General features: G+C 62.7%; 52 protein-coding genes, 1 tRNA gene and 3 pseudogenes (1 of these 56 running past the window's edge). 29 read left to right on the top strand and 27 right to left on the bottom strand.

Features of this window, described 5'->3' with window-relative positions:
- On the bottom strand, positions 1-699 hold the start of the coding sequence (locus J7396_RS12935; protein WP_209261634.1) for an Rne/Rng family ribonuclease. It extends 2,946 nt beyond the left edge of the window; 699 of the gene's 3,645 nt are visible here — the first part of the coding sequence; its start codon is at positions 697-699; the stop codon falls past the left edge of the window.
- A gap of 409 nt (positions 700-1,108) precedes the next feature.
- Here J7396_RS12935 and J7396_RS12930 point away from each other — a divergent pair, with 409 nt between their 5' ends.
- Complete coding sequence (locus J7396_RS12930; protein WP_008575665.1) at positions 1,109-2,095, top strand: RluA family pseudouridine synthase; 987 nt, start codon at positions 1,109-1,111, stop codon at positions 2,093-2,095.
- Positions 2,096-2,128: 33 nt separating this feature from the next.
- Here the strand turns inward: J7396_RS12930 and J7396_RS12925 are convergent, their stop codons facing one another.
- From J7396_RS12925 to J7396_RS12910, 4 genes are all read right to left on the bottom strand, one after another.
- Entirely contained in the window at positions 2,129-3,952 is a 1,824-nt protein-coding gene (locus tag J7396_RS12925; RefSeq protein ID WP_209261554.1) for a DUF3300 domain-containing protein, read from the bottom strand.
- 297 nt (positions 3,953-4,249) lie between these two features.
- Positions 4,250-5,068, bottom strand: coding sequence for a zinc transporter ZupT (gene zupT / locus J7396_RS12920; RefSeq protein ID WP_005921249.1), 819 nt, complete (start codon positions 5,066-5,068; stop codon positions 4,250-4,252).
- 265 nt (positions 5,069-5,333) lie between these two features.
- Positions 5,334-5,756, bottom strand: coding sequence for an energy transducer TonB (locus J7396_RS12915; protein WP_209261553.1), 423 nt, complete (start codon positions 5,754-5,756; stop codon positions 5,334-5,336).
- Positions 5,753-6,109, bottom strand: a complete 357-nt coding sequence (locus J7396_RS12910) for a 4a-hydroxytetrahydrobiopterin dehydratase (protein WP_003489213.1) — start codon at positions 6,107-6,109, stop codon at positions 5,753-5,755. The genes J7396_RS12915 and J7396_RS12910 overlap by 4 nt, the downstream gene beginning before the upstream one ends.
- 88 nt (positions 6,110-6,197) lie before the next feature.
- Between J7396_RS12910 and J7396_RS12905 the strand changes: the two genes are divergently transcribed.
- Both J7396_RS12905 and J7396_RS12900 read left to right on the top strand, forming a co-directional pair.
- Complete coding sequence (locus tag J7396_RS12905) at positions 6,198-6,797, top strand: NfuA family Fe-S biogenesis protein (RefSeq protein ID WP_008575672.1); 600 nt, start codon at positions 6,198-6,200, stop codon at positions 6,795-6,797.
- Between the two features lie 13 nt (positions 6,798-6,810).
- Positions 6,811-8,637, top strand: coding sequence for a transmembrane repetitive protein (locus tag J7396_RS12900; RefSeq protein ID WP_209261552.1), 1,827 nt, complete (start codon positions 6,811-6,813; stop codon positions 8,635-8,637).
- A 288-nt stretch (positions 8,638-8,925) separates the two neighbouring features.
- On the opposite strand, the gene J7396_RS12895 is transcribed toward J7396_RS12900, so the two are convergent.
- Entirely contained in the window at positions 8,926-9,498 is a 573-nt protein-coding gene (locus J7396_RS12895; protein WP_209261551.1) for a TetR/AcrR family transcriptional regulator, read from the bottom strand.
- Positions 9,499-9,621: 123 nt separating this feature from the next.
- Between J7396_RS12895 and J7396_RS12890 the strand changes: the two genes are divergently transcribed.
- Entirely contained in the window at positions 9,622-10,734 is a 1,113-nt protein-coding gene (locus tag J7396_RS12890) for an efflux RND transporter periplasmic adaptor subunit (RefSeq protein WP_008575678.1), read from the top strand.
- Positions 10,735-10,784: 50 nt separating this feature from the next.
- Positions 10,785-13,910, top strand: coding sequence for a multidrug efflux RND transporter permease subunit (locus tag J7396_RS12885; protein WP_209261550.1), 3,126 nt, complete (start codon positions 10,785-10,787; stop codon positions 13,908-13,910).
- A 148-nt stretch (positions 13,911-14,058) separates the two neighbouring features.
- On the opposite strand, the gene J7396_RS12880 is transcribed toward J7396_RS12885, so the two are convergent.
- Positions 14,059-14,700: a TetR/AcrR family transcriptional regulator gene (locus tag J7396_RS12880; protein WP_008575681.1), complete on the bottom strand. Its 642-nt coding sequence runs from the start codon at positions 14,698-14,700 to the stop codon at positions 14,059-14,061.
- Between the two features lie 181 nt (positions 14,701-14,881).
- Here J7396_RS12880 and J7396_RS12875 point away from each other — a divergent pair, with 181 nt between their 5' ends.
- On the top strand, positions 14,882-15,796 hold the full coding sequence (locus J7396_RS12875) for an NmrA family NAD(P)-binding protein (protein WP_209261549.1): 915 nt from the start codon (positions 14,882-14,884) through the stop codon (positions 15,794-15,796).
- A 1-nt stretch (position 15,797) separates the two neighbouring features.
- On the top strand, positions 15,798-16,952 hold the full coding sequence (locus tag J7396_RS12870) for an epoxide hydrolase family protein (RefSeq protein WP_209261548.1): 1,155 nt from the start codon (positions 15,798-15,800) through the stop codon (positions 16,950-16,952).
- A 168-nt stretch (positions 16,953-17,120) separates the two neighbouring features.
- Here J7396_RS12870 and J7396_RS12865 read toward each other — a convergent pair whose 3' ends face one another.
- Together J7396_RS12865 and J7396_RS12860 are read right to left on the bottom strand one after the other, a co-directional pair.
- Positions 17,121-17,585 carry a hypothetical protein gene (locus tag J7396_RS12865; RefSeq protein WP_031422804.1) on the bottom strand — a complete coding sequence of 155 codons (465 nt, stop codon included), beginning with the start codon at positions 17,583-17,585 and terminating at the stop codon, positions 17,121-17,123.
- A gap of 13 nt (positions 17,586-17,598) precedes the next feature.
- Complete coding sequence (locus tag J7396_RS12860; protein ID WP_209261547.1) at positions 17,599-17,790, bottom strand: hypothetical protein; 192 nt, start codon at positions 17,788-17,790, stop codon at positions 17,599-17,601.
- A gap of 69 nt (positions 17,791-17,859) precedes the next feature.
- On the opposite strand from J7396_RS12860, the gene J7396_RS12855 reads away from it, so the two are divergent.
- The 9 genes from J7396_RS12855 to J7396_RS12815 all read left to right on the top strand — a co-directional run bounded on the left by J7396_RS12855 (position 17,860) and on the right by J7396_RS12815 (position 26,646).
- Positions 17,860-18,336 (top strand): BLUF domain-containing protein, encoded by a 477-nt coding sequence (locus J7396_RS12855; protein WP_031422802.1) that lies wholly within the window; start codon positions 17,860-17,862, stop codon positions 18,334-18,336.
- 291 nt (positions 18,337-18,627) lie between these two features.
- Positions 18,628-19,218, top strand: a complete 591-nt coding sequence (locus J7396_RS12850; protein WP_008575693.1) for a class I SAM-dependent methyltransferase — start codon at positions 18,628-18,630, stop codon at positions 19,216-19,218.
- Positions 19,219-20,083: 865 nt separating this feature from the next.
- A complete protein-coding gene (locus J7396_RS12845) occupies positions 20,084-20,602 on the top strand; it encodes an acyl-CoA dehydrogenase family protein (protein WP_127166282.1) in 519 nt (172 codons plus the stop codon).
- A complete protein-coding gene (locus J7396_RS12840) occupies positions 20,590-21,348 on the top strand; it encodes a PIG-L family deacetylase (RefSeq protein WP_209261546.1) in 759 nt (252 codons plus the stop codon). Before J7396_RS12845 ends, J7396_RS12840 begins: the two co-directional genes overlap by 13 nt.
- A complete protein-coding gene (locus J7396_RS12835; protein ID WP_209261545.1) occupies positions 21,345-21,947 on the top strand; it encodes a class I SAM-dependent methyltransferase in 603 nt (200 codons plus the stop codon). The genes J7396_RS12840 and J7396_RS12835 overlap by 4 nt, the downstream gene beginning before the upstream one ends.
- Positions 21,944-22,612, top strand: coding sequence for a glycosyltransferase (locus J7396_RS12830; RefSeq protein WP_209261544.1), 669 nt, complete (start codon positions 21,944-21,946; stop codon positions 22,610-22,612). The genes J7396_RS12835 and J7396_RS12830 overlap by 4 nt, the downstream gene beginning before the upstream one ends.
- Before the next feature lie 289 nt (positions 22,613-22,901).
- Complete coding sequence (locus J7396_RS12825; RefSeq protein WP_209261543.1) at positions 22,902-24,266, top strand: alpha/beta hydrolase; 1,365 nt, start codon at positions 22,902-22,904, stop codon at positions 24,264-24,266.
- On the top strand, positions 24,263-25,789 hold the full coding sequence (locus tag J7396_RS12820) for a GMC family oxidoreductase (protein ID WP_209261542.1): 1,527 nt from the start codon (positions 24,263-24,265) through the stop codon (positions 25,787-25,789). The genes J7396_RS12825 and J7396_RS12820 overlap by 4 nt, the downstream gene beginning before the upstream one ends.
- A gap of 53 nt (positions 25,790-25,842) precedes the next feature.
- The gene (locus J7396_RS12815; protein ID WP_008575709.1) at positions 25,843-26,646 is read left to right on the top strand and encodes an SDR family oxidoreductase; all 804 of its coding nucleotides are present in this window, start codon (positions 25,843-25,845) and stop codon (positions 26,644-26,646) included.
- Positions 26,647-26,814: 168 nt separating this feature from the next.
- Here J7396_RS12815 and J7396_RS12810 read toward each other — a convergent pair whose 3' ends face one another.
- The 5 genes from J7396_RS12810 to J7396_RS12790 are packed head-to-tail and all read right to left on the bottom strand — an operon-like array spanning position 26,815 to position 29,769.
- Positions 26,815-27,576 carry a sulfite exporter TauE/SafE family protein gene (locus J7396_RS12810; protein WP_209261633.1) on the bottom strand — a complete coding sequence of 254 codons (762 nt, stop codon included), beginning with the start codon at positions 27,574-27,576 and terminating at the stop codon, positions 26,815-26,817.
- A gap of 24 nt (positions 27,577-27,600) precedes the next feature.
- On the bottom strand, positions 27,601-28,041 hold the full coding sequence (locus J7396_RS12805; protein ID WP_031422774.1) for a TIGR01244 family sulfur transferase: 441 nt from the start codon (positions 28,039-28,041) through the stop codon (positions 27,601-27,603).
- Complete coding sequence (locus tag J7396_RS12800; protein WP_109291479.1) at positions 28,038-28,469, bottom strand: DUF6691 family protein; 432 nt, start codon at positions 28,467-28,469, stop codon at positions 28,038-28,040. Before J7396_RS12800 ends, J7396_RS12805 begins: the two co-directional genes overlap by 4 nt.
- Positions 28,466-28,906 carry a YeeE/YedE thiosulfate transporter family protein gene (locus tag J7396_RS12795; protein WP_008575717.1) on the bottom strand — a complete coding sequence of 147 codons (441 nt, stop codon included), beginning with the start codon at positions 28,904-28,906 and terminating at the stop codon, positions 28,466-28,468. The genes J7396_RS12800 and J7396_RS12795 overlap by 4 nt, the downstream gene beginning before the upstream one ends.
- Positions 28,903-29,769, bottom strand: coding sequence for an MBL fold metallo-hydrolase (locus J7396_RS12790; RefSeq protein WP_209261632.1), 867 nt, complete (start codon positions 29,767-29,769; stop codon positions 28,903-28,905). The genes J7396_RS12795 and J7396_RS12790 overlap by 4 nt, the downstream gene beginning before the upstream one ends.
- Before the next feature lie 254 nt (positions 29,770-30,023).
- On the opposite strand from J7396_RS12790, the gene J7396_RS12785 reads away from it, so the two are divergent.
- Positions 30,024-30,332 carry a metalloregulator ArsR/SmtB family transcription factor gene (locus J7396_RS12785; protein WP_033479010.1) on the top strand — a complete coding sequence of 103 codons (309 nt, stop codon included), beginning with the start codon at positions 30,024-30,026 and terminating at the stop codon, positions 30,330-30,332.
- A gap of 550 nt (positions 30,333-30,882) precedes the next feature.
- On the opposite strand, the gene J7396_RS12780 is transcribed toward J7396_RS12785, so the two are convergent.
- Positions 30,883-31,908 (bottom strand): alpha/beta hydrolase, encoded by a 1,026-nt coding sequence (locus tag J7396_RS12780; RefSeq protein WP_209261541.1) that lies wholly within the window; start codon positions 31,906-31,908, stop codon positions 30,883-30,885.
- A 111-nt stretch (positions 31,909-32,019) separates the two neighbouring features.
- On the opposite strand from J7396_RS12780, the pseudogene J7396_RS12775 reads away from it, so the two are divergent.
- The 3 genes and pseudogenes from J7396_RS12775 to J7396_RS12765 all read left to right on the top strand — a co-directional run.
- Positions 32,020-32,253, top strand: a pseudogene (locus tag J7396_RS12775) (cupin domain-containing protein); the annotation flags it as partial.
- A 127-nt stretch (positions 32,254-32,380) separates the two neighbouring features.
- A complete protein-coding gene (locus J7396_RS12770; protein ID WP_046932391.1) occupies positions 32,381-32,932 on the top strand; it encodes a 3'-5' exoribonuclease in 552 nt (183 codons plus the stop codon).
- Positions 32,933-33,024: 92 nt separating this feature from the next.
- A tRNA-Ile gene (locus J7396_RS12765) sits at positions 33,025-33,127 on the top strand.
- A 3-nt stretch (positions 33,128-33,130) separates the two neighbouring features.
- Here the strand turns inward: J7396_RS12765 and J7396_RS12760 are convergent.
- Together J7396_RS12760 and J7396_RS12755 are read right to left on the bottom strand one after the other, a co-directional pair.
- On the bottom strand, positions 33,131-33,757 hold the full coding sequence (locus tag J7396_RS12760) for an SEC-C domain-containing protein (protein WP_052757257.1): 627 nt from the start codon (positions 33,755-33,757) through the stop codon (positions 33,131-33,133).
- A gap of 45 nt (positions 33,758-33,802) precedes the next feature.
- A complete protein-coding gene (locus tag J7396_RS12755; RefSeq protein WP_046932389.1) occupies positions 33,803-34,855 on the bottom strand; it encodes a DNA-binding protein in 1,053 nt (350 codons plus the stop codon).
- Positions 34,856-35,128: 273 nt separating this feature from the next.
- Between J7396_RS12755 and J7396_RS12750 the strand changes: the two genes are divergently transcribed.
- Together J7396_RS12750 and J7396_RS12745 are read left to right on the top strand one after the other, a co-directional pair.
- Entirely contained in the window at positions 35,129-36,709 is a 1,581-nt protein-coding gene (locus J7396_RS12750) for an AAA family ATPase (protein ID WP_017160746.1), read from the top strand.
- Positions 36,687-37,784, top strand: coding sequence for a UvrD-helicase domain-containing protein (locus tag J7396_RS12745; protein ID WP_017160747.1), 1,098 nt, complete (start codon positions 36,687-36,689; stop codon positions 37,782-37,784). The genes J7396_RS12750 and J7396_RS12745 overlap by 23 nt, the downstream gene beginning before the upstream one ends.
- Before the next feature lie 15 nt (positions 37,785-37,799).
- Here J7396_RS12745 and J7396_RS12740 read toward each other — a convergent pair whose 3' ends face one another.
- From J7396_RS12740 to J7396_RS12700, 9 genes are all read right to left on the bottom strand, one after another.
- A complete protein-coding gene (locus J7396_RS12740) occupies positions 37,800-38,078 on the bottom strand; it encodes a hypothetical protein (protein ID WP_017160748.1) in 279 nt (92 codons plus the stop codon).
- A 136-nt stretch (positions 38,079-38,214) separates the two neighbouring features.
- On the bottom strand, positions 38,215-39,870 hold the full coding sequence (locus tag J7396_RS12735; protein ID WP_017160749.1) for a phosphoethanolamine--lipid A transferase: 1,656 nt from the start codon (positions 39,868-39,870) through the stop codon (positions 38,215-38,217).
- A complete protein-coding gene (locus J7396_RS12730) occupies positions 39,851-40,756 on the bottom strand; it encodes a cation diffusion facilitator family transporter (RefSeq protein WP_017160750.1) in 906 nt (301 codons plus the stop codon). Before J7396_RS12730 ends, J7396_RS12735 begins: the two co-directional genes overlap by 20 nt.
- A gap of 86 nt (positions 40,757-40,842) precedes the next feature.
- Entirely contained in the window at positions 40,843-43,998 is a 3,156-nt protein-coding gene (locus tag J7396_RS12725) for a CusA/CzcA family heavy metal efflux RND transporter (RefSeq protein WP_017160751.1), read from the bottom strand.
- Positions 43,999-44,008: 10 nt separating this feature from the next.
- Positions 44,009-44,980: an efflux RND transporter periplasmic adaptor subunit gene (locus tag J7396_RS12720; protein WP_017160752.1), complete on the bottom strand. Its 972-nt coding sequence runs from the start codon at positions 44,978-44,980 to the stop codon at positions 44,009-44,011.
- The gene (locus J7396_RS12715; protein ID WP_017160753.1) at positions 44,977-46,260 is read right to left on the bottom strand and encodes a TolC family protein; all 1,284 of its coding nucleotides are present in this window, start codon (positions 46,258-46,260) and stop codon (positions 44,977-44,979) included. The genes J7396_RS12720 and J7396_RS12715 overlap by 4 nt, the downstream gene beginning before the upstream one ends.
- 54 nt (positions 46,261-46,314) lie before the next feature.
- A complete protein-coding gene (locus J7396_RS12710) occupies positions 46,315-46,695 on the bottom strand; it encodes a hypothetical protein (RefSeq protein WP_152412167.1) in 381 nt (126 codons plus the stop codon).
- A 350-nt stretch (positions 46,696-47,045) separates the two neighbouring features.
- The gene (locus J7396_RS12705; RefSeq protein ID WP_209029309.1) at positions 47,046-47,663 is read right to left on the bottom strand and encodes a cation transporter; all 618 of its coding nucleotides are present in this window, start codon (positions 47,661-47,663) and stop codon (positions 47,046-47,048) included.
- A 24-nt stretch (positions 47,664-47,687) separates the two neighbouring features.
- Positions 47,688-49,646 carry a cytochrome c/FTR1 family iron permease gene (locus tag J7396_RS12700; protein WP_017160756.1) on the bottom strand — a complete coding sequence of 653 codons (1,959 nt, stop codon included), beginning with the start codon at positions 49,644-49,646 and terminating at the stop codon, positions 47,688-47,690.
- A gap of 90 nt (positions 49,647-49,736) precedes the next feature.
- Between J7396_RS12700 and J7396_RS12695 the strand changes: the two genes are divergently transcribed.
- From J7396_RS12695 to J7396_RS12680, 4 genes and pseudogenes are all read left to right on the top strand, one after another.
- On the top strand, positions 49,737-50,150 hold the full coding sequence (locus J7396_RS12695) for a helix-turn-helix domain-containing protein (protein WP_017160757.1): 414 nt from the start codon (positions 49,737-49,739) through the stop codon (positions 50,148-50,150).
- A complete protein-coding gene (locus J7396_RS12690; RefSeq protein ID WP_017160758.1) occupies positions 50,147-51,418 on the top strand; it encodes a site-specific integrase in 1,272 nt (423 codons plus the stop codon). Before J7396_RS12695 ends, J7396_RS12690 begins: the two co-directional genes overlap by 4 nt.
- A 23-nt stretch (positions 51,419-51,441) precedes the next feature.
- The gene (locus tag J7396_RS12685; RefSeq protein ID WP_046936733.1) at positions 51,442-54,435 is read left to right on the top strand and encodes a Tn3 family transposase; all 2,994 of its coding nucleotides are present in this window, start codon (positions 51,442-51,444) and stop codon (positions 54,433-54,435) included.
- A 97-nt stretch (positions 54,436-54,532) separates the two neighbouring features.
- Positions 54,533-55,126: pseudogene (locus J7396_RS12680) on the top strand (AraC family transcriptional regulator); the annotation flags it as partial.
- On the opposite strand, the gene J7396_RS12675 reads toward J7396_RS12680, so the two are convergent.
- Complete coding sequence (locus J7396_RS12675; protein ID WP_209261540.1) at positions 55,116-55,538, bottom strand: DUF3693 domain-containing protein; 423 nt, start codon at positions 55,536-55,538, stop codon at positions 55,116-55,118. The pseudogene J7396_RS12680 and the gene J7396_RS12675 overlap by 11 nt on opposite strands.
- 130 nt (positions 55,539-55,668) lie before the next feature.
- On the opposite strand from J7396_RS12675, the gene J7396_RS12670 reads away from it, so the two are divergent.
- From J7396_RS12670 to J7396_RS12660, 3 genes and pseudogenes are all read left to right on the top strand, one after another.
- Positions 55,669-55,842 (top strand): hypothetical protein, encoded by a 174-nt coding sequence (locus J7396_RS12670; RefSeq protein ID WP_209261539.1) that lies wholly within the window; start codon positions 55,669-55,671, stop codon positions 55,840-55,842.
- Positions 55,835-55,993 (top strand): hypothetical protein, encoded by a 159-nt coding sequence (locus J7396_RS12665; RefSeq protein ID WP_209261538.1) that lies wholly within the window; start codon positions 55,835-55,837, stop codon positions 55,991-55,993. Before J7396_RS12670 ends, J7396_RS12665 begins: the two co-directional genes overlap by 8 nt.
- A 95-nt stretch (positions 55,994-56,088) precedes the next feature.
- Positions 56,089-56,285 (top strand): annotated as a pseudogene (locus J7396_RS12660) (replication initiation protein); the annotation flags it as partial.

Genomic DNA, 56,285 nt, shown 5'->3' with positions numbered 1-56,285 from the left:
GTAGAGCTCCGGCGTATCGACCAGGATCTCGCCGATATCGGCGCGCAGGTAGTCGCGCAGGGCGCGGATGATCAGGCGCGATTCCTGGTAGATCAGGAACGCGGCCGGCTTGCTCAGCGCAGCTTCGGCAATCGCCTTCCAGGTCTGCAGCAGGTAGTCCAGATCCCACTGCAGTTCTTCGGCATCGCGGCCCACGCCGGCAGTGCGGATGATCACGCCCATGTCGTCAGGAATGTCGAGCTTGTCCAGCGCTTCCTTCAACGCGGCACGGTCTTCGCCCTCGATGCGGCGCGAAACGCCACCGGCGCTCGGCGAATTGGGCATCAGCACCATGTAGCGGCCGGCCAGCGAGATGAACGTGGTCAGGGCGGCGCCCTTGTTGCCACGCTCTTCCTTGTCCACCTGCACGACGATTTCCTGGCCTTCGCGCAGCAGCTCACGAATGGTCGACTTGTTATGGTCGACGCCGGCCTGGAAATAATCGCGGGAAATTTCCTTCAGCGGCAGGAAGCCATGACGCTCGGCGCCATAGTCCACGAACGCCGCTTCCAGGGAAGGCTCGAGCCGGGTGATACGGCCCTTGTAGATGTTGGACTTCTTTTGTTCCTTGGACGGCTGTTCGATGTCGATGTCGTACAGGGTCTGGCCGTCCACAATCGCCACGCGCAGCTCTTCGGCCTGCGTTGCGTTGATCAGCATTCGCTTCATTGTTGCGTTCCTCACGCGCTCTACCGCGCGGAACGCCGTGACGTTTCGCCTCTGGAACAGCTTGTCGGCCCTTCGCGCAACGCGCGGACAGGCCTGACCAGAGTTTCCAGCGCTGCAACACCACGGCAGGCCGCGGGAGCGCTTGTTTAAGTTTTATAGGTGTTTCAGGGCCGGCAGCCGCGTCCGGACGAACCGGGGCAGCGCACGGGACATGTTCAGCGCAGCGGTCAAAAACCGCTGGCGATGGCCGGGTAGGCCGGTGAGCCGCTAACATGGCCGCCCCGGGGGCGGTGGTCGCGCACTGTGCCGGAATCATCGGAAGTCAGGCTTCTGGCCAATCAACTTCCAACAAAATCAAACCCTTATCTCGCTCGCCGAGTGTAACAGAATAAAGAGCCAGATGACCGACCCCCAGCCCCCCAAGCCGCCGGCCGACCGCGTCGGCGTGCGCATTCTCAAAGTTCCGGAAGACCGTGCTGGGCAGCGGCTGGACAATTTCCTGCTTGGCCAGCTCAAGGGCGCTCCGCGTAGCCTGATCTACAAGCTGGTGCGCAGCGGCCAGGTGCGCGTGAATGGCGGGCGTGCCAAGGCCGAACGCAAGCTCGAGGGCGGCGAAGAAGTGCGGATTCCGCCGGTGCGCATCAACGAAGAGGGCGACAAGGCAGCGCCGCCGTCATCATTCATGGCGCGGCTGGAAGCGGCAATCGTGTTCGAGGATGCGCGCCTGCTTGCCCTGAACAAGCCGTCCGGGGTTGCCAGCCATGGCGGCAGCGGGATCAGCTTTGGCGCCATTGAAACGCTGCGGGCGCTGCGGCCGAACCAGAGCCTGGAACTGGTGCACCGGCTTGATCGCGATACGTCCGGCCTATTGATCGTGGCCAAGAAGCGCTCGGCGCTGACCGAGCTGCAGGCCCTGATGCGCGAAGACGATCGCGTCGAAGGGCGCGGCATCACCAAGCGCTACCTGACCCTGCTGGTGGGCCGCATGCCCGACGGCGTGATGACCGTGGACGCGCCGCTGCACATCGGCCTGCGCCAGGGAGGGGAGCGGCATGTGCAGGTGAATGCGATCGGCAAGCCGTCGCTGAGCCATTTCAAGTTGCTGGAACGGCGCGGCGGCCATTCCTATTGCGAAGTGCGCATCGAGACCGGTCGCACCCACCAGATTCGCGTGCATGCCCAGCACCTGGGGCACCCGGTGGCAGGCGACGAGAAATACGGTGAGGCAGACGTCAACAAGCGCCTACGCGACCAGCTTGGTTTGAAGCGGCTGTTCCTGCATGCCGCATCTCTCGAATTCGCACTGGATGCCGGCAAGACGCCGTACGTGTTGAGCGCGCCATTGGCGCCAGAGCTCGCCGAGGCCCTGGACCAGCTCGGTCGCTGACGCAGCCATGGCGGCTGCGCCAGCGCGGCTGGCTCAGCCTTCGTGGCGATGGTCGTGATGTTGCGGCTGCGCCGACGGATGCGGGCGTTGCTGGTGCATATCGGTCTGATGGGTTGGAGCGGCACGCGGCGGGGCGAAGGACGCCATCCGCTGCATGCGCTGCTGCGGCTCTGCCTTCATGACCGGGCGCGGTTCGTCACGCGGCTGCGACGGCTGCGCATGTTCGACACGCGGCACTGCCGCGGATGCAAACTGCTGATGAGGCGCCAGCTGCCGCTGCTCTTGCACGGGCGGCTTCCATTGCGCAGGTTGGGCTTGGGCTCGGAACTGGCTGTCGCGGGCGTCGCGGCTCGCAAATGCATCGCGCGGCGGCATGCCGGCATGTGCGCGGTTGGCTGCAGCTGCCTGCTCTTGCGCTGCCCGCGACTGTGCGTGCATCTGCGCCATGTGCTGTTGTGCGGTCTGCAAGTCATTTACCCGTGCAGGCGTTGCAGCCGAGGCGAATGCCGGTACTTGCACGCGCGGCGAACGCATCCCGGAGGGCAATGGCTGCATCGGATGGCTCGCAGCTGTCAGGGGCGCAACATGCGCCAACGGCGATGGCGATGGCGATGCGTTCAGCGTTACCGGACGGCCTGGTTGCAGCATCTGTGCATTGAAATGCGGTGTGGTCAGATGCGCATAGTCGGGCGGGCGATGCAGTTGGGCGGGCGAAGGCGCTGGCGTGGCCGCTCCTGCAAACGCACCAAGCCCACGTGCGCTGGCGACTGCTGCCGGTAGAGCGGCCGCCTGCGCCGCATGGAAGTTGGCTGGGGACATCCCGGCCACAGGCGCGGATGTCGAATTGGACCAATGGCGCTGATCCTGATTCACGTACGAGCGTGAATCGACATACGTATTTCGGTTGTTGATGATGGTGGTACGCGGCGCGTAGACATGGTTCTGGTAGACCACGTAATGCGGTGCGGCCGGCGGCGCGTTCCAATCCACACCCCAGCTGTTCCAGCCCCAGCGGTGCCAGACAGGCGCCGGCTCGGCCCAGCCGAACCAACCGTGATGGTGCTCGAGTGCGCCGCCCACCAGTACGCCGACGCCGAAGGACACCAGGCCGGTGGTGACAACGTCGCCTTCGTCGTACCAGCGGACCGGGCGGTAGCGATACTCCCTGTAGACATCGACCGGCGCGCCGTAGACCACGCCGGGATCGTAGCGCGGCACGTACACCACATCCGGTTGCGCTGGTTCGATGGTGATCACCTGCGAGGGCGGCGGGATGCGGCCCTCATCCGGAATGGGCGTCACCACCACGTGGCGCGCCACCTGCACTTGCTGCTGCGGCGTACTGCGCAGATGGCCGCTGGCCTGGGCGCGTTGGCGCATGATCTGCACCGCGTTGAGCACATCGTTGGGATCGTGGGCGTAGGCATCTCCGAGGGCACGCGTCCAATCCAGATTGCCGGCCAGTTGGGCCACCACGTCGGGAAAGGCGGTCAGTGCCTTGATGCTCGGGTCCCACGACTGCGACACCGTGGCCTGCGCGCGATCTGCAGCGCTCAAACCGCTATTGCTGCGTAGCCATTCCTGTGCGGTGACCACTTGATCGGGATACACCGACGCCGCCAAGGTTTGCGCCAGCAACTTGTCTGGAAACAGCGCAATCGGCGCGACCAGTTGGTAAAGCTGGTCCGCCGTGGGCGGCGTGTAAGCCGGCGCTGCCATCGCGCTGGGAGGAGGCGGAGGCTCGGCGGCGGCCGGCGCCGGTGCGTCGGTGCGTTGGCAGCCGCCGAGTGCAATCAGGCCGGTGGATGCGATCGACAGCGCCAAGGCAAGGCGCCCTTGTGACCATGTGCGTTGCATACGGCACCTCGCTGTGTGTGCGTTGATGACGCGCGTACCATGCGCCGGCTTGAATGTCTGGAACCTTTCTAAAACTTGGCTTCAGTCAACCAGGCGCGACGGTGTTCAGCAGACGTGCGGGAAACCGCACGTCACGCAGGTGCGCTGCGTGGCATGCGGTTGATTTCAGGCGGGCGGGCGCATCGGCTCGTCACGGGCAACACAGCGATCGGGCTGCTGGAGCGGCATTGTCTGCACTTGCTGCAACAGACTTCGCGCCAGTCCATCACGAGTGGTGATACCCGCGCATGACGCGCTTCACGGCGTTGCGAAACGGAACAACACCAGGCTGATCGCCAGCGTTCCCATGCCCGAGACCAGGCCATACACGGTCTCGTGACCTTGGGCGTAGCGCTTGGCAGCCGGCAGTAATTCGTCCAGCGCCAGAAACACCATGACCCCGGAGATCAGCCCGAACACGGTGCCGAAGACCGCATCCGAGAGCACGCTGGACAAGGCCAGATATCCGATGCCTGCACCGACCGGTTCGGCCAACCCGCTGAGCAGGCTGGCGCCCACCGCATAGAACTTGTTGCGCGTGGCGAAATACACCGGCACCGCGATCGCGATGCCTTCGGGAATATTGTGGATGGCGATCGCGAACGCCAGCGGCATGCCGACCGCCGGGCTTTCAAGCGTGGCGAAGAAAGTCGCCAATCCTTCCGGGAAATTGTGCGCAGTGATCGCGACGGCGGTCATCAGGCCAACCCGGCGGATATAGGCCCGGTTGTCTTCGCGAAACTGCGGATCGTCGCTGGACAAACTCTGGTGCGGATTCGGCACCAGGCGGTCGATCACCATGATCAGCAGCATGCCGCCCAGAAAGGTCAGTGTGCCGAAGGTAAAGCCGAGCTTGTCGTTGTAGGCCTGGGAAAACGCGGCGATCGATTTGTTGAGGATTTCGGTGAGCGACACGTACACCATGGCGCCGCCGGCGAAGGCCAGGCCGAATGCCAACAGGCGCGGATTGGGCTTTTTGGCGAACACCACCATGAGGCTTCCGAGCCCGGTTGCCAGCCCGGCCGCCAGCGTGACCGCAAGCGCGATCCAGAGATTGTGTGATGACACTGCAAGCATGTGGCGCGACGTCCTCGTGGAATGAAGAACTTCCTGCGGAGAGCGTGGCAACTGCAGCTCGCCAGATACGCACACCCCTCCGCGGAACCAGGATGGCCATGCCGCGATGACGAAGACGTGGTGTCGAAGACGAAAAGCAGGCGCCTCTGCGCCAGCGTCAGGCAGGGGCGACACTCAAGCGCGCGAACAAGGCGCTGTTGCTCATGCGCTGGTGTCGATGCGCTTGTGCCGTGCGGAAATAAGGCGTCACCGACCTGCGCGGTCCTCAGCCGCCGCGGCGTGCGCGTTCCTCGATGGCGAAACATTCGTTCGGACGCGGCACCGGCGGCTTGAACGAGACCGGCACCTGGATGGTCTGCGGCACGGCCTGGCCATTGCGGGTGGCGGCCTTGAACTGCCACTCGCGCACGCGCGTCAGGGCCGCTTCGTCGAGCACGGGCTGACCGCTGCTCTGTGCCACCGAGACATCGGTCGGCGTGCCCTGGGTGCCGACCACGACCCGCAGCACGGTCGTGCCGCCCACACCGGCGCAGGCCAGCTGCGGCGAATATTCCGGCGGTGGCGTCTTCAGGGCGGCCAGCTCGGTGGGCGCGACGGTGGGCGCGGCGGCCTGCTGTGGCGACTTGCCGCAGCCAGCAAGGCCGGTGGCGACGACGAGGCCGGCGAACGCGGCGCGATACCTGTTCATGCAGTGATTCCCTGATCGTAGAGCTGCGCGGTCTTGGCCGCGCAGATGAAGTCGTTTTCGCTCAGTCCGCCCACGTCATGGGTGGAATAGCGCACCACGACGCGGTCGTAATGCACGCCCAGGTCGGGGTGGTGGTCTTCGCGATGGGCGATCCAGGCCAGCGCATTCACAAAGGCCAGGGTGCGGTAATAGTCGGCGAAGCGGAACGTGCGCGTGAGCGCCATGCCGGCCTCGGCCAGCTCCCAGCCGGGCACCTGCGGCAGCAGCTCGGCCAGGCGCGCCTCGCCCAGCTTGTGGTCGCTGCCTTTGCGCGGGAGGCAGTGGGCCTGCTCCAGGGGAATCAGATCGGTCATGACGGTCTCGCAGGGGTGGCGGACGGCGCGCCCACCAGGATCACGGTGTTCCATGAGCGAGGGCGCTTTGGGCGGTAGAATAACCCGCATGATCCAGATATCCGACAAAGCCCAGACCTATTTCCGCAAGCTCATCGAACGCGAGGGCGTGCCCGGCATGGGCGTGCGCCTGAGCGCGGTGGATGCGGGTACCCCACGTGCCGACGCCCGGCTTGAGTTCGCCGAACCGGCGGACCTGAGCGGCGACGAATGGGCGATCGACTGCGATGGTTTCACCTTGTATGTGGTCGCTGCCAGCGTGCCGTGGATGGACGGGGCCGAAATCGACTACGTCACCCAGTCTACCGGCAACCAGCAGCTCACCATCAAGGCGCCCAAGATCAAGGGCGAAGCGCCCGCAGAGTCGGCTTCGATGGTGGAGCGTGTGCGCTGGGTGGTGGAAAACGAAATCAACCCGCAGTTGGCATCGCATGGCGGGCGCGTGGCCGTGCAGGAAGTCTCCGCCGACGGCGTGGTATTGCTGCGCTTCGGCGGCGGTTGCCACGGCTGCGGCATGGCCGACGTGACCTTGAAGCAGGGCATCGAAAAGACCTTGATGGGGCGCGTGCCCGGCGTGACTGCGGTGCGCGATGCGACCGACCACGCCACCGGCGACGCTCCCTACATTCCGCGCGACAGCGCGGCCTGATTCCGCGCCACCGGTGACAACGGCTGCCGATCTGCTGCAGGCACTGCGCGCGCGCATGCCCGGCAAGCTCATTCTGGATCGGCGCACCGGCCTTCCGTATGGCTGGGGCATCTGGATGGGCAACCGCAAGCACGCGGCTGCGCCATTCAACGATGACCACGTCATGGATGTGCTGTTGGCGCGTGGGCAGCCGACATGGGGTGCGGTGACCGGCGTCTCTGTGCTGTCGCCATTCCAGGCATTCCGCAGCCTGTGGTGGCAACACTGGGACCCGCGGCCGAAGGATCAGCGCCGGCAGCACTGGCTGGCGGTGCTCGGCAGTTTTCTCATCCACCTCGGTTTTGGTGCGCTGCTCATCTGGGTGGTCACCGTGCGCTGGGCGCCGGAAGAAACCAAGCCCGGCGACGAATCGCGGGTGCGCATGACCTTGATCGGCGATGGGGCTGAAGCGCAGGGCGGCGGGGAAGCTCAACCCACGTCTGAGGCATCGACGCAGCCGGCTGCAGCTGCGGCGTCTTCACCAGCGCACGCGGGTGCATCGGCGGCGAAGAGCGAACCAGCTGCATCGCCGGCACCGACACCGACGCCAGTGCCGCCAGCTGCCGACCCTGTGGAGCGCCCCGACACAGCCCAGGTACCAGAACATGCGCCGGAACCGGTGCAAGCGGCCAGCGAACCCGTCACCGCGGATATTCCGCAGGTGACGGTGCAGGTGCCGCCGGTGACGATCGAATCGCCGCTGCAGGTCACCGAAACCCCGGTCGCCACCAACGACTTTGTCGTCCCACCGCCGCCAACGATCACGCTGACGCCGCGTGCGATCGAGCGGGCGGCGCCGCAGGTCGAAGTGCGTCAACGCGACATCCAGACGGTGACCGAACGCCCGCAGGTGCGCGAACTGCAGCGCCCGGCCACCGACGTGGCGGTGCGCTCTGCCGCTGCGCCAACAGTGCGCGAGCGCGACATCGTCATCCCCGAGCGCCCGCAAATCGCCGCGCCGGCTGCGCGCCTGCGTGAGATCTCGCCGACCGTGCGCATGCCTGACGTTGCGGTGCGTCCCGCAGAGCTGCCGAACGTGCCGGATCCGGCGCCTGCGCCAGTGGCGGCGACGCCTATCGTGCCAGCGACGCCTGCGACTCCCGAACCGCGGCCGGCCACCGTGGCGGCGCCAACCGCGCAAGCAGCCGCGCAACCTGCACAGTCGCAGGCCAGTCCTGCCCGGTCCGAACGTTCCAGCAGCGCGCCAGCCGCTGCATCGTCGCCCGCCAAGCCAGCCGCCAGCGGTCATGCCGGCCCGGCGCCTGCCGATCGCAGCGGCGGGTGGGACGTGGCCGCCAACGCCGACGACTGGAGCAAGTCCGACCGCAATCGGCAAGGCGACACGACAGGTGGCAACACCCAGCGCAACGGCATGTTCAATGCCGATGGCAGCATCAAGGTGGCCACCGGAGCCGGTGATGCCGGCCAGGGTGCAGGTGACCGCGGACCACCAGGCAGCGAGACCGATACCTGGACCCGCGACCAGATTGCCCAGGGCGGCACCTGGCTTAAACGTCCGCCGTACGGCTACACGCCGACATCGCTGGACAAGTACTGGATGCCGAACCAGACGCTGCTGCAGGAATGGGTGCGGCGCGGCCTGAAGAAGATCGAGATTCCGATTCCGGGCACGACCACCAAGATCAGTTGCGTGGTGTCCCTGCTGCAATTCGGCGGCGGTTGCGGCCTGAGCGACCCCAATCTCAACGATCAACCGGCTACCGCACGCCCACCGCCGGACGTGCCGTTCAAGCGTGAGTTGCAGGAAGACAAGGGCGCGCTGCCCCATAACGGCGGGTGAGCGTGACGCGCGATGGCGTGCGGCGATGTCTGCCTGAGTGCAAAGATCGGCCCTGCGCCCCTTCGCTTCACGGTGCGCTTGCGCGCCTCCGGGCGCGTGGACATGCATTGTCTGCATCAGCCGCCGAGAGCGCATGATGCGGGGACGCTCGTCCATCGGCTGCAGACCGTGCCGGCCACCGGCGAACCGGTTTGCCGCCTCGATAAAAACCGATCGCTCAACCTGCGGAAACGCGATACATCGCGTGGTGTTCCGGCTGGCGGTGACGGTGGCGCCAGCGGCTCGCGGCTAGGGAGATTGCACTCTCGAACCGGAACGTGCGCCTTCCAAAAACGAGGTCAGGACCGCACGTACGACCGATGCCTGTGCCAGACGGCCGGTGGCCACTGCCCAACCGGCTCCGAACAGGCACGAGAGGTAGAAGTCGCTCCACCAGGACGCCGGCATTTCGATACCGAACACGCCGCGCTGCTGGCCGTGCAAGAAGAAAGCATCCAGATGCGCCTGGAACGACTCCCACTCCGGCGCGGCGTAATAGGTGTTGCCGCGTTCGGCGCCCTCCATGCCCATCTCGTTGACGATGTAGATGACCAGATCCAGGTCTTCCACCAAGGCGTGCGTCATGCGTCGCAGGCTTGCCATGGGATCGGGCAGGGCGTCGTCGTCGGGCAGGGCCGCCTGCAGACGCAGCCACGCTTCGGCGGTGACCTTTTCCACGATTGCCGCGCGGGTCGGGGCAAAGCGGTACAGCGTCGCGCGGCTGATCCCCGCGCCACCGGCCAGCTCGGTGAGATTGCTGCGTGGGCGGCGGGTCAGCGTTGCGGCCAGCAGGCGGATAAGGCGTTGGTCGTCCTGGCTCATACGCTTGAAAAACGAGTGAAGCAGGGATGATACAGGTTCTTTGGAAATGATCCTTATGAATCATATTTGATTCATAAGGATCTATGGAGCATCATTCCCGCGTCATCCTTTGGACCCCGCGCTGTGACAGCCCAACGCGCTTACCGTTTCTTTCCGCTGTGCGCTTTCCTTCCGTTCGCACTGGCCGCCTGCGGCAAAGCCGCTCCACCCGCTGAGTCTTCGGTTGCACCAGCGGTGGAAATCGCCACCGCGCAGGCGCGCAAGGTATTGCAGACCACCGATCTGCCCGGCCGTGTTTCGCCGATGCGCGTAGCGCAGGTTCGTGCGCGCGTGGCCGGCGTGGTGCTGGCACGCCGGTTCGAAGAAGGTTCGGACGTCAGGGCAGGGCAGGTGTTGTTTCAGATCGACCCCGCGCCGTTCGAGGCCGCGGTGGCGCGCGCACGCGGGGAGCTGAGGCGTAGCGACGCCGAGCTGGAAAATGCCGCCGCCCAGTTCGAACGCAGCCAGCAACTGGTGCAGCGGCAGGTGATCAGCCGGCAGGATTTCGACACCGCCCGCAGCAATTTCAAAAGCACCCAGGCAGCCGTGGCGTCGGCGCGTGCGGCGCTGAAAACCGCGCAACTGGAGCTGGGCTTCGCCACGGTGCGTGCGCCGATCGACGGCCGCATCGGGCGGGCGCTGGTCACCGAGGGCGCGCTGGTCGGGCAGGGGGGCGAGGCGACAGAAATGGCGCTGATACAACAGCTCGATCCGATCTTCGCCGACTTCAATCGTCCGGTCGCCGAAGCGCTGAAGTTGCGCGGTCGCGCCCGCAAAGGCGAGGCGCCGCTCAAGGTCGTCATCGACATTCCTGAGCTCGGCGAGACACGCGAGGGCGACCTGCTGTTCGCGGACATGCGGGTGGACGAAACAACCGATACGGTGTCGCTGCGCGCGCAATTCGACAACCGCGACAACCTGTTGCTGCCGGGGATGTTCGTGCGCGTGCGCACGCCGAACGGTACCGCCAGCGACGCGGTCTACGTGCCACAGCGGGCGATTCAGCGGCGACCGGGCGGCAGCGCTGCGGTGATGGTCGTGGGCGCCGACGGCAGGGCCGAACTGCGCGATGTCCGAACCGGCGCGATGGTCGGCACCGACTGGCAGATACTCGAAGGGCTGAAGGCCGGTGAGCGCTACATCGCCTCAGGCGCGACGCGGATCCAGCCTGGTGCCGTGTTGAACGCCGCGCACTGAACCACTCTTCATTCCGCCTGTGCGGGCGCGTGGCGCCCCGGTGACCGTCCATGTCCCGATTCTTTATCGACCGCCCCAACTTCGCGTGGGTGGTTGCGATTTTCATCTCGCTCGCCGGCCTGCTGGCATTGCGCACCTTGCCTGTCGAAAAATATCCGGAAGTGGCGCCGCCGCAGATCAGCATTTCTGCCACCTATCCCGGCGCGTCGGCCCAGGTCGTCAACGACGCGGTGACCAGTGTCATCGAGCAGGAGCTCAACGGCGCGCGCGACATGCTGTATTACGACTCCAGCAGCTCCAACGGCAGTGCGCAGATCACCATCACGTTCCAGCCCGGCACCGATCCCAACATCGCCCAGGTGGACGTGCAGAACCGCATTCGTCAATCCGAATCGCGACTGCCGGCAGCGGTGACGCAACTTGGCTTGCAGGTCGAACAGACCACTGCCGGCTTCCTGATGCTGTATTCGTTGGTCTACAAGGATGCGACCGCCGCGCAGGACGTGGTGCGCCTGAACGACTACGCGGCCAGAGTGGTCAACGACGAGATCCGCCGTGTTCCCGGCGTGGGACGCGTGCAGTTCTTCGGCGCCGAAGCGGCGATGCGGGTGTGGGTGGACACCCAGGCATTGCGCGGCTATGGGCTGAGCATTGTCGACGTCAATAACGCGATCCGTGCGCAAAACCTGCAAGTGGCAGCCGGTAGCCTGGGCGAACGCCCAGGCGCGCATGATCAGGAATTGACCACCACGCTGGTGGTGCGCGGCCTGATGGAATCGCCGCAGGAATTTGGCCAGATCATCCTGCGTGCCCAGACCAATGGCGCGGTGGTGCATCTGTCGGACGTGGCGAAGCTGGAACTTGGATTGGAGAACTACCAGTTCGATGTGCAGGAAAACGGTGGCCCGGCCGCCGGCGCGGCAGTGCAGCTGGCGCCAGGCGGCAATGCCGTCGCCACCGTGGCGGCGGTGCGCCAGCGCCTGCAGGAACTCTCGCAGCGTTTTCCGGCAGACATCACCTACTCGGTGCCCTTCGATAGTTCGACCTTCGTCAATGTGGCAATCAGGAAGGTGCTTCACACCTTGCTCGAAGCGATGGCGCTGGTGTTTCTGGTGATGTTCGTGTTCCTGCAGAACATCCGCTACACCTTGATCCCGGCGATCGTGGTGCCGGTGTGCCTGTTGGGCACGTTCGCGATGATGAAGCTGCTGGGTTTCTCGGTGAACATGATGAGCATGTTCGCGATGGTGCTGGCGATCGGCATCCTGGTGGACGATGCGATTGTGGTGGTCGAGAACGTCGAGCGCCTGATGGCCGTGGAAGGCCTGTCGCCGCGCGATGCCTCGATCAAGGCGATGACTCAGGTGGGCGGTGCGATCGTCGGCATCACCCTGGTGCTCACCGCAGTGTTTTTGCCGCTCGCCTTCATGAGCGGTTCGGTCGGCGTGATCTACCGACAGTTCTCCGCAGTGCTCGCCGTCTCGATCCTGTTTTCCGGTTTCCTGGCGCTGACCATGACACCGGCGCTGTGCGCGACGTTCCTGGTACCCATCGATGGCCGCCATGAGAAGAAGGGATTCTTCGCTTGGTTCGACCGCAACTTCAGCGCGCTGACGTCGCGTTTCGATCGGTTGAACCATCGCCTGGTGCGCCGTGCCGGGCGCTACATGCTGGTGTACGCCGTGCTGCTTTGCGCGCTTGGGCTGGCATACGTGCGGCTGCCGGAGGCCTTCGTACCGCAGGAAGACGAGGGCTACATGATCGTGGACATGCAGTTGCCGCCCGGCGCGAGCTACAGCCGTACGCGCGCGGCCGGGCAACAGGTCAACGATTACCTCGCCGCGCGGCCGAGCATGCAGGACGTGACGCTGGTGTACGGTTTCAGTTTCTCCGGAAGCGGCGCCAATGCGGCCATGGCCTTTCCGTCACTGAAAGACTGGAGCGAACGCGGCGACAGCGAATCGGTGGCCAGCGAAGTGGCGGCCGCCAACGCGGCGCTGGCACGCATCAGCGACGCGACCATCATGGCCGTGATGCCGCCGCCGATCGAAGGCCTGGGCAATTCCGGCGGTTTCTCTCTGCGCGTGCAGGACCGCGGCAATCTTGGGCGCGACGCGCTGATGCGGTCGGTGAACCAGTTGCTGCATGCGGCCAATCAGTCGCCCAAGCTGGCATACGCGATGGTGGAAGGTCTTGCCGATGCGCCGCAGCTGCGCCTGGAAGTGGATCGCGGCAAGGCCGAAGCGCTGGGCGTGAGCTTTCAGAGCGCGATGGAGGTGCTGTCCAGCGCGTTCGGCTCGACGATCGTCAACGATTTCGTCAACCGCGGTCGTCTGCAACGGGTGGTGGTACAGGGCAATGCAAGCGATCGCGCCACGCCCCAATCACTGGACACGCTGTCTGTCACCAGCAGTACCGGCAAGCAGGTGCCGTTGACGGCGTTCACCACGCAACGGTGGGAGCAGGGGCCGGTGCAGATTGCCCGCTACAACGGCTATGCGTCGGTCAATCTCACCGGCGTGGCTGCGCCAGGCATCAGCTCGGGCGACGCGCTGGCGGAAATGGAGCGCCTGGCGACTGCACTTCCCCAGGGCATTGGCTACGAATGGTCTGCACTGTCGTATCAAGAAAAAGCTGCCGGCACACAGGCGCCACTGCTGCTCGGCCTGGCCTTGCTGGTGGTGTTTCTGCTGCTGGTCGCGCTGTATGAGAGTTGGGCGATTCCGTTTTCGGTGATGCTGATCGTGCCGATCGGCGCGATTGGCGCAACCGCCGCGGTGTGGGTGGCCGGCCTTTCCAACGATGTGTACTTCAAGGTCGGCCTGATCACCATCATCGGCCTGGCCGCCAAGAATGCGATTTTGATCGTGGAGTTCGCCAAGGAACTGCATGCGCAGGGCGCGCGCGTGCCGGACGCTGCAATGCAGGCGGCCAGGCTGCGCTTTCGCCCGATCGTGATGACGTCGCTGGCCTTCATTCTCGGCGTGATTCCGCTGGTGATCGCACGCGGTGCGGGTGCAGCGAGCCAGAATGCGTTGGGCACCGGCGTGATCGGCGGCATGCTGGCGGCCAGTACGCTTGGTGTCGTGTTCACCCCGATCTTTTTTACCTGGGTGATGGCGTATGTGGCTGCCCGCAGGAGTGCAGCCGCAAACCCGGCGGAGCCCTCCACATGATCATGCCGGGCGACTGCATGCGGCATCGGTCGATCGTGAGAAGAGGGCGGCAGTAATCGCGATAGCGTTCGTGCCGACCTGACGGCGCCAGCAATCGACCGGCAGGCGCTCCAAAGCCCCGAGCCTGTTTGCGGGCGCTGAGCGCGTCTCAGCGCGGACGTTTCGTCTTTAGCTGGCCTGCAGCGCTGAGCAGTCCCAGCGCCCACTCCACGCGCTCTGCTGCGGAGTCGATCAGGCGTGCCGGGTGTTCTCCCAGCAGCGCACGAAGTTGATGCGGCGCAAACACCAGATCGACGAAGTGGCCTGCTAACGCAGAGGGATCGGCGGGTTGATCTTGGCCATCGAGGATCGCCATGCGCACACGTTGCAGCCCGCCTTCCCAGCCGATGCGGTTGACCTCCGCAGCAAGCTCCGGCGCCCGGATGGAGGTGCCGACGACCAAGCGCATCATTGCCACGGTCTGCGGCTGCAGCGCGTGCGCAAGTATTCCTCGACCTGCGAGCCTTAGCCGCCCCTCAAGATCCAGCGGGGCGCTGGGAGCGGCTGGCAGGGGCTGGGTCTGCACATCACGGCGAATCACTGCCTCGAAAATGGCGTCCTTGTTGGCATAGCGCGCGTAGAGGCTGGCCTTGCCGGCACCTGCCAGTCGCGCGATGTCGTCGCATGAGGTGTGCTCGAAGCCGCGTTCCAGGAAGAGCTGTAGTGCCGCATCCAGAAGCCGCCGATCGACATCGCCGGCTTTATCGGGTGGCGGCCTGCCGCCTTTGGATTTTTGCTTGACCGCCTTCATCGACGAAACGTTACACGCCACTTGTGCTTTCAACAACTGAACGATATCGTTCAGTTGTTCGCTGCATGGTCTTTCCCGCCAGCACGATGCATGAGAGCCGATGTAACAGGGCGCTGCTGCCCCCTGGTGCGTTGGCTGCCCGCCGCTTTCGGCACCCGAAGACTCAAGCGAGAAGCACGTGGTGAACACACAGACGAGTTCGCAGGTCGTTGTTGCTGGAGCCACCGGCGATCTCGGTTACCGGATCGCGGTGGCCCTGAAAGATCAGGGCGCGGCCGTGGTTGCACTGGTGCGGCACGGGGCAGGGAAGAGCCGCGTCGCGTCGTTGGAGGGGCAGGGCATCCAGGTTCGACATGTTGAGCTCGACGACGCCGAGCGGTTACGCGAGGCGCTCATGGGCGCGGACTGTGTGGTTTGCGCACTGAACGGCTTGGAAGAGGTCATGTTGGGTCAACAGGGAAACCTGTTGCATGCAGCGGTTTCTGCGGGCGTCCCGCGTTTTATCCCGTCCGATTTCTCGCTGGACTACACGAAGACGCGGCCAGGCGACAATCGCAATCTGGACCTGCGGCGCCGCTTCAGAGAGCAACTGGACGCCACGCCCATTTCGGCCACATCAATTCTGTGTGGCGGCTTTCTGGAATTGCTTGAGGGCAGTGCGCGCCTGGTTGTACCGGGCCGCCGGGTTCTGCATTTTGGCGACGCAGACCAGAAACTCGATTTCACTGCCAAGGACGATGTCGCCCGCTATACGGCCGCGGCGGCGCTGGATCCCAATGCTCCACGCGATCTGCGGATTGCCGGCAACAGCATTTCGCCCAACGACATCGCACACCTGCTCACCGAGCTCACGGGCGAGCGATATCGCACGCTCAGGCCAGGCGGAATCGGCACGATGTCGGCCATCATCCGCGTCGTGCGCGCACTGACGCCGACCAGCGATGACCCGTTCCCACCCTGGCAAGGCATGCAATACCTGCGCGACATGATGAGTGGACGCGGCAAGTTGATCCATCTGGACAATGATCGCTACGGCGCGCGCGCGTGGCAGTCAGCTCGCCAGACCTTGGCGAACACCTACGCAACGGAGGCTTGAGATGACTGACGGCATGACACCGTTTCGGATCAACATCGCGCAGGCTGAGCTGGATGATCTCAACCAACGTCTTTGGCACACGCGTTGGCCCAGTCCGGAAACCGTGAGTGATCACAGCCAGGGCCCACAATCGGCGCGCATTCGACGCCTGGTCGAGCGCTGGCGGACGGGCTACGACTGGCGCGCCACCGAGCGGTTGCTCAATGGCTGGAATAGCAGTCGCACGGCCATTGACGGACTGGATATCCATTTCCTGCATGTGCGTTCACCGGAGCCGGGCGCGCTTCCATTGCTGTTGACGCATGGATGGCCGGGATCGATTCTGGAATTTCGCGACGTGATCGGCCCACTGACTGACCCGGTGGCCTACGGCGGGAAGGCGTCGGATGCGTTTCATCTGGTGATCCCATCGTTGCCCGGCTTTGGTTTCTCTGGGAAACCCACCTCCCGCGGCTGGGGAGTGGGGCGAACGGCTGCGGCATGGGTCGAACTGATGCGCCGGCTGGGTTATGGCGAACGCTGGACCGCCCAGGGCGGCGATTGGGGCAGCGCGATCACGACCGCGCTTGGGTTCATGCAGCCGCCCGGCTTGGTGGGCATCCATCTGAACACGGTGATGTTCGACCCGAGCGCCGAAGAAATTGCCAACGCCACGCCAGCAGAGCAGCGGATGCTCGACGATGCCAAGCGCTATCAGAGAGAATTTTCAGGCTACATGCACCTGCAAAGCACACGACCGCAGTCGGTGGGGTTTAGCCTGGCTGATTCTCCAGCCGGCATTGCCGCATGGATCTATGCGCTCTTCCAGGATGTTTCCCAAAGCGGCGGCGAACCGGAAAACGTGATCGCGCTGGACCATCGCATCGACGACATCATGCTGTACTGGCTCCCCAATGCCGGGCCCAGCTCGGTGCGTTTTTACTGGGAAGCTGCGCAGGAAGCTGGGACAGCGATGCCCATGCACCCGATGCCCACGCCAACCGGGATCAGCATGTTTCCCGGAGAACAAGTACGCATTTCGCGGCGCTGGGCAGAACGACGCTTTGCAGATCTGCGCTTTTTTGCAGAGGCAGAGCGGGGCGGGCATTTTGCTGCGATGGAAAATCCGCCGGCATTTGTCGACCACCTCCGAGACACCTTTCAATCGCTGGGGTAATGGTTGCGGGATCTTATCGAGTCCGACTAGCTGATTGGGCTTTGCAGCGGCAATCCAGTGCATTCGGCTGCGATGAGCTATTTAGCGAAGGGAGGGCGGACAACTTCGAGCCAGCGGGACGTGGCGGCTGATGCAAGAGGCGGATCGTTAGCCTGAGGACATGCTTGGCTAGCGACCGCCTTGAAATGTAAAGGTGAAGCGCGCCGCAGAGCGGTCGGCGGTTTGCGGGGCGATGGGCACGGGCGTGGCCTCCACCAGCGTCAACATGCCATCGGCAATAGGCACCGGAATGCCTAACGTAAGGTCAACCTGTCTGGACCAGCCACCACCCAGCACCGTCGCACGTACGATCAGTCGGCCTTCCACGATGCATTGAACATCAGTAGGGCAACGGCTGTCTTCGACGACTCGGTCGGGCCGTACCCTGGGACCATCGACCGCTGCCATCTCGCCTAGGCGCACAGGGCCTTCAATGAGATGACCCGTCGCCGGGGGCGTGGTGGCGCATCCTCCAAGCGACATGACGGCGAGCACTGCCAGAGACAGTAAAGGGGCGCGATGAAGGTCATGCTTGCCGGCAGTCCTCGCCTGGCACGATTGAGGTTGCGGGTGGCTTTGGAGCGATGCGCGCATTGATCGACGTCCTTCAGATGAGATCCCGAACCACGTCTTCGGCCAGCCACTGCGACGCGTCAGCGTCTTCGCTCACCGTGCAGCGGATCGACTGACCTGCCAGCATGGCACCGCCGCGCCGAGGCGGCTTGAGCGTGCTGACCATGAACGCGCGCTGCCGCTCTGTATAAGTAAATTGTAATGCCTGAATTGCCAATTGGTGCATCACACCCTGATACTGCGCTCGCAGCGATCTCAGGAGGAGCCGGCGCTGACGACTCTGCAGAAATGGACGTTGGAGCAGATCACCTATCGGGATGAGTTCTTGGCAAATCCACCGTTGCAGGCCATCGCTTACGTGAGCGAGGTGCGTCGTCCCATGTCGATGGGGGAGGTCGACCGGCTGCTTGTCTCTTCCAGTGCACACAACGCGCTGGCCGCCATCACCGGCGTCCTGCTCTACGATGGCGCTCGATTTTTTCAGTATTTCGAAGGCCCACCTGCCGGGGTGCAGCATACCTACGATCGCATCAAGCAGTCTGCGCGCCATCACGTGATCGCAGAGGTCTACAACGGCTCCATCGTCGAGCGTTACTTTCCCGACTGGCAGATGGCGTGCCGCAAGGTGCTTCCCGGGTCGATCGTCGAGCTCAGCGCACAACGCTGGTCGCGCACACGCCTTGCGCTGTGGTCTGCGGGAAATAAGCCGGAGCCTGTGTCCCGGTTGCTGGAGTTCTGGGAGGGGGCCATGCCGCCGACAGCTGATGTATGACCAGGCGCGGGTGAACGGTCTACCCCATCGCTAGGGCGCCCAGCAGGGAGGTTCCTGCGACCGATTTGCGTCCGCCATGGCTGCAGTCCTCTTGATGCAAGCGATATCGAAAGCGACGTAGAGCGTTCTTTTCGGCGAAGAGCGAATGGCGAATGGCAAATAGCGAGCACGCTGTATCAGGTAGGCGCATCGAGCATCCGATTCGCTCGCATCACGGCGCAGCGCACCAGGCACTGAAGGACGATGCCAGGGTCATTGCCCACTTTGCAGCAATCAACAGGCACTCAAGGCATGAGCACGTTGCAGGATCTGAAAGAGGAGCTGTCGCGCTTTGGGGCCAACAACGATGCGGTAGAAACCGCACGTGGCAAACGCATGCTGAATATCACCCCCGAAACCGGCGAACTGCTCGCCCTGCTGGTACACGCGACGCGGGCACGGCAGGTGCTAGAGGTGGGTACTTCCAATGGCTACTCCACGCTGTGGCTGGCCGAAGCTGTCATCGCCGTCGGTGGACACGTCATCACGCTGGAACATGCCGAAGACAAGGCCGCCCTGGCGGCGGCGAACTTCGTGCGTGCCGGACTACAGGCGCACATCACGCAGGTGCTGGGCGATGCAGGCACGTGGTTGGAGACCGCCGACGATGGCAGCGTCGATCTGCTGTTTTTGGACTCGGACCGCAGCGCCTATGCACGGTGGTGGCCGCAGCTGCGCCGCGTGCTCAAGCGCGGCACCGGCCTGATGGTGGTGGACAACGCCACCTCACACGCGACGGAGATGGCAGATTTCATGCAGGCTGTCCGAGCCGACATGTCCTTCCGATGCAGCGAGGTGCCGGTTGGCAACGGACAGTTCATGGCAGTGCGCGTTGCAGACTGAATCGCGAGCGACGTTGCGCAGCGGCTAGCGCCCGACGATTCCAACTGAGGCTGATGCACGCCTGTTCTGCTGAGCGGTCGAGCCGTCGATTCTTTCCGGCTTGAAGTGACATTCGGTAGCACGACTGATTCTTCGCATCGGCTGAGTCCGGTTACAACGCTTGACCAAAACTCTGTTCGCTCCCCTTGCACGAACGCACGCACGGCGTGACGTTTCTTACGCGTGGCATTGCGATCGGTGTTGATTGGCGAAGCAGGCTTGCATCGACGACTTGCGCCCATCGTCAAGCGGCAAAGCATTGTTCTTTATCCAGCTGCCGTCGCGGTGAGGCACTTGGCCGTTGGCTCACTTGAGTTTGACGAGCCATCGCCTAGATTGGCGTATGTATCAATCAGCACTCGCCCGCGACGATCTGCCGGGTACACCTTTGCTATCGCCAAATCCAGCGCTCGCGCAATGCGTGCGTGAGTACCTGCGACTGACGCCGCAACTTCCCAATCCTGGCGCAGGGCGCACGTACGCGCGATGGCAGGCGCTGAGCAAGCTGGGGGCTGCGAGCTTGCCGCTTGCCAAGGTGCTGGAAGCGCATTACGACGCGGTGTCGATTTTCTCCGAGGCCGGCCAGCCATTAGCTTCCAATGGAGCGGTGTGGGCTGTGTGGGCAGCGGGCGGGCCGCATGACACCGTGGCGTATGAAGCGAGCTCAAGCACGGTGTCCGGTATCAAGCCGTGGTGCAGCGCGGAGTTGGTCGTTGTGACGCACGCCTTGGTGACCGTCCGAAACGGCGATCGGCAGCCGCTTGCCGCGGTGACGCTGAGGCAAGGATGCTTCGAGCTTGATGCAAGTCAGTGGCACGGACCAGGCATGCTCGGCATTCCAACTGGCAACGGCCATTTCGCGAATGCGCCGGCACGTTTGCTGGGTGAGCCGGGATTCTATTTGCAGCGGCCGGGTTTTTGGCATGGCGGGGCGGGCATCGCGGCCTGCTGGTATGGCGCCGCCGCAGCCATTGCCGAGCATGTCCGCCGCTCGCCACGAGTGGCAAACAATCCTTTTGCCGCAGCACACCTGGGCGCAATCGACGAACGGCTGACGGGTGCACGGCTGATGCTGCAGGACCTGGCCAAAACGATCGACGACGCTCCAACCCAAAGCCATCAACTGCCTGTCATTCGGTTACGTAGCGTGATGGATCGCGTCTGCCGGGACGTGATCGAACGCGCCGCCTTGGCCCTGGGGCCTGCCTCGCTGTGCTGCGATGCCGGGCACGCGCAACGGTGCGCCGACCTGGCTGCCTTCATCCGCCAATCCCACGGGGAAAAAGACGAGCAGTGGCTGGGGGAACAACTGCATGCACGCGAGGTCAACCCATGGCGGCTGTGAGGGGCGAGCAGATCGCAGGGCAAGGCGTCAGCGAACAGCGCTGGCGTGCATCGCGCCAGTTGAATGCGCTGCTCACCAGCAGCCTCGACCAGCTACTGGGCACCGCCACACGGGTCGTGGTGGTTTCCCCGCATCCGGATGACGAGGTGCTGGGGTGTGGCGGGCTGCTTGCGATGGCGATCGCATCGGGAAGGCAGGTCCTGATCATCTCCGTGACCGACGGCGAAGCCGCCTATCCGCAGGACGACGCATGGCCGCCCGCGCGGCTGGCAGCTGCGCGTCATGAGGAGTTGCGTGACGCGCTGGCGTGCCTGGGTATCGATCCATCCAGCATCGTCAGGCTGGATGCGGGAGATGGCCAGGTACGTGCGGGAATTGACGCACTTGGTGCACGGCTGGCCGAGCTGCTGCAACCACGCGACGTGGTGCTGGTGACGTATGCGCGCGATGGCCACCCCGATCACGAAGCCTGCGCAGATGCAGCGAGTGCCGCAGTTGCACGATGCGGAGCGCGGTTGATCCAGTTTCCGATATGGGCATGGCATTGGGACGACCCCGACCACAGTCAGATGCTGGCATCGGCCACGCGTCTGGAGCTTTCTGCCGATGCTCACGCTGCAAAGCTGCAGGCGATGTCCGCGTTCAAGACGCAGACCGGTCACGTCACGCCTGCGTTGCGCAACCCCATCCTTCCCGACTGGGCGCTGGCGAGGTTTCGGCGCGACTTCGAGGTCTATCTCCCATGAACGCCCAGGCCAACGCCGATTATTTCGACAGCATCTACCAGCAGTACGATCCCTTCGGCTATGGGACACGTTGGTACGAAAAACGCAAACGCGACATCCTGCTGGCAACCTTGCCTCGGCAGGGATTTGCACGGGGATGGGAGCTGGGGTGTTCCAATGGCGAAGCAACCTGTGGGCTCGCTGCCCGCTGCGATCGCTTGCTGGCAACCGATATGTCCGCCGCCGCGGTACACCACGCCAAGCAACGCGTGGGGGAGCGCAGCAATGTCGAAATCGTGCAGGCTTGCCATCCGCAGCACTGGCCGGTGGGAAGTTTCGATCTGATCGTGCTGAGCGAGATCGGCTACTACCTCGCCGCCCCCGAGCTCGACGAGCTGATCGCGCGTCTGCAGCAGGCGCTCACGCCGGAGGGACTGCTGGTGGCCTGCCACTGGAAGCATCCTTTCGAACAGGCACAGCAAGATGGCATCGCGGTCCATGCCTGTATTGCCCGACTGATCACCTTGCCGCTGAGTTATCGCTATGAAGACAGCGATTTTCTGCTGGAAGCGTGGACCGCGCAGCCATTGTCGGTGGCACAGCACGAAGGCTTGCGATGATCGCCGTCATCATACCGGCACATAACGAGGCCGAGTGCATGACCGCCTGCCTTGCATCGGTGTTTCTCGCCGCATCGCACCCCGAACTGCACGAGGCTGTGGAGGTGATCGTCGCGGTGGACCGTTGCACGGATGCAACGGCAGAGCTGGCACTGGCATTGGGCGCGCACGTGATCGACGTACCCGTGCCCGGCGGCGTCGGCATCGCATGGGCCGCAGCGGCCTCAAAGGCCATTGCACTGGGCGCCGATTGGCTGGCCGTGACCGACGCTGATTCGCGCGTCCCGGCCGATTGGCTGGTGGAACAGCGCAGGGCCGACGCGGACGTGTTCTGCGGTGTCGTGCAGGTGGAGGATTGGCTGGATTATTCCGATGAAGTGCGTTGCAGGTTCGAACAGACCCAGGCAACTGGACAAGGTCATGGCCGCATTCACGGCGCCAACCTCGGTGTGAGCACCGCGCTCTATCAACAATGCGGTGGGTTCTCTGCGTTGACCTGCAGCGAAGACGTTGCGCTGGTCCACGCGCTGCAGGCGATCAACGCGTCAATCGCCTGGTCGCCACGCTCGGTGGTGTGGACCAGTGCCCGCAGGCAGGCACGGGCAATTGGCGGATTCTCGGATTTTTTGAAGCAGCTGGAAGCCTCGACCTGCGTGCCTGCGTAGTCGGTAACGCAACGCTTTGAGCCGTCTTTGCAAGATGTCATGGCCATGCCGCATGTCTTCGATTCGCCAAGCAGATGCGCTTTAGCTAAAACGTGTCTTCGCTTCAACGACTGCAGGGCTACGGCCTGGCAAGACCAGCGACTTGAAGCGCATCCGCGGCATCGCCGCAGTCGAACCACGGCATGTCGCGGCCCAGCGCCTGACACCTGCTAACCGGCTGTCGACCTCATCTGCACGGGGCGTGGACGAAGCGTACGCCACCATGCCGAACCGACTCACAAGGTGCGACATGGCCAAGCCAACGCTGTTCTTCCTGCATGCGCTCGGCGCCAGCCGACAGGAGTGGAGCCATGTCATTGCGCAGTTGGGTAGCCGCTTCGACTGTATTGCCCTGGACATCCCAGGATTCGGCGATGCACCTGCGCTGGACCACTTCGACACGAACGCGCTTGTTGACTGGTTTAGCGCTGAAGTCATCAGGCGGCAACCGGCATGCTGGTTTGCAGTGGGGCATAGCATGGGCGGAAAGATCGCTACCTTGACGGCGGCCCGGGCACGCGACGGTGTGGCGGGCCTTGCCGGGCTGGCGGGCGTGGTGCTGGTTGCCGCGTCACCGCCGGCCCCCGAACCGATGCAGGAACCGCGACGGCGCACCATGCTTGCCTGGTTCGAAACAGGGCAGCCTGCGCGCGTGGAGGCAGCGCAGTTCGTGGATGCCAACTGCGCCTGCCCGCTGCCTGATGAAATCAGGGACGCTGCGATCAACGACGTTCTGCGCACCGCACCCAGTGCATGGATGGCATGGCTCACACACGGCAGTCGCGAAGACTGCACGGCGCAGACCGGATGCATCGGCGTGCCGGCACTGATTGTCGCGGGCAGCCAGGATGGTGATCTAGGTGAGGCTGCGCAGCGGCGCCTGAATGCGCCGCACTATGCGCATGCGCAGTTCGCCATCGTGGCCGACGCCGCGCATCTGATTCCCTATGAACAGCCGCAGGAACTGGCGCGGTTGATCGCAACGCATGTAGACCGCTGCATTGAGAACTGCTTGCCTGAGGACTTCATTGCCTTGCTGAATTCCGAGCGCGTTGCGCCGCGCATGCGCAAGACCTTGCTCGCGCGGCACGCGGGGCCGCCGGCCTCGGACGAGGGCGTGTTGAACCCGCGGCAGTTGAACGTGCTCGCCGCCGTGGCTGCACGCGTGCTGGATGGCGCGGGCGATGCGGCGCAGATTGCGCGGCGTATCGACCTGCAGCTTGCAGAAGGCACGGGAGATGGCTGGCGGTACGCAGACTTGCCAAACGATCGCCTGGCGATGCCGCTTGGCCTGGATGCACTCGATGCATTGGCCGGCGGCTTTGCCGAACAGTCGGCCAGGGACCAGGACCGCTGGCTGCAGGAGATCGCGCACTCGGTGGTGGGCAATACCTCTGCGCACGGCCTGGATGCTGGGCAATTCGCGCATTGGTTCGAGGATGTACGTGCGGATGTGGCGCGCACCTGGACCAGCCTTCCCGCCACCATGGCCGCGCTGGGCTACGACGGTTTTGCGGTCGGCAACGACACGGGCGGTGGCCCCGTCGGCTATGTAGAGACGGCAGCGGGCCGCGATGAGCACTGGCAATTGCGTGTGCCCGAGACTGCCCAATGAGCAACGCGGGTGGCCAGGACAGTGTCGATGTGGTGGTGGTCGGCAGCGGAGCGGGGGGCGGCCCGCTTGCGGCGCGGCTTGCGCAAGCCGGCGTCTCGGTTGTCGTGCTGGAAGCCGGCGCGGCATTTACGCCGGATTCGCATATTCCCGATGAGTTGACCACCGGCATCTATTGGATGGACGAGCGTCTGAGCGGTGGGCAAACGCCCACTGCGTTCGGGCCGAACAATTCGGGCTGCGGACTGGGCGGTTCGACGTTGCATTGGGGCGCGTTCTGCCCGCGGCCGGACAAGCGCGATCTCAGCCTTCTGACCCAGACCGGGCAGGGCGCCGATTGGCCGATCCCGCACCATGAGTTGGTCGCTTACGTTCGTCGCGTGGAAACCTTCATCGGGGTCTCCGGTCCCGTGCACTACCCGTGGGACCCCGAGCGCAGCTATGCGTATCGGCCACCACAACGTAATGCGTCGGCCACGGCCATGGCGCACGGTTGCGGCGCGCTTGGCATCCGGACCACCGATGCACCCGCTGCGTTGGTCACCAGGCCGCATCAGCAGCCACATTGGGGCCAGCGTGCGGCCTGCAACAACTGTGGTGCCTGTCACCAGGGCTGCAGCAACGCCGCCAAGGTGAGCGTGGACACCACATGGCTCCCGCTGGCCAGGGCGCATGGTGCGCAATTGCGCACTGACAGCCGGGTGGTCGATCTTGAACGCGACGGCCGCGGCGCGGTGAACGCGGTGATCTACCGCCAGCATGGGCAGGACTATCGCCAGCGCTGCAGCACCGTCTTCCTGTGCGCAGGGGGTGTGGAGACACCGCGCTTGTTGCTCAACCTGGCGCTGGCCAACTCCAGCGGGCAGGTGGGCCGCAATTTCATGGCGCATGTGGCAACCCAGGTGTGGGGCGAGTTCGACACAGACATGCGCATGAATCGCGGCTACCCGTCTTCGCTCATTAGCGAAGACATGCTGCGCCCGGCTGACGCCAACTTCATTGGCGGCTATCTGGTGCAGAGCCTGGGCGTGCAGCCGATCACGCTGGCGAACACGCTGGCGCGCGGTGCCGGCCTGTGGGGCAGGGACCTGGTCGCCACGCTGCGGCGCTACAACCGCCTGGCCGGTATCGGCATCAATGGCGAATGCCTGCCGCAGGACGCCAATCGCCTGACCTTGTCCGACGAACGGGACGCCTTCGGGCAGCGCAAGGCGCGCATCGATTTCAGTTACGGCCCCAATGAGCAGGCCATCGACGCCCATGCGCGCGCAGTGCTTGGATCGATCTGGCAAGCCGCTGGCGCCCGCAACATCTTCGCGGCTGCGCGCTCGGCCCACACGCTCGGGACCTGCCGCATGGGGACTGATCCTGCACAGGCCGTGGTCGATCCCGATGGCCGCACCTTCGACGTGCCGAACCTCTACATCTGCGACAACTCGGTGTTTCCCAGCGCACTGGCAGCCAATCCGGCACTGACCCAGATGGCACTCGCGCTGCGCACCGCAGAACGCTTCCTTGCGCGCTAGCGATAGCTGCGCCAGCACTGCGCCATCACGTATTCAACGACCAGGAGCTCAACATGGATCTCGGAATCAAACAGCGGATCGCCCTCATCAGCGGCGGCGACTCCGGCATGGGCAAGGAGACTGCGCGCCAGCTGCTCGAAGCCGGCGTGCGCGTGGCGATCACCGATCTTCCCAATGGCACGCTCGACCAGGCAGTGGCCGAGCTGTCCGGCCTGGGCGAGATCATCGCCGTCGAAGGCGATGTGACGCAGGAACAGGAGGTCGTCCACATCTGGACCCAGGTGCGCGCGCAACTGGGCGAACCGGATATCTACGTCAACGCCGCCGGCGTGACCGGCGCCACCGGCGATTTCCTGGAGGTCAGCGATGCCGGCTGGCTCGAAACGCTGGACATCAACCTGATGGGCGCGGTGCGCATGTGCCGCCAGGCCATTCCTGCCATGCGTCGCAAGCAGTGGGGGCGGATTGTGTTGTTCGCGTCCGAAGATGCAGTACAGCCGTACGTGGATGAGTTGGCCTACTGCGCGTCCAAGGCCGGCATCCTGAGCCTGGCCAAGGGGCTGTCAAAGGCCTATGGCGCCGACAATGTGCTGGTCAACACGGTGTCGCCTGCCTTCATCGCAACACCGATGACCGACAAGATGATGCAAAAGCGCGCGCAAGAAAACGGAACCAGTGTCGAAGAAGCCATCGCCTCGTTCCTGGATGAAGAACGCCCGGGCATGGTGCTGAAGCGGCGCGGCCGGCCGGAGGAAGTGGCTTCGGTCGTCGCATTCCTGTGCTCGGAGCGCGCCAGTTTCATCAACGGCGCCGGCGTGCGCGTGGACTCGGGCTCGGTATTCACCATCGCCGGCTGAGGCGGGCGGCGCTGTGCAGCGGCAAGCACGTGCATTGCCCAACCGTCCTGCTGCATGTCTTATCCAAGCAAATCCCCGTGCAATTGGCGAGGGCGGGGCAGATCGTCGGTGGCCGCTCTCGAACCGATGGTGGAGCTGCGTGGGGCTGTCAGATGAGACGACAACCGGTCAGATCACCCGCCACAACATGTAGCCCGCAGTGAGGAAGATCAGGCATGCAAATGCGCTATTGAGCAATCCCCGATGCCCGGCTAGCGCCGCTGCAGCACGTGCTCCCGCCATGCCACCTACGCTGCCGACAACGATGAACGCGGCAGCCAGTGGCCAGTTCACCAACCCGGAGTACGCGTAGTTCACCGCGGTGGTCAGACCGAAGGCGGACACCGCCACCAGCGAGCTGCCTACCGCGGCCAACATTGGCATCCCGGTGGCGGTCATCAAGCCCGGCACGATCAGGAAACCGCCGCCGATGCCGAAGAAGCCGGAAAATCCGCCAGCGAGCGTTCCCAGCCCGACCAACGCGGGTGCATTTTCCTTGCTGATGCGCGCAGCCGCATTCTCTTGCGCATTGCGCTTGCGCAGCATCAGCAGGCCAATCACCACCATCAATACCGCAAACAGCGCCAGCAACCGTTGTCCGTCGACGGCCTTACCCAGACTCGAACCAAGGTAGGCGCCGGCAACGCCGGCCAGGGCGAAGACTGAGGCGCACGGCCACCTGACATTGCCACGGCGGGCATGCACGAACAGGTTGGACAGCGCATTGGCAGCGACGGCCAATGCACTGGTCCCGATGGCCACATGCGGATTATCCACACCGACCAGATACAGCATCAGCGGGACAGCGAGAATGGAGCCGCCGCCACCGACCAGTCCCAGCACGAAGCCGACCAACACGCCGGAAAGCCCGCCCAGCACGAGCTGCAGCAATGAAAGGGTTTGCATGACCGGTATTTACTCAGGACTGGATGGCGCGTCGCGAATGAGACGCGGAGCGAGTGAGGAAAGGTCGTAACCTGCGCCGGCGGCGATCGACAGAACCTGGTCTGTGGTGAGCCTGAGGGTGCGGACTTGTGCCAGCGCCCACAACGACGTCGAGCGCGTTCCCGTCCTGCAATACGCGACGACGGGCGCGGGCAGTTGCTCCAGCATTTCGCAAAATTGCTGCACGTCGTCCTCCGAAATGGCGCCGGCGACAACGGGCAGATAAGCGAAACGCATGCCCGCCTGCGCGCAGGCCGATTGCATGGTCAGATGATCGGGTTGATCCGGCTGCTCGTTGTCTGGCCTGTTGCAGACAACGCTGGCGACACCCAGGCTGGCAAGGGCAGGAAGATCGGCAGGCAACAATTGGCCGGCCACCAGCAGGGCAGGCGAAAGCGATCGCAGTTTCATGCGACGTGTTTTCCCGCGCCGGCGCGATGGAGAAAGCTGTGGAGGAAGACGCCTGCCACCAGCGAGGCAGCGAACACCAAGGCGAACGCCTGGCCGGTCGCCAACAGCGCGATGGCGGGACCAGGGCAGACCCCGGCCAGACCCCAGCCAATGCCAAACAGCGCCGCACCGATTACCAGCTTGCGGTCGATTCGCCGCTGCTGCGGCAGCTGCAATGTCGGGGCGAGCAAGGGAGTGCGGCGTGCGCGCGCCCATCGGTAGGCGATGGCCGAAGGGATCAGCGCGCCTGCCATCACCAGGGCCAGCGAATCATCCCAGGCACCGGTGACATCGAGGAAGGCAAGGACGCGTGCAGGATTGGCCATGTCCGAAATCACCAGGCCCAACCCGAACAAGGCGCCGCAGAGAAAAGCCGCCACGCGGATCATGCGCCCGCTCCAGCGACAGCCCGCACGGCCGTCACTGTTGCCATGCCCAGCAGCATGAACACGGTGGTGGCGACGATCGAGCGCGGCGACAGTCTTGCCAGCCCGCTCACTCCGTGCCCGCTGGTGCAGCCGGCACCCAGACGGGTTCCATAGCCCACCAGCACGCCGGCCACGATCAGCACCGGCATGCTGGTGCCGCTCAGCGGCGCGAGCGTGATGGGCTTGAGCGCCAATGCCACACCTGCGCTTGTCAGAAGCCCGGCCAGAAACAGGATGGACAGCGAGCGTGCGCCGCCCGCGTGCAGACCAAGCGCATCGGCGAGCAGGCCGGAGATGCCGGCGATACGGCCGACCAGCAGTAAATACGCGCCAGAGGCGGTGCCGATCATCAGCCCACCAATCAGCGGCCAATACCAGGCGAGGTGCGGGAGCGTCATAGCACGTCCAATGGCAGTTTCAGATAACGCACGCCGTTGTCTTCCGGCGTGGGCAGATGACCGGCGCGCATGTTGACTTGCACCGATGGAAGCAGCAGGCGCGGCATGGGAAGCGTGGCGTCGCGTGTCTCGCGCATCTTCACGAAGTCCGCTTCGGAAACGCCTGCATGCAGATGCACATTCGCGCTGCGTTGCGCGCCAATCGTGGTTTCCCATGCGAAATGGTCCCGGCCTGCGGCCTTGTAGTCGTGGCAGACGAAGACACGCGTGGCATCGGGCAGTTTCAGCAGCCGGTGGATGGAGCGATAGAGCTGGCGTGCCGAGCCGCCCGGAAAATCGCAGCGCGCCGTGCCGGAGTCCGGCATGAACAACGTATCGCCCGAAAACAGCGCATCGCCGATGACGTAAGCCATGCACGCGGGCGTATGTCCGGGAACATGCAGCGCCACTGCGTGCAGATGCCCAATCGTGAATGCTGCGCCGTCGGCGAACAGATGATCGAACTGGCTGCCGTCCCGGCTGAATTCCTTGCCGGCGTTGAAAAGGTTGCCGAAGGTCTGCTGCACGGCCGTGATGCGCTCGCCGATGGCGAGCTGTCCGCCCACCTGCTGCTGCAGCCACGGCGCAGCCGACAGGTGGTCGGCATGGGCGTGTGTTTCGAGGTGCCATTGCACCTGTAACGCCTCGTCACGCACGTAGTGCGCAAGCGCTTCAGCCGAACCGGTCGCAGTTCGACCGGACGCCATGTCGAAGTCGAGCACGCTGTCGATGATGGCGCAGGCCGACGAGCCAGGGTCTCGGACCACGTGGCTGGCGGTAAAGGTCACCGGGTCGAAGAATGTCGCCACGTGCGGCGCGCTCATGCGACCGGAGCGGGTGTCTTCCACGACAGCGCAGGCCGCTGCCAGGCAGGTGTCGCGTGTTGGATGACTCACGATGGCAGCGTCGAGAAGGAGTAAAGAAACAATCTCATAGTTACTTATACTGTGCAACTATCAGATTGGCGCTGGCCGTTTTCGTTCAGCCGCAGTGCCTAGCCGTTACCCTCTACATTCCTGATCCGCAGTCCCCACGCCTCGTGACCGAATCCGCTTTCTCCACCGATGCTCTTGCCGCCATGAAGGAGCGCGTCCCAGACGTGGCCGAGCTGCTCCGTTTCATGGCCACACCGTCACGCCTGCTGTTGCTGTGCCAGTTATCGCAAGGCGAATCCACCGTCAGTGGCCTGGAAGCGACGACAGGCATTCGGCAGCCCGCCTTGTCCCAGCAACTGGCCGACCTGCGTCAGCGGCAGTTGGTCCTGACTCGCCGCGAATCTCGATCCATCATTTATCGTTTGGCCGACCCAAAAGTGGCAGCCTTGCTGAGCGCCATGCATGCGATCTTTTGTGCGGAGGATGACCATGGCGATCGCGTCCCTGAGTAATGCGCTATGGATGCAGCTGCTCCGATCTGCGCAGCATTGCCGTCCGCGCCGCGCGACGCTGGCTAGCTCATCGCCGTAATCCAGGCGCATCTGACGGACGACCCCGGACACGGATTTGACCTGCCTATGGAGTCGGCGTGGCGGTCGCGGGGTCGGGGCAAAAACCGTGCCTGGCGGGTCCAGACCGCGCTGAACCTCACTCTTCCATGTCGCGGCAAGCGTCGGCGACCTGATCGCATCCGCGCCGCTGGAGATCCCGCAAGCGGCGAACCACACCTGGCAGGCAGACTTCATGTCCGACGCCTCGTGGCCTGGCCGCCGCTTCCGCACCTTCAACATCAACGATGACTGCAATCGCGGATCGATGAAGTTGAATCCACACCAGCTTGCACTCGGCACGGGTCATCCGCGCCCTGGACGAGTTGGCACGTTGAAACGTGACACGGCTCAGTCACGGTTTCCTTCCTGACAGTTCAACGGTTCCTTGCCATCGTCTACCGGCCGAGCCAACTGCGGAAGCGGCGGCCACAGAGCCATTCCGCTATCGCGCTTACTTCAGGTGTTCGCGTAATCCATCGCCGGCTTGGCGAATCGCATCACGGACTGCCGATACGTCCCGAAGCGCATTGAGCAGGCCGTAATCGTGGATCAGCCCGTTGTAGCGCGTCACGGTCACCTCGACACCTGCTTGATCTAGCGTGCGACCGAAGGCTTCGCCCTCATCGCGCAATACGTCCAGCTCCGCCGTCTGAATCTGGGTCGGCGGCAAGCCTTCCAGCTGGGCGGCGGTAGCGCGCAGGGGCGAAGCAGTGATCTCGGCGCGGGCCTTGGGGTCGGTGGTGTAGTTGTCCCAGAACCAGGTCATCATGTTGCGGCTGAGGAAGTAGCCGCTCTGGTAGCGCTGGTACGAGTCATTGTCGAACGCGGCGTCGGTGACCGGCCACAGCATCAGGTTGTAGCGCAGTGCCGGCGTGCCTGCTGCCTTGGCCTGCAGCGCCACTGCCGCCACCATGTTGCCACCGACGCTGTTGCCGGCCAGTGCCAGGCGTTGGCCATCCACGCCGATCTCCATGCCGTGTTCGGCAACCCAACGCGTGGCGGCATAGGCCTGATGGATCGCCACCGGGTAGCGCGCCTCCGGCGAGGGCGTGTAATCGACGTAGACCGCCGCTGCGCCGGAGGCATTGACCAGGTCGCGGATCAGGCGTTCGTGGGTCGGGAAGTCGCCCAGCACCCAGCCGCCGCCATGGAAGAACATGAAAGCCGGCAGCACCTGCCCAGTGCTATGCGGCGGCCGTACGATCACCAGGTTCAGCGGCTTGCCGTTGGCCTGGATGGTCTTGCGGCTGACATCAGCCGCCGGCAGGGGTGTATTGGCCTGGGCGTTGGTCAGCACCTGCCGCGCCTGCGCGGGGCTCAGCTGCTCGATCGGCGTGCCGCCACCGCTGTTGAGCGCCTTGAGGAAGTCTGCGACCGGGCGCAATGGCGCCGGCTGGTCGCTGGGTGCGGCCGCGACAGCAGTGCCAACCGATGCCGCCAGCAGCGTGGTGGCAATAAGGGCGAGGGGAGTCTTCATGATGCGGTTCCTGGACAAGCCGGGCAGGGCGCCGGCGACAGGAGTGACTTTGCGCGTCAAGGCGATACGATAGGCCGAAAATCGTCCATGAAACTTTACCTGGAGTCCAAGATGGTCGACCGTCTGGCCGCCTTGCTGAGCCATTTCTCGGTGACCGCCGAGGTCTTCCATGCCGGCGCGCTGTGCGGCATCAACCAGCTCGACAGTGGTGACCGGGGCCAGCTGCACCTGATTCGCCAGGGCGCGGTGGTGGTCCACAACGGCGACGGCAGCCACCTGCAGATCGACCGGCCCAGTTTGCTGTTGTATCCGCGCGCACTTGCGCACCGCTTCGACACCGACCCGAGGGTTGGCAGGGAATCGTTACGAACACGGCCAGATCTTCGATAACCGATTGATGGATCGGTGAATTCTACCCTCGGCCGCACTTCCAGGGGCGGCCCTCCCCAGGGAGCTGTGGCACCATTCAACCATGACCACCACGTACTACTTCTTGGACACCGAGTGGGCCGATGTGACGGGCAGCGAGCTGGTGAGTCTGGCGCTGGTGAACGAAGGTGGAGACCGCCTTTTCTACGCTGAGCGAGCCAGCCTGCCCGAGGCTCCCACCGACTTCGTTCGTCAAAGCGTCTACCCGCTGCTAGACCGCGGCGACGCAGCCCTGGCTGATGCTGTCTTGACTACCGAGCTGCGCGCCTTCCTCAGCGAGGTCGACGCGCCGGCAGTGATGGCGGATTTCCCGAACGATCTCCAGCTGCTGCGGTACGCCCTTGATGGGTTTGAGTTACCCGATGACCAGGTTGCCGCGTGCGGGCCCCGGCCGGCGCCGGTCATGACACGCATGTCGAAGGAAGGTCTTCCGGGATTGCTGGTGGAAGATTGGTTCGCGGCCCATCCGGAACATAGGGCCAGGCGCCACCATGCCTTGGTGGACGCGCAGGCCTTGCGGATGGCTTGGCTGGTGGCGACCGACCGCATCCCTGCTCCGGCGTGGGCCCACTCCTACCGCCGCGCCCGGGGATAGCGGCATGGCGTCCATCCCCGGTATGCTTGCCCCATGAACCGCCTGAGCCAGCTCGACCTTCGAATACCGGCGTGATCGCATCGATCGATCACGCCCCTGTTGCTCATGATGGTCAGAGCGCCGGCCTTATACCCCGGTGAGAGCACGCGCCAGATAAGCGCGTACACGTTGGTTCGATTCCGACCAGGGGCACCACCGTCAACGACGGAAGAATGCTTCTACTTGCGTCCCATGACAGCGCTTGTACTTGCTGCCGCTGCCGCACAGGCACGGTGCATGCTCGCGCAATCCCGCACCGAGTGACTGGCCCAAGAAATCCCTCGCCTGTAGCAGGGGCTGGATTTCATCGGCGGGCACGCTGACCTCGCCATACTGGGATGATCGCTCGCCGCGGTTCATCACCCGGACGATCGCTTCGGACATCTGGATGAAGTGCTTGATCAGCAGGTCATCGCGTAATGGCATGCGGACGTTGTCGATGGCCAGGCCCTCGTAGCGTCTGCGCGGGTCCGGCACGAAGAGAATGCGCTTCTCGCCTTCGGGCTTTGGCGTGATGTCGATCATTTCCCCTTCAGGGCTGACCCACACCGCATGGAATTCTGCCTCGACCAGCACGTGCGGCCATTCCCACAGCTGCCACCCGCACAGCATCTGACCACCGTCGCGCGCGACCTTGGCCTGCACGTTGGGAAAGCACTCGCGCACGATCGCGTCGGCTTCCGGCCGTACATCGAGATAGACCGGTTCTGCGCCGCGTACGACCGAATCGGTTAAGCGCCGCACCGCACGGGTGATTTCCGGGGGTGTGGTGGTGACTACGCTCATGGTGAAGCTCCTTGCGATCGTGGCGCCTGATGTTCTCTTCCTAGGCTATGACCCCGGCGTCTCTTCCGATGAGATCCGCTTGGTGCCTTTGCCGCCGGCTCTGGCCGGCTGCAGCTGGGCCAACAGCGGCTCCAGAGTGCTCAGGCGCACTGTGGCGCGCAGGGTTTCCGCTTCGGCCTGCTCGCGTCGTTCGCGCTCCTGGGCCAGCTCGGTTCTGGCTTGTGCGAGGTCCTGCCGAGCGGCGTCCAAACTCTGAGCGTCTTGGCCCCAGCGCACCTGCAGCGCCTGGTGTTCGACCGCCGTCAGGCGCAGCGTATCGAGGTCGCCCTGTTGCGTCTGGATGGTCTGGCGCAGCTGCGCCACCTCCTTTTCCAATCGAGTGTGACGCTCCAGCCACTGGCCGTTCTCCCGGTTGAGCTGCACCAGGTCGTGGTTCTTGGCGGTCAATGCTTCGTTGGCCTGGCGCAGAGTGACCTGCAATTCCTGCACCTGGTGCTCGTGCCGGCGTTGCTCCTGCTCGCGTTGGTCTTTAACCGAGGTGCGGTAGTGCTCAAGGGCTTCCCTGGCATGCTCGTGCTTCTGCTCCAGGGAGCGCGCGTGACTTTCGTGCTCTGCCAGCCGCGCAGTGAGGCCCACAATGCGTTCCTGCAGTTTTGCCAGCTCGGTGGTGCGGCTGGCCACCTCGCCCCTGGCGGCTTCGCTCGCCTCGCGTTCTGTCTGCAGAGCTGTCTCGGTGCGCTGAAGCTGCACACTGAGGTTCCCGGCCTCTTGCCGGGCCTGTTCCAAGGCTTGGGTGCGCTCGTGCAGCTCGGCCTGGAACCGTTCCTGTGCCTGCGCGACCATCGTTTCGGCGTCGACATGCAGCCGTTCGGCCAGACGACCGACCAAGTCCTGCAGGGCGTCGCTGATCGCGATTTTGGCGCCTGGGCCTTGCCCTTCCTCCACTTCCAGCTCCTTCAGGTAGCGGTGGATGGTGGTTTTAGACCCCGTGTTGCCCAGCGCTACGCGGACGGCGTCTACCGAGGGGTTCTTGCCTTCGGCCCGGAGGGTGTCCCGGGCACGCTGCACATCGCTTTTGTACAAGCCAGACCGAGCCATGCGTCCACTCCGGTTATTTCGTAATTGATTACATACCATGTAATTACGTACTATTCAACGTCAATGAGGGCCGAGCCTGCGGCCTAAACATCAAGCGGGATAATATGGAATTATCCCGCGTAACCGGCGTTTCGGCCATTTCAAGTCGTCAAAACGGTACGAAACCGCCCAAGGCCGGCGATCGCTGGGTAGTATGGCCCAGAGCGGAAAGGAGGCCAGCCGGGGTGCAAGCAGGCGCCGCCACCGAACTCGTTGGCCATCAAAGGACTGTGCATGCCGATCGAACGTATCGTCATCGACAACTTCAAGTCGTTTCGCCATCTGGACCTGCCGCTCAACGCCCACATGAACTTGGTGGTGGGCGATAACGAGGTCGGCAAGTCCACTCTGCTGGAGGCCATCCACGCGGTGGTCACCGGCCAGCTGCATGGGCGCAATCTCGCCTACGAGCTCACGCCCTACCTGTTCCATCAGCCGACGGTGCGGGAGTACTTCGCGGCGCTTGCAGCAGGCACGCCGGCCTCGCCGCCACGGATCTCCATCGAAGCCTATCTGGGCGGCGATGCCGCGCTGGCGTCGTTACGCGGCACCAACAACTCCCTGCGCCTAGATACCGCCGGCATCCGGCTGCTGGTCGAGCTCAACGACGACTACCGCGAGGAGTTCAACGCCTACCTGCAGCAGCACCAGGGTGCGGTCAGCCTGCCGGTGGAGTACTACACGGTGCGATGGTATTCCTTCGCCAACAATGGCGTCACCGCCCGCAGTATTCCGTTCGACTCGACCATCATCGACACGCACGGCATCAAGACCTTGTCCGGTGCCGATCGCTATATTGCCGGCATCATCGAGCAGGCACTGACGCCTGCGCAGCGCGTCTCGCTGTCGCTGAGCTTCCGTCGCATGCGGCAGAGTTTCTCCGAAGAAGCCGATGTGGCGGCCATCAATGCCTACCTGACCGAGCACACCGGGGACATCAGCCACCGAGCGCTGACGGTGGGGGTGGATACATCGCCGCGCTCAACATGGGAAACCAGCCTGTCTCCGTACCTGGATGAGCTCCCCTTCACCCAGGCCGGCAAGGGGGAACAGAGCGCGGTGAAGATGAAGCTGGCCATGCACGCGGCAGGGGCGGCCCACGTGCTGCTGATCGAGGAGCCGGAGAACCATCTGTCCTTCTCCAGCATGACCCAACTGATCGACAAGATTGCGACCCTCTCCACCGCGCAGCAGGTGATCATCGCCACCCACAGCAGCTTCGTGTTGAACAAGCTGGGCGTGGACAACGTGATCCTGTTCAGCGCGCAGGGCCAGATGAAGCTGGACCAGCTGCCGAGCGATACACACGACTATTTCATGAAGCTGCCAGGCCACGACACGCTGCGGCTGATCCTGGCCAAGCAGGCAATCCTGGTGGAGGGCCCTTCTGATGAGCTGATCGTGCAGCGTGCCTACAGCGACCACCACGGCGTGGCGCCGATGGCTCATGGCGTAGACATCATTTCGGTCAAGTCGCTGGCATTCAAGCGCTTCTTGCAGATTGCAGATCGGCTGAGAATTCAAGCCAAGGTGATCACCGACAACGATGGCGATATCGCCGTTGTGCAGGAACGCTACGCCGACTATCCCAACGCCATCTACTACGATTCCGACGAAAGCGCCCCGTCGCTGGAAGAGCAACTGATAAAAGCCAATTCTGTGTCCGAGCTCAACACCGTGCTGGACAAGTCATTCGCCGATGAGGTGGCGTTGCTCAAGTACATGAAAGGTCACAAGACCGATACGGCCCTGGCGATCTTCAACAGCCGGCACTCGATCAGGTTCCCGGACTATGTCCAGCGTGCCATCACCTAACCGGGTCCTGCTCTCAGCGGCCGGCTCGGGCAAGACCACGTTGCTGGTTCGGCAGGCCTTGGAGCGGCCTGGGCGCCGCATCGCGATTGTTACCTACACGCTGGAGAACCTTGAAGAGATCCGGCGCTCGTTTGAGGTTCACGCCGGCGCAGTCCCCGCGCATGTCACCTTGCACAGCTGGTATGGCTTTCTGCTGCGCGAGTGCATCCGCCCGTACCAAGCTGCGCTTTGCGCCGAGCCTCGGGTAGAGACGATCCTGTTCGTGGAAGGTCTCACCAACAATCGGGCCCCACGCACCCAAGCCGCGCGACACTATCTGGCGGGCAACCGGATGTATTCCGATCGGGCGGCCGACTTTGCTGTGCGATGCGATGAACTGACCCAAGGTCAAGTGATGGCGCGCCTGGCGGCCATGTACGACGAGCTCTACATCGACGAGGTCCAGGACCTGGCCGGCTACGATCTGGATCTGGTCGAGCGGCTGTTGAAGAGCGATATCGCCATTACGTTGGTAGGTGATACGCGGCAGGCGACGTATGCCACCAACTATGCGCAAAGGCATAGTCAATATCGCGGGCCGAACCTGGCAGCGTTGTTCCGGATTTGGGAAGCGGATGGATTATGCCAGCTCGATCACCGCCTCATCAGCTTGCGCTGTGTCCAGACGCTCTGCGACTTGGCCGACGCGCTCTACCCGCAGATGCCACGGACCGAGTCAGGCAATGGCGAGGTCACCGGGCACGATGGCATCTACCTCATCGCTCCCGAGCATGTGGCTGCGTACATGCAGGAATTCGCTCCCACCGTGCTTCGGTACGACCGGCGGCAAGCGTGTGATGGGTTGCCGGCCGTGAACTTCGGCCAGTGCAAGGGCCGGACCTATGGGCGTGTACTGATCTTCCCCAACGGGCCATTGACGCTGTACCTGCGCACGGCCGATGCATCCCGCGTCACCGCGCCACCGAAATACTATGTGGCCTTCACCCGAGCACGCCAGAGCGTGGCATTCGTGTATGCCGGCGCGTGTGCGCTGCCGGGTCATCAGCTCTATGCGCCTGCCAGCGCAGACGCATAGAGCCACGGGCAGCGATCACATCTTCTCTAACGGCGCGCCGGTGGGCGGCGGCGGTACCGGGCCCGGGTCGTTGAAGCACAGCATGACTTGATCAATGTCGAATTGATCGGCAAGCACCTTGGCAATCACGGCGTGCACCAGATTCAGATCGACCGAGGGCGCAGCGACAGTGATGGTGGCCGTGATCGCACGGCCATGTTCTTTCCCGGGGACCAGGCGTAGATCGTCCACCGCCTTCACACCGGGGTCGGTAAACATCGCCGCACGAACTTGTTCGATGTTCATCTCGTTCATAGTGTCGAGGACTCCAAGGCAGTGCAACAGACGCGGCTGGTAGGCCGCAACGCATCCACTCTAGAGCGCGGGAGCTCTGACAGGATATGAAAATGCAGCCCCATGCTTCGTGCCTCGGCAGTTCCTGACGGCCTCTTCATGATTTTGTACAACCTGCGAACACATCTTTGCGAGGGTCGTAGACCTTTGATCCAACTTGCATTAGACCCAGAACCGAATGAAAAAGATTATCGTGCGAGGCAGGTTCCCGAGCACGCCGCTCAAGACAAGGACGATTCAACCCGCGCCATCGGGCCATGCCTTCGGATAGCCACGTCAACATCGGAACTTTCATTTGGGTATCAGGCGCGATCGCATACGGCAGGCCATGCAGATACAAATTGCGTTCGCCTAGAGATTCACCGTGATCTGATAGATAAATCAACGCACTGTCGTGTGTGGTGACGCCCTTCAGTAGATCAATGGCAGCAGCTACCATCTCGTCAGTAGCCAGGATGGCATTGTCGTAAGCGTTAACGACCTCCTCGACGGTACATTCTCCTATGTCCGGGCTTCGACAATCCGGCGTGAACTTGCGGAGCCGCTGCGGATACCGCTGGTAGTAGCTAGGCCCGTGATTTCCTAATTGGTGGAGCACGATCACAACATCACCGGGCGAGCTAGCGATACGTTCTTGTAGGCCTTTAAGCAGTATCTGATCCATGCAGCCTTCGCTACTGCACAAGGCGGGGTCTTGCTGATCACGGAACGACTCAAACGGCAAGCCATCGCATACGCCCTTGCAGCCGCCTTGGTTGTCTCGCCAACTGACATCGGCGCCAGCTCGCGCCAGGATGTGAAGCAGCGACTCTGATCGTTCAATCTTCTGCTCATCGTAATTGCTGCGGCCAAACGCTGAGAACATGCACGGCAATGAGACCGCTGTACTCGATCCACAGGCCCGAACATTACGAAAGTTTGTAACGTCTTCTGTCACAAGCCTGGGGGTCGTCTGCCGTGAATACCCATTCAGGCCCCAGTTTTGAGCCCTGACTGTCTCACCTATAACGATGATCAGGGCATGAGGCCGCTGAGACGTGCTGTGTCCAGGTGTCAGGATCGCATCGGGCGCGAGCACAGTCCGAGGGCCCCGATATGGCCCCAAGCCATCCTTTGCAGCGACACGGACAAATGAGACCAGCAAGTTTTCGGGAGCAATTAGATGTCGCATTTCCCGATTGTTGTGCATTAGCGGCGAGATATCCTTAAATCCGGCGATTGCCGCGCCCACCAACACGACCAATGCGATGGCGACCGTACCCAATGCCCGCAGCAGCGAAGCGAGCGGCGGTCTCCAGGTCACCTGAACAAAGAGCAGCACAAGGATAGGGAAGCTAGCAGACCACGCCACACCCATAACTAGGTTGCGGGTCAATAGTTGGTTAGATTCGGATGCGTCTGTTGCCAGGATATTTCGCGCCATACCTACGTCGAAGTGCACGCCATACTGGAGCGAGAAATAGGACAGCACTGCAGTGATCAAAGTAAAACTGATCAGCACTGGCTTGATTGTCCAGCGTGTACATAGAAGTCGTACCACAATGACATTCAGAGCCACCATAACGAGCGCAATACAGACTCGGGATGTTGCGCCTGTGAAACCGTTCAAGGCCTCTGAGGCAGTGACTGCCCGCCAAAACGCGGGATTCAGCATCAGCGCCGCATAGACTGCGACGCTCCAGACTAAAAGTTCGGGACTGATAAGCGGTCGCTTCAGTAGCGCACGAGCGCGCTCATGAATGCCCATGCGCATTGCCCTCATCAGCGCATGACACTTGTTCAATCTGTAGGGTGATCTCCTCGATCCCAAATAGCTCATCCACAGTCGCGCTGAGTTCGCTCCGGACCTCATCTAAAGGAGCGCTCTCTTTCTGCAACACTACATGCGCGGTCAAGACCGGACGTTTGCTGGACAGTGACCATACGTGCAGGTCATGCACCTCGCTTACGTTGCGATTGCGTATCAGTGCAGCGCGCACGTCTTCGACTGCAACTCCAGATGGAGCACCCTGCATCAATACATGTGAGGCTGCTTTCAGCAAGGTCCACGTGCGCGGGAGCACCCACAGGCCAATCGCGACAGCAATGATGGGATCGATTAGCGTCCAGCCCGTGAATCGGATAATGACTGCGCCCACGATCACGCCAATGGAGCCCAGCATGTCGCTCCACACTTCCAGGTATGCACCTCTAACATTGAGCGAATCCCCACTACCTGCTTTCAATAGGCGCATCGAGATCAGATTGACGACCAGCCCAAGTACCGCCACTACAAACATGCCAGTTGAAGCAACCTCTGGAGGCTGCCGAAAGCGGCCCACTGCCTCCCACAGGATGTAGAAAGCCACAAGGAACAACAGGCCCCCATTGATCAATGCCCCCAGTGCCTCCATGCGAGCATAGCCATAAGTATTGCTGAGATCTGCAGGCCGCTTGGCCATGCGAACAGCGAACAAGGAGACACCGAGCGCGATGACGTCGGTCATCATGTGCGCAGCATCGGACAGCAAAGCGAGGCTATTAGTGATCAGCCCGCCGATGACTTCCGCGACCAGAAACGTGGCCGTCAGGACGAGCGCCCACCATAGTGGCTTCTCGAATTTGACCTCGGAAACACCGTGATCGTGGTTTCCACTCATTTGAGTTCTCCCATGGACCAGAGTTGAAGCTGGGCCCAGCCGATGGCCCCGGCCGTGACTTCACGGCAGGGGCAATACTGATTGACTTAGGACGCCGTGCTTGCGCGATTCGCAAACCTGCTATGTACCCAGCGATAAAGCACCGGCAGCACGACCAGTGTCAGCAAAGTTGATGAAATGATTCCACCGATCACTACCGTCGCCAACGGGCGCTGCACCTCCGAGCCAGCCCCCACATTCAAGGCCATGGGTACAAAGCCAAGTGACGCTACCAGGGCGGTCATCAAAACTGGTCGCAGTCGGCTTAGCGCGCCCTCGCGCACAGCATCCGCCAAGCTTGTGCCAGTTTCGCGCAAAGACTTGATGAAGCTGATCAACACAAGACCGTTAAGCACTGCCACGCCGGACAGCGCAATGAAACCGATTCCTGCCGAGATGGACAAGGGGATGCCACGCACGGTCAGCGCCAGGATGCCACCAGTCAGTGCCAGCGGTACTCCACTGAAAACGATTGCCGCATCCTTGATCGAGCCAAAAGCCATAAAAAGCAAAGCGAAGATCAACACCAGCGTCACCGGCACAACAATAGCCAACCGCTCGCTCGCTGAAATCAGCTGCTCGAAGCTGCCACCGTATTCCAACCAGTAACCACTCGGCACCTGCACCTTACTGCCCACTTGGCTTTGCAGTTCGGCCACAAAGCCACCCAGGTCGCGATCCCGCACGTTTGCAGTGACAGCGATGCGACGTTTGCCGTTGTAGCGATTGATCTGGTTAGCCCCTTCGCTTGCGATCACCTTGGCTACCTCACTTAACGGCACTGTCCGGGCAACACTGCCGGCTGCAGCACTAGCATCGGCGGGCAGAGGAATCGGCAGGCTCTCTATCGCAGCAGGATTCTGTCGTAATGATTCGGGCAGCCGGACTACCAGATCAAATCGACGGTCACCTTCAAATAGCTGTCCGGCTACTTCACCGCCCACGGCTGTGGAAACCGTACGTTGCACATCATCCGCACTGAGGCCATAGATCGCTAAGGCTCGCCGATCAGGTTCAATTGTCAGCAACGGAAGTCCGCTGGCCTGTTCGACCCTGACATCTGCCGCGCCGGCGACGTTCTTCGCAACTTGTTCAACCTTCTGTCCGATCTGCAGCAACGTCGCCAGGTCGTCGCCGTATACATTGATGGCCACGTCCGCTCGCACGCCCGAGATGAGCTCGTTCGTTCTCATCTGGATCGGCTGACTGAACTCATAGTTGTTCCCCGGAATTGTCTCTAAGCTTTTTTCCACCTCCGAGACCAGATCGGCTTTTAGTTTTTTGGGGTTGGGCCACTGATCGCGCGGCTTGATCATCACGAATGTATCGGCCACAGAAGGTGGCATGGGGTCAGAGGCTACTTCAGATGTTCCAATCTTTGAGAACACCCGTTCAACCTCGGGCATTTTCGCCAAGCGCTCCTCAAGGACTCGCTGCATCCCGATCGATTGCGTCAGGCTTGTGCCGGGTATACGCATCGCCTGCAGTGCAATGTCGCCTTCATCCAGGCTGGGTACAAATTCGCTGCCTAGCCGCGATGCCATTAATGCGCTGATGCCAAGTAACACCACAGCCGCAATGCCGACCAGCGCACCACGTCGTAGACTGAAGTTCAACAGTGGCTCGTAACCTCGCCGCATCCAGGCCATGATGCGATTTTCCTTCTCATCGACCTTCCCACTGAGCGCAAGGGCAATTGCGGCCGGCACAAAGGTCAACGACAAGATCATGGCACCCGTCAGCGCCAGCACTACAGTGATGGCCATCGGGTGGAACATCTTCCCCTCCACCCCTGTAAGCGCGAAGATCGGCAAATAAACCGCAGTAATAATGCCCAGGCCAAACAGACTAGGACGGATCACCTCGGCGGTCGCAGCTGCCGTTTCTTCGAAACGTTCAGCCAAGTCCATCTGACGGCCAAGATGGTGCTGGCGTTCGCCGAAGCGCCGTAAGCAGTTCTCGATGATGATGACTGCGCCATCAACAATCAGGCCGAAGTCCAGCGCACCCAGGCTCATCAGGTTGGCTGAAACCCCGCCACGGGCCATGCCAGTTAGCGTGAATAGCATGGCCAGCGGGATCACCAAAGCAGTGATCAAGGCCGCACGGAAGTTTCCTAGTAGCAGGAAAAGGATAACAATGACGAGTAATGCGCCTTCGATCAGATTTTTCGCCACCGTGCTGATCGTGCGATCCACCAGCACAGTGCGGTCATAGACCGGTGTTGCAGTGACACCCTTCGGCAAGCTCTTTTCTGCTTCTTTCAAGCGCGCCGCAGCGGCCTGTGCCACGTCACGACTGTTCGAGCCAACCAACATCACAACCGTACCCAGAACAACTTCGTGTCCGTTCTGCGTAGCTGCACCAGTGCGCAATTCTGCACCGTCCGCCACCTGCGCGATGTCTTGCACACGAATGACGGCCCCACCGCGGTTGGCCACGACGATCTGTTCGATTTGCGGGATGTCCGCCACTTGCGCTGGCATCCGCACCAAAAATTGTTGACCATTGCGCTCGATGTAGCCGGCGCCTACGTTTTGGTTATTTTTCTGTAGCGCTTCGACTAAACTCTCCAGAGTCAAGTCCAGTGAACGCAGGCGAGCCGGATCAGGCGTGATGTGCACTTCACGTTTGTAACCGCCGAGCGTGTTCACCTCAGTGACACCAGGCACGTTGCGCAATTGAGGGCGAATTACCCAGTCCTGCAGAGTTCGTAGATCTGTTGCAGTAAAAGGCGTGCCATCAGCTTTTCGTGCTTTTGGATCGGCATCGATCGTGTAGGAGAAGATTTCCCCCATGCCCGTGGCGATTGGTCCCAAGGTTGGCTCGATGCCGACAGGAATTTGCGACTTGACCTGTTGCAGGCGTTCGGCCACTTGCTGGCGAGCGAAGTAGATATCGGTGCCATCTTTGAAGACCACCGTAATCTGCGACAGTCCGTATCTAGAAATCGATCTGAAGTAATCCATTCTCGGCAAGCCGGCCATCGCCGTTTCGACCGCATAGGTGATGCGTTGCTCTGCTTCTAGCGGCGAATAGCCAGGCGCTGCCGTGTTGACCTGCACTTGGACGTTGGTGATGTCTGGGGTGACGTCAATGGGCAGCTGTTTGAAGCTCCACACACCAACCGCAATCAGCACAACAGTAAGTGCCATCATCAACCATCTGTGGCTGACGGAGATCCTAATAATTTTTTCTAGCATGTCGGTCTCCTTAGTGCTCGTGCGAGGCGCCAGACTTTTCGATGTCTGCCTTGATCAGGTAGCTCTGCTCAATGACAACCTCTTCGCCAGCTTTTAGGCCATCCAGCACCTCGACGACTCGCGCATCCTTCTCGCCCAATTTCACGGCGCGAGAGGAGTAGAGTTCTCCGGTGCGAACAAACACTGCTTCATGACCATCCATTGTCTGGATAGCTTGAAGTGGGACGACTACAGCGGCGTCGCGCGCGCGAGTCGCAATCTTGCCAGTCACTGCAATACCTGGGCGCCATTGGTCCTTAGCGTTATCCAATGTCAATCGCGCTACTGTGCTCTGTGATGCGCTGGCCGTGCCCGGCAGCACGCTGTCGATCGTAGTGGTGATCTGTTGTCCACCATATAGACTCTCTAACGTGACTTGCTGTCCGGGCCGCACGTCGCTGATTTGGCGCCCAAAGACAGTCAGGTCAGCCCACACTCGGCTGAAGTTAGCGATCTCAAACAAGGTCTGCCCCTCGGCCGCTCCGCCGCCTGTCTGCGCTTGACGACTTAGCACCACTCCCGAGATTGGCGAGACAACGCCATATGTGCTGAGGCTCAGATTGCTCTCAATACTGGCGAGATTCTGTCCTGCCGTGACTTTGTCGCCCACATTGACGCGAAGCGCCGCCACACGCCCTGGATAGCGTGCGCTGACGTGAGCCACGCTCCCATCGATGACCCGGATTACGCCTTGCACATCGATTTCATTGGCCACCTTGCCGCTGCCAACGACAGCGACTTTGACGCCGTTTGCCTCCGCATCCGCAGCTGAGATCGTGGTCGATTCAACCGCTTCTTCTGCATGCCCGCCTGGCTCATCTCCCTGCGTGTTCGCAGGACCCGCACCGGGTTCGGTTTCTGTCGGCTGCTTCGAGCCTCCGCAGCCTGCAAGGGCAAGCACGAGAAACCACACCAACACGTTCATGGGGTTGGAGATTTTCATTTCGAAGGGGTATCCGTATTCGAGGCGCCTTGCGCCTTAACGATGGGTTGTCCCAGCAATCGCTGGATTTCGATGAGCGCAGCCTGTGCCGAGAGCGCCGCGTTGAGCTGACGCCGCCGCGCTTGGATGCGCTGGTCTTGTAACAACGCCCACTCCATGTAGCTGATGGCTCCTGCGCGCCAGGCCCGGTCGGCCGCAGTCTCGGCCTTTGCCAGTCGAGGCAAAACATCGCTCTGCAGTCGCTGCACTTCCAGCTGTGCAGTGCTGTAATCACCATAAGCCGTAGCAAGAGCTGAGTTCATTCCGACCAGCAATGCCTCGCGCTCCACGTTTGTTAGTGCCAGTTCTGCTTCCGCCGCACGTATACCTGGCTGTGCGCGACGCGACGCGCCTAGTGGAATGGTGAAGCCCGCCAAGATGCCGACGTCATTGCCACTGCGAAAGGCCCGGCCACCGACCTGCCATTGGATGTCAGGTGTGGCATCACTTCGGGCCAAGCGCAGCTGCGCCTCCCGAATGCGCCCTTCGCCGGCGAGCTGTGCTAGCTCTGGCGTACGCGCCAGAAAGCCACTCAACAGAGCGAAGTCCTCCAGGTTGGGCAACACCATGGGATCGCCAGACACCGCACCAGCGGCGGGGCTTAGGCTGTTCCAGAGCGATGAAAGCGATTGTCGCGCAGCCTTCTCAGCCTGATTAGCGCGATCGCGATCCAGCTCTGCCTCAGCCAATGCAGCTAGTGCCGTGAGCACCACCGACTCAGGAGATGCACCTGCCGCAAATCGGCGCTTGGCAGCGTCGACCGTACGGCGGCGCTGCTCGATGTCCAGCTCGGCAATCTCGCGTTGGCGTATAGCCGCAGCGACAGCCAAGTAGCGGCGTGCGGTCTCAGCCAATAGATCAAGTCGCGTTACTTCGCGCTGTGGCGCCAACTTGTCGATATTTGCTTGAGCCAAGGCTTTGCGCGCGTCAAGCTTGCCACCGCGTTCCAGCGTGCCGGCGAGCGTTACGGTGACTTCTGCCTGGTCGAATGCGCGATAGGCGCCAGATCCCAGGGCATTTTCGACCATTGCACCAATGGTCAGGGCAGGCTTGAAGCTTGCCGAGTCATAGTTGGCCTGCAGCACAGCACGCTGGCCGTCTACCAAGCGAAGATCGGGATGGGTCTGGGCGACATGTTCGATCGCCTGTTGAAGAGTTAACGTTTGACTAGGCACTTGCTCTTGCGCATAAAGCGCAGGCGCAAAGGCACAGGCGACCAGTGTCGCCAATCGCAACCACATGGGAATTCTCCGGAAAAGGTCAAAACAGTGATCGCCCGCAAGAGCGATAGACCATTACAGACCGATCGGAGGACGGATATCGAAACGAATGCGCACCGAACGTGCTTGCCACTGTCCGGACTCAGGCGCGCTGGCCGCCACTGCCAGTGGAAGACTTAATGCAAATGCAGATGGAATTGCACTTAGATGGCCACAGCAGTGAGAGGCGTGCATTAGAGCGTGAAAGAAGTCGCCGCCCTGACCATCTTCGTCATGAGCTGCATCCTGAGTGAGAACCTGCTCGTCACGATCGTGCAGGTGCTCAGCTAGGCCTCGCGCAGCTTCGTGCGTGTCACCTATGGCAGCGAAGATCGGGTTTATCTGCACCGCGAGCAGCAGCAACACCAGCGCCGGAAGGCGCAGGTAGCGGCGGAGTCGTGATGCGACAATAGACATTTGTAGGATAGTACTCAAAGCTCTGAGCGTTAGACAATTTCGTTTGAGCCCCTGATTACTCCAATACGTCAACGTCCACGCACTGAGCGCGGACACCCCAGCAGTAGCTGACGCGTGCTTTCCAGGCTTTAACAGATGCGATCGCCCAGCGGACCCCGGCTCAGCCGATATTGGGCAGCTGCGGACGTGGTATTTGCCGGTACTGACAAGGCCGAGTGACGCTCTCTGTTTCCAAAGGTGCGTGACGCAGCTTGCCCTCAAGTCCCAAGGGTTGGCGAGACATGTTGAGGTCCACCGTCAGGTGTGCCACCTGTAGCCCGCGTAGGCATTGCTTAGCCGGCCAAGTGCTGTCACGCGGGTAAGTTGCGCGCGTCGGCTCGAGCCCGGCGCGCGTCGCCCAAGATTTCGAAGGCTTCCTTGATCACGTATAGGCCGATTAGGGCGCCGATCACAAAATCCGGGTACGGGCTGGCCAGCCACCACACCAACAGGCCGGCCAGAATCACCCCAACGTTGGCCACCACATCGGCTCGGGTGAACAGCCAGGTCGCTCGCAGATGAACTTCGCCGGACTTCAATGGGGCGAGCATACGGAGCACTTTCAGATTCACCGCCAGCGAGACCAGAGCGGTACCTATCATCCAACCGCTGACCGGCTCGGCGCCGTACATCACCCGGCGGCCGACTTCGACCAGCACGCCTACGCCCAGCACCAGCAGCACGCTGCCACTGACCCACGCGGCGTTGGCCTTGAACCGCGCCGTGCGCCCGATAGCGACCAGGCCAATGGCATAGGCGGTGGCGTCAGACAGCATGTCCAGCGCGTCGGCCAGCAGCCCGGTGGAATGGGCAATCCAGCCGGCAATGCCGCCGATCACGGCCATCGCTGCATTCAGCACCAAGGCGATCCAGAGGATGCGCCGCTCCTCCTTGTTCTTGGCCTCGTGGTGGCACCCGCAATCACTCATGTCCTGGTCCTCTGCTGTGTTGTTTCATTGCTCGTTTGCGCCTGGCTGTCTACGCACACCGGAACGAGCATTGGCGAGGAACCCCACGATGGCGGCGGTGCCTACCAATACCTGCGCCAGCAGCGACTGCCAGGTGGGATACAGGCCGATCCATTCGATGCGCGGCAACGCGAGCGGTGTTTGAGAGATCCAGCCGGCTTCCTGCAACGCGGCCACGCCTTTACCGATCAGGATGACCGCCATCACCGCGATGAGAATCGAGCTGATCGAAAAGAACCGGCTAATCGGCAGTCGCCTGCTCATGCGCAGCATCGAGTACGCCACCGCGGCCAACACCGCGATTCCCGCCACCAGGCCTGCGAGGATGGCGGTGGACGCCTGGTCGCTCCACATCGCGATGTAGAACAAGATCGTCTCAAACACCTCGCGGTACACCGCGACAAAGGCCAGCATGAACAGAAAAACAGCCGAGCGCCGTGTCAGCGCGGTCGTCAGCTTGGCGTGCAGGTACTCCTGCCACCGTCCTGCAAGGCTCTTTTGGTGCATCCAGATGCCTACGCTGAGCAGGACAGCGGCAGCGAACAATGCCGAGACGCCCTCAGTGACTTCCCGGTTCGCACCGCTGATATCAACAAAGTAAGTGGCCACTGCCCAGGTAGCTGCACCTGCCAACAACGCGCAAATCCAACCCGCATGCACATACGGCAACACATCAGACCGCTCGGCTTTACGCAAGAACGCCACGATGCCAATCACGATCAACAGCGCCTCCAGTCCTTCGCGTACCAGGATGGTAAAGCTGCCCAGAAATGCGGTGCTGGCGCCTATTCGGGTGTCCTGCAGCGCCAAGTCCGCCCGATCAAACAGCTGGGCAATTTGCGCTGCCTGCCCGGCAACGTCAGCCGCGGGCGCATGCTGGTCCAGCTGCGCGCGGTAGCCTGCCATGGCCGTTTCGATCTCTCGCAGCAATGACGGATTGCGCGTGGCCAGCGTGGGCTCAAGCGGCTCTACTCCATCCAGATAGGACGAGAGCGCAAGCTTTTTGGCTTGAGCCAGGTCCTCAACAGCGTAAGCGCGCTGGCTGGCGGCCAGTTGCTGCCGCGCCACCGCAAAGCGATCGGCTCCTGGTACCGCTTCGTTGACAGCCTGTGGCTGCGAACGCAGGTAGGCGATGATCGCGTTTGCCTGATCAGCGGGCATCGTGGTGGCAAGATCGGCTTCCCGCGTGCGCGTCAGCGATTCGAGGGTGGGAATGCGTGCATGGGCCTCCGTACTGGTGCGCCATAACGCCTCACCTTGAGCCTTGGCTTGCGAGGAGTACCCCAAGCTGCCCACATAGAATGCCAACGCCCAGCGATCACTTTCTGACAGCCCAGAGAAGCTGACCATGCCGGTACCCGGCACACCCTGGGAAATGACCTCGTACAACGACAGCGGGGTGCGCTGCGCGGCGCGAGTGGCATCGGTGAACGCGATCGGCGGCGGACTTAACGCTTGCGCGGCGGGGCCATCACCGTGACCTGTGGGGCCGTGACAGGCCGCGCACTGCTGGCTGTAGATGGACGCGGCCTGGGAGGTTTTCGGCGGGCTCGCCGGAACCGCGCCGATCGGGTAGTGGGCCAACAGCGCCGTGCCGAGCCCGCGCGCCAACGTTGCTACCTGCGCAGGGTCGGCCTTCTCTGCCACCGCCTGGACTAGGCGGTCGGCCTGGGCCGTCAGCTCCTGCTGGTTCGGGCCACCGGGCAATGCCGCCAGCTGACTGCGGACGGCGCCAGCAAACTCGCTCATTTCGGCGTATTCGCTGGGGGCAATAACGCGGCCGGCCTGGACCGCGCCGGGGTAGTCGACCGCGATGTAATCGAGCATCTGCCACGTTTGGCGCAGGTCTGCTGTGGGAGGCTCCGCCTGAGCGGAAGCGGGCAGAACCCAGCCGATCAGCAAGGCAATCAGGCAGTAGCGAATCAAGGAGATGGGCAGTGGCATGGTCGTCACACGCAGCGGCGCGGCCGGAGTGGCGGCGAATACGAGCTCAGCGTAAAGTCCGTAGCTACTACGGAGTCAAGTGTACTACGAATGAAAATCAGTGAGGCTGCCGACGCCAGTGGATGCCACCTGGAGACGATCCGCTATTACGAGCGGATCGGCCTGCTGCCGCGCCCGGGGCGCTCGGGCAATGGCTACCGGGTCTATGGCCCGGCCGACATCGAGCGGCTGCGCTTCATTGCGCGCGGCCGGGACCTAGGCTTCAGCCTGGAGGAGGTCCGCAGCCTGCTGCAGCTGGCCGGCGATGAGGAGCTTTCGTGCGGCGACGTGGATCGGCTGGCACGCAGCCATCTGACGGACGTGCGGGCGCGCATGGCCGACCTGCAGCGCATGGCCAGCGAGTTGGAACGGGTGATTGCCAGTTGCCACGGCGGGCAGCGGGCGGAATGCACCATTCTGTCGACCCTGCGGCAGCCGGTCGCTGTGGAGGCCACGCGCCAGTGACCGAACTGGACCGCTACCTCGATGCGGCCACGCGCCAGAACACGGTGCGCAGCTATGCGTCGGCGCTGCGGCACTTTGAAGTCGAGTGGCAAGGCCACCTCCCAGCGACACCTGACAGCGTGGCCCGATACCTGGCCGCGTATGCGCAGACCCTGGCCACCAGCACCCTTCGCCAGCGCCTGGCCGCCATCGCCTCTTGGCACCGCGACCACGGATTTGTCGATCCCACCCGGTCGCCGCTGGTGCGCAAGGTGCTCAAAGGCATCCAGACCCTGCACCCCGGGCAGGTCAAGCAAGCCGCGCCGCTCCAGATTCGGCGGCTGGTCGAGCTCGATGACTGGTTGGCTGCAGCGATTGCTGCGGCGCATGCCCGCGGCGACGGAGCGGCGGCGCTGCGCCATCAACGCGACCGAGCGCTGGTGCTGCTCGGATTCTGGCGAGGTTTCCGTGGCGATGAACTGCTGCGTCTGGAAGTGGCCCACCTCACGCTAGTGCCGGGACAGGGGATGACCTGCTTCCTGCCGCGCAGCAAGGGCGATCGGCAGGCGGCCGGCGTCACCTATAAGGTGCCGGCGTTATCGCGGCTGTGTCCGGTGGAGGCGACCCAAGCGTGGCTGCAGGCGGCTGACTTGCAAGAAGGGCCGGTGTTTCGGGCGGTCAACCAATGGGGCCAGGTCAGCGCTGAAGGGCTCCATCCCAACAGTTTGGTGCGCCTGCTGCGCGAGTTGCTGGCCAGTGCCGGTTTTGCCGATGCGGGGCTCCACAGTAGCCATTCGCTGCGTCGAGGCTTTGCCAGCTGGGCCAACGACCAAGGCTGGGACATGAAGGCGTTGATGGAGTACGTGGGCTGGCGCGATGTGCAGTCGGCCATGCGCTACCTGAATGGGCGTGACCCGTTTGCCCGGGACCGCATTGAAGCGAGCCTACCCAGTCCAACCGCGCCGGTACCGGCGATGGCACTGCCGGCACCCGAGAGTAAATCTGCGCTGCAGCTCCGTCTGCGCATGGTGCTGACCCCGTTTGCCCGCGCGGGCCGCGGCGCGGCCAAGGCCCGGGGCCGGATTGAAGATATCTGCTTGGCTCCGTTCCAGGCTGTGCGTCTGAACACCGCCAGCAGCGAGTACCGGTTAGCTGTTCCCACCGATCCCGATCGGGATCTGGATGAAATCCTGGCCACGTTGCTCGATGACATGCACCGCATGGCCGATACGCACCAGTGTTTCCTGGAAGCGTCTCTCAATACAGACGACGGCCGGCATTGGGATTGATCCCCTCATAACCTTCGGATCCAATGGCTACCCTTCACGAGACCGCCTACCCGCGACTGAAGCCTGATCCCACCGCCAAGGAACTGGAGGAGATCTATACCCCCACCGCCGCTGAGATTGCATTCGCCAAGCAGCTGACCACCCAGCCGGGTCCGCAACTGGCGGTGCTGATCCATCTCAAGCTCTTCCAGCGCTTGGGTTACTTCACAGTGTTGGCCGAAGTGCCCGAGCGGATCCGGAAGCACATCGCCAAGGCCGCCCGACTCGGGCGCGTATTGGACACCGACCAGCTCGAACGCTATGACGCCTCCGGCAGCCAGCGCCGGCATATGCCGCAGCTGCGGCAGTTCATTGGGGTGCGTCCCTTGGACAAAGCTGGGTTGTCTTGGCTGGACACAGTGGCCACCGGAGCAGCACAGACCAAACACACTATCCCGGACATCGTGAACGTCCTGCTCGAAGAGCTGGTGCACCACCGCTACGAACTGCCAGGCTTCCGCACCCTGGAGCTGGCCGCCATTGGCGCACGCGAGCGGGTCAATTTGGGGTACTACCGCAGCATCAGTCACGCACTGACGCCTGCCACGCGCGCGCTCATTGACGAATTGCTGCGCGCACCGGAAGGCTCCAGATTTACTGGCTGGCAATCGCTCAAGCGCGAGCCTGGCCGGCCGACCAACAAGGAAGTTCGTTTTTATCTGCAGCACATCCGCATGCTGCAGCAGTTGGCTGACCAACTGCCTCCTATCGATGTGCCGGTGCCCAAGCTCAAGCAATTCCGTGCAATGGCTCGGGCCTATGACGCCAGCGAACTGGCCGAATTGGCTGAGGACAAGCGCTATGCGCTGGCCACCATCTTCATTCGCGCCCAGCACGCCAAGACGCTGGATGATGCCGCCGAGTTGTTCATCAAGCAGGTGCGCGGGCTGGAGAACACGGCCCAGCAGAAGCTGCTGGCATACCAGCTCGAACATGCCAAGCGGGCCGACTTCCTCATCGGCCAGCTCAAGGAGATCCTGCAGGCCTATCAGCTCGACGGCAGCGATAGTCAGCGCGTGGATGCCATCGACAACAGCCTGGAAGCGGAAGTGTCGACCTTGCTGGCCGAATGCGAAGAACATATGGCCTACGCCGGCAAGAACTACCTGCCTTTCATGCTGCAGCCCTATGGCGTGGTCAGGCCGCTGCTGTTCAATGGGCTGGAGCTGATGAACTTGCGGGCGACCAGCCACGATGCCGGCATGGAGCCGTTGATCGCAGCCGTGCTCTCGCTGCGCAACCAGCGTCGTGAGCTGATCGAGGTCGCTTCCCTCGGTTTGGACCCAGAAAAGGACTTCGACTGGATGTCCAAGCTCTGGCGTCAGCACGTGTTCGGCAAGCGGGCCAGCGCGGCCGGCGCCGGCTGGATGCACCGGAAGTACTTTGAGCTGGCCGTGCTGGTGCAGGTCAAAGACGAGCTGAAATCCGGAGATCTCTTCATTCCCAGCAGCGAGCGCTTTGATGATTACCGCGAGCAGCTGGTCGATGAGGCCACCTTGGCGCAGGAACTGGAAGCCTATGGCCAGGTGTCAGGCCTGCCCACCGACGCCGAGTCTTTCGCGGCGGGGTTGCGCGCACAATTGACCGCCTTGGCCGATGAGGTCGACGCGCGTTTCCCGGAGAACGTGCATGCGGACATCCTGGATGGGCGCTTGGTGCTGCGGAAGGGGCAACGCGCCGAAGTCTCCAGCGCGATTACCACCGTGGATCGCCTCATCGCCGAACGGCTTCCAGAGTCCAGCATCGTCGATGTGCTGATCGATGCCAGCCAATGGTTGGATCTGCACCGTTTTTTCCACCCGATCGCCGGCACCGGGAGCCAAGTCGAAGATCTGCCCCGACGTGTGATCACCACACTATTTTGCTATGGCTGCAACTTGGGTCCGACGCAGACGGCGCGGTCGATCAAGGGCTTCAGCCGGCGCCAGGTTGCTTGGCTGAACCTGAAATACGTGACCGAGGATGTGCTTGAGAAGGCCATCGTGGAGGTCATCAATACCTACAACAAATTCGACCTGCCGGGCTATTGGGGCAGCGGGAAAAGCGCCTCAGCAGATGGCACCAAATGGAGCGTCTACGAGGACAACCTGTTGTCGGAGTACCACATCCGCTATGGCGGCTACGGCGGCATCGGCTACTACCATGTGTCCGACAAATATGTGGCGCTGTTCAGCCACTTCATTCCCTGTGGCGTGCACGAGGGCATCTACATCCTCGATGGCCTGCTGGCCAACACGTCCGACATCCAGCCTGAGATCGTCCATGGCGACACGCAGGCACAGAGCTACCCGGTCTTCGGTTTGGCCCACATGCTGGGCATCCAGCTGATGCCCAGGATACGAAACATCAAGGATCTGACTTTCTTTCGGCCCGAACCTGGCAGGACCTATAAGAACATCCAGGCACTGTTCGGAGACAGCATCGACTGGCAACTGATCGCGACCCATCTCCACGACATGCTGCGGGTGGTGATCTCAATCCGATTGGGGAAAATCACCGCGTCCTCGATCCTGCGCCGGCTGGGCACCTACAGCCGGAAGAACAAGCTGTACTTCGCCTTCCGGGAACTTGGCAAGGCCGTCCGAACGCTGTTCTTGCTGCGCTACATCGATGACAACGAGATTCGGAAAACGATCCATGCTGCGACCAACAAGAGCGAGGAGTACAACGGCTTCGTAAAATGGGTGTTCTTTGGCAGCCAGGGGATCATTGCTGAGAACGTCCAACACGAGCAGCGCAAGATCATCAAGTACAGCCAGCTGGTCGCGAACATGATCATCCTCCACAACGTGGAGGGCATGAGCCGGACCTTGGCTGAGATGCGGAAGGAGGGGATTGAACTGACGCCCGAGATCCTGGCCGGCCTGTCGCCGTATCGGACCAGCCACATCAATCGTTTCGGCGACTACCATCTCGACCTTGATAGGGAAGTGGCGCCGCTGAGCTATACAGCGAAAGTCCTTGAACAGGCCCCATAGACGGGGAGATCCGCTATCGGGACAAAGCCTTTATCATTGTGTTTCAATCGCTTAGGTGGTTTTTGGCCCTGTACGTAACGATTCCCTGCCGACCCTCGACCCGGTGCACGGGGCCGACTTTGCCTGCGCGCACCTGAGTTTCAGCGGCGGCGCGGCCAATCCATTGGTGCGCGCACTGCCTGCGTGCATTTGCCTGCCGCTGGAAGCGCTGCGCCAAGGTGCGGTGCTGGTGCATGCCTTGTTCGAAGAAGCCTTCGCACAGCACTGCGGGCGGCAGGCAGTGCTCAACCGGCTCTTCGAAGTGGTGCTGGTGCACGTGATCCGCGAACTGATGGAGCAAGGCCACGCCAAGGGCGGCATGTTGGCCGGCATGGCCGACGCGCGGCTGCGCCTGGCCCTGGTCGGCATCCACGAACATCCCGCCCAGCCCTGGTCGCTGGAGTCGCTGGCCGCCCGTGCCGGCATGTCGCGCAGCGCCTTTGCCCGCAGCTTTCACGACACGGTGGGCTGCACTCCAGGCCAGTACCTGCAGGATTGGCGCATCGCGCTGGTGCAACGCGGCCTGCGCCAGGGCCGGCCGCTCAAGCAACTGGCCGACGAGGTGGGCTACGCCGGCGAGGCAGCGCTTTCGCGTGCATTCAAGGCGCAAGTGGGGCACTCGCCGCGGATGTGGCGGAAATCTAGCTTGTGACGGCTTCAGACCAGTCATGGGATTTTACATAATATACAGAATATGCGCGGTCAAGCTGCGCAAGCTTTTGAATATCAAGGGGTTTCGCTCTGCTCGTCGCCGGCATCATGCCGATCGCCAGAACCATCGCCCCGATCACCGTAGTGACCGGGGACAGTCTGTCCCACACTACGCTCCAGGCCTTCTTCGCCTCCGGGCTTTCAGCGCCTTCCGTTCGCACAAGCACCGCAATCGCCGGGTCCGCTTGAGCTAGGTGGATCAACGCCATCAAGTGGTCGTCCTTGATCGGCTTGCCTTTGCGCCATAGCGATATCGCGCTGGGAGACACGTCGAGATGCTTCGCCAACTGGCGGTCTGACGGCTCATTGCACGCTTTTAGCGCTGTGTCAAGCAATTTATTTATCGTCTGCATATCGAGTTTTACTTGACGTGGGTGTCGAGTTTTAGTATATATGCACCCCGTGACGAGTGGTACTCGACACCGCGCACCCCCGGCTCCCCTCCGGGGTCCGCGTCAAGGGGCAGGGGAGGGGGCAACATCCGTGACGCATCACGTTAACTTCGCCATTCTGGTCGTTCTGGTCGCGTTTCTGTTTCTGCGCGCCGCCCTGGGCTATGTCCGCTACGCGCGTCTGCGCGTGTTCCAAGCTCTGGATTCCAGCGACCGCGCTGCCGCCCTGGTTGCCAATGCGAAACGGCAGGTGCGCCGTGGCTGATCTTCTCCTTGCCGCTTCTTATTTCGTCGTGTCACTTGTTGCCGGCGTCTGCCTTTTCGCTTTGTTCGGGCATGTCGCCTTCATCGTTTTCGTTGTGTGTGTGCTGGCTGCGCCCCTCTTCATTTCTGCTGCTCGCAAGGGTGGCCGATGAGTGCAGGCACCTGCTCGTTTTGCGGCGATCCCACCGCCTATTTTTTCCCCGGTGGTTTGTGCGTTGCATGCACCTCGAAAAACGCACGCATCCGCATGCAGGAACAGCCCACGCAATCGCGTGAGTTGTCCGCGTTCGATGCATCTATCGGCGTCATTCAGGCCGCTACGCGCCGCACCGAATTGGCTGCAAAGAAGATCCACAGCAACAAGCGTGTTGTGGGCACGAGCGTTGCTGAGTTCGACGCTGCGCATCCGGTCGCGTTGACGCCAGAGGGCCAGCGCGCAGCGCT

The sequence above is a fragment of the Xanthomonas sp. A1809 genome (assembly GCF_017746015.1).
Lineage (GTDB): Bacteria > Pseudomonadota > Gammaproteobacteria > Xanthomonadales > Xanthomonadaceae > Xanthomonas > Xanthomonas euvesicatoria.
This window is presented reverse-complemented; position numbering and strand designations above follow the sequence as displayed.

What these genes read in the sequence shown, in the direction of transcription:
- J7396_RS12930 (WP_008575665.1), top strand. Translation starts at nt 1,109, where the DNA reads ATGACCGACCCCCAGCCCCCCAAGCCGCCGGCCGACCGCGTCGGCGTG.
- J7396_RS12925 (WP_209261554.1), bottom strand. Translation starts at nt 3,952, where the DNA reads ATGCAACGCACATGGTCACAAGGGCGCCTTGCCTTGGCGCTGTCGATC.
- zupT (WP_005921249.1), bottom strand. Translation starts at nt 5,068, where the DNA reads ATGCTTGCAGTGTCATCACACAATCTCTGGATCGCGCTTGCGGTCACG.
- J7396_RS12915 (WP_209261553.1), bottom strand. Translation starts at nt 5,756, where the DNA reads ATGAACAGGTATCGCGCCGCGTTCGCCGGCCTCGTCGTCGCCACCGGC.
- J7396_RS12910 (WP_003489213.1), bottom strand. Translation starts at nt 6,109, where the DNA reads ATGACCGATCTGATTCCCCTGGAGCAGGCCCACTGCCTCCCGCGCAAA.
- J7396_RS12905 (WP_008575672.1), top strand. Translation starts at nt 6,198, where the DNA reads ATGATCCAGATATCCGACAAAGCCCAGACCTATTTCCGCAAGCTCATC.
- J7396_RS12895 (WP_209261551.1), bottom strand. Translation starts at nt 9,498, where the DNA reads ATGAGCCAGGACGACCAACGCCTTATCCGCCTGCTGGCCGCAACGCTG.
- J7396_RS12885 (WP_209261550.1), top strand. Translation starts at nt 10,785, where the DNA reads ATGTCCCGATTCTTTATCGACCGCCCCAACTTCGCGTGGGTGGTTGCG.
- J7396_RS12880 (WP_008575681.1), bottom strand. Translation starts at nt 14,700, where the DNA reads ATGAAGGCGGTCAAGCAAAAATCCAAAGGCGGCAGGCCGCCACCCGAT.
- J7396_RS12870 (WP_209261548.1), top strand. Translation starts at nt 15,798, where the DNA reads ATGACTGACGGCATGACACCGTTTCGGATCAACATCGCGCAGGCTGAG.
- J7396_RS12865 (WP_031422804.1), bottom strand. Translation starts at nt 17,585, where the DNA reads ATGCGCGCATCGCTCCAAAGCCACCCGCAACCTCAATCGTGCCAGGCG.
- J7396_RS12860 (WP_209261547.1), bottom strand. Translation starts at nt 17,790, where the DNA reads ATGCACCAATTGGCAATTCAGGCATTACAATTTACTTATACAGAGCGG.
- J7396_RS12850 (WP_008575693.1), top strand. Translation starts at nt 18,628, where the DNA reads ATGAGCACGTTGCAGGATCTGAAAGAGGAGCTGTCGCGCTTTGGGGCC.
- J7396_RS12845 (WP_127166282.1), top strand. Translation starts at nt 20,084, where the DNA reads ATGCTCGGCATTCCAACTGGCAACGGCCATTTCGCGAATGCGCCGGCA.
- J7396_RS12840 (WP_209261546.1), top strand. Translation starts at nt 20,590, where the DNA reads ATGGCGGCTGTGAGGGGCGAGCAGATCGCAGGGCAAGGCGTCAGCGAA.
- J7396_RS12835 (WP_209261545.1), top strand. Translation starts at nt 21,345, where the DNA reads ATGAACGCCCAGGCCAACGCCGATTATTTCGACAGCATCTACCAGCAG.
- J7396_RS12830 (WP_209261544.1), top strand. Translation starts at nt 21,944, where the DNA reads ATGATCGCCGTCATCATACCGGCACATAACGAGGCCGAGTGCATGACC.
- J7396_RS12825 (WP_209261543.1), top strand. Translation starts at nt 22,902, where the DNA reads ATGGCCAAGCCAACGCTGTTCTTCCTGCATGCGCTCGGCGCCAGCCGA.
- J7396_RS12820 (WP_209261542.1), top strand. Translation starts at nt 24,263, where the DNA reads ATGAGCAACGCGGGTGGCCAGGACAGTGTCGATGTGGTGGTGGTCGGC.
- J7396_RS12815 (WP_008575709.1), top strand. Translation starts at nt 25,843, where the DNA reads ATGGATCTCGGAATCAAACAGCGGATCGCCCTCATCAGCGGCGGCGAC.
- J7396_RS12805 (WP_031422774.1), bottom strand. Translation starts at nt 28,041, where the DNA reads ATGAAACTGCGATCGCTTTCGCCTGCCCTGCTGGTGGCCGGCCAATTG.
- J7396_RS12800 (WP_109291479.1), bottom strand. Translation starts at nt 28,469, where the DNA reads ATGATCCGCGTGGCGGCTTTTCTCTGCGGCGCCTTGTTCGGGTTGGGC.
- J7396_RS12795 (WP_008575717.1), bottom strand. Translation starts at nt 28,906, where the DNA reads ATGACGCTCCCGCACCTCGCCTGGTATTGGCCGCTGATTGGTGGGCTG.
- J7396_RS12790 (WP_209261632.1), bottom strand. Translation starts at nt 29,769, where the DNA reads ATGAGCGCGCCGCACGTGGCGACATTCTTCGACCCGGTGACCTTTACC.
- J7396_RS12785 (WP_033479010.1), top strand. Translation starts at nt 30,024, where the DNA reads ATGAAGGAGCGCGTCCCAGACGTGGCCGAGCTGCTCCGTTTCATGGCC.
- J7396_RS12780 (WP_209261541.1), bottom strand. Translation starts at nt 31,908, where the DNA reads ATGAAGACTCCCCTCGCCCTTATTGCCACCACGCTGCTGGCGGCATCG.
- J7396_RS12770 (WP_046932391.1), top strand. Translation starts at nt 32,381, where the DNA reads ATGACCACCACGTACTACTTCTTGGACACCGAGTGGGCCGATGTGACG.
- J7396_RS12760 (WP_052757257.1), bottom strand. Translation starts at nt 33,757, where the DNA reads ATGAGCGTAGTCACCACCACACCCCCGGAAATCACCCGTGCGGTGCGG.
- J7396_RS12755 (WP_046932389.1), bottom strand. Translation starts at nt 34,855, where the DNA reads ATGGCTCGGTCTGGCTTGTACAAAAGCGATGTGCAGCGTGCCCGGGAC.
- J7396_RS12750 (WP_017160746.1), top strand. Translation starts at nt 35,129, where the DNA reads ATGCCGATCGAACGTATCGTCATCGACAACTTCAAGTCGTTTCGCCAT.
- J7396_RS12745 (WP_017160747.1), top strand. Translation starts at nt 36,687, where the DNA reads ATGTCCAGCGTGCCATCACCTAACCGGGTCCTGCTCTCAGCGGCCGGC.
- J7396_RS12740 (WP_017160748.1), bottom strand. Translation starts at nt 38,078, where the DNA reads ATGAACGAGATGAACATCGAACAAGTTCGTGCGGCGATGTTTACCGAC.
- J7396_RS12735 (WP_017160749.1), bottom strand. Translation starts at nt 39,870, where the DNA reads ATGCGCATGGGCATTCATGAGCGCGCTCGTGCGCTACTGAAGCGACCG.
- J7396_RS12730 (WP_017160750.1), bottom strand. Translation starts at nt 40,756, where the DNA reads ATGAGTGGAAACCACGATCACGGTGTTTCCGAGGTCAAATTCGAGAAG.
- J7396_RS12725 (WP_017160751.1), bottom strand. Translation starts at nt 43,998, where the DNA reads ATGCTAGAAAAAATTATTAGGATCTCCGTCAGCCACAGATGGTTGATG.
- J7396_RS12720 (WP_017160752.1), bottom strand. Translation starts at nt 44,980, where the DNA reads ATGAAAATCTCCAACCCCATGAACGTGTTGGTGTGGTTTCTCGTGCTT.
- J7396_RS12715 (WP_017160753.1), bottom strand. Translation starts at nt 46,260, where the DNA reads ATGTGGTTGCGATTGGCGACACTGGTCGCCTGTGCCTTTGCGCCTGCG.
- J7396_RS12710 (WP_152412167.1), bottom strand. Translation starts at nt 46,695, where the DNA reads ATGTCTATTGTCGCATCACGACTCCGCCGCTACCTGCGCCTTCCGGCG.
- J7396_RS12705 (WP_209029309.1), bottom strand. Translation starts at nt 47,663, where the DNA reads ATGAGTGATTGCGGGTGCCACCACGAGGCCAAGAACAAGGAGGAGCGG.
- J7396_RS12700 (WP_017160756.1), bottom strand. Translation starts at nt 49,646, where the DNA reads ATGCCACTGCCCATCTCCTTGATTCGCTACTGCCTGATTGCCTTGCTG.
- J7396_RS12695 (WP_017160757.1), top strand. Translation starts at nt 49,737, where the DNA reads ATGAAAATCAGTGAGGCTGCCGACGCCAGTGGATGCCACCTGGAGACG.
- J7396_RS12685 (WP_046936733.1), top strand. Translation starts at nt 51,442, where the DNA reads ATGGCTACCCTTCACGAGACCGCCTACCCGCGACTGAAGCCTGATCCC.
- J7396_RS12675 (WP_209261540.1), bottom strand. Translation starts at nt 55,538, where the DNA reads ATGCAGACGATAAATAAATTGCTTGACACAGCGCTAAAAGCGTGCAAT.